The organism is Evansella halocellulosilytica (assembly GCF_002335745.1).
GTDB classification, from domain to species: domain Bacteria; phylum Bacillota; class Bacilli; order Bacillales; family Salisediminibacteriaceae; genus Bacillus_CA; species Bacillus_CA halocellulosilytica.
On the sequence record NZ_NIST01000001.1, the window covers coordinates 1,146,655 to 1,204,325 of the forward strand.

Here is a 57,671-nt window from a genome sequence, read left to right on the forward strand (position 1 = left end):
ATGACTAGTATAAGGTTTAAACGATAAACTGAGTGAGCCAGGCGACATACTTTGCTCCTGGTATAAAAAGTATTTGAGCGAGTAATGTCCCTAATAATCTTGACGAGACCATCATGATGGACACCTTTTTTAACGACAAGTAACTGCCTTTTTTATTCACGACATTATCAGCAAGAACTGAGATTTTCGGGTCGATGAAAATAACTAGCATGATCGTTGCAATACCGTTAATGAGTCCAGATGCCATAATGGCCGTAGAAGCTCTATCAGGAGCAATTAATGCTGCATACAGTGCTGATAAGACGCCGATCGTATAAATAGATGTTATGAGCATATTGATAACAAACAATTGTATCGGAATGTCTTTTAAATTCATCCCTTTTAAATAAGATAATTTAGGCAAGTGAATGTGATTGAAACTTCTTTTTAAATACTCGATTGAAAGCCCTCTTTTTACGAGTAGCATAATAGAGCCGTTTGTATTGGATAGGTGAATGATTGCTCTAGAAAATAGGGCTATGAAGGTGGGTAAAAGTAAGGCACCTACGACGGTTCCTAAAGTTGAGGCTCCGATAAGGACACGAAACTGACTCTCAACAAATTGAAGCGCATTTATACTAGGTGCGCCATCTACTAAACTCCCGGTAAAGGGCTGCTGCATCATATTGGCCATTCTTGATATGATTACCATTAAATTAAATAGTGACAAAGCTGAAGCAATTAAACGTACTCTTGCTCCAGATATCCGAACAGAATAAGCTAATGTTTCGATGCAATGAATGACGAGAATAAATAATGAAATGAAGATCACTTTATCGTTTATAAATTCCATTTTTATACCTTCTTTATCGATTTATCATTTAGTGTAGTATGGATTTGCTTGTTTTTCCACTCTTTTCCAACAAAAAACGACCTGAATTTGCGAGCCATGGTCGTTAGAAAGATGAGTTATGTCTGCCACACTCCACCAGATCCTGGTGTGAAGCCGCACTTTTTATAAAACATTGTATGTTTTGCCTCATATGTGACGGTGACGATACTTAATCCGAATCGTTCAGATTCTTTGAGAAGTTCTTTTACTAATGCAGTGCCAATACCTGTTCGTTGATATTCGGGATGTATGATTATGTCTTCCATATAGCCGTGCTCTAACCTCATCCCGCAAACATAGCCGAAAGCGATTAGTTTTCCTCTTTCGTTTCTTGCACCTGCCCAAAAATTACATCGCTCAAAAAGGGCAGGGTAGTCTTGCTCACGTCTGCCCCAGCCAACGAGTTCCCTTAAATCAGGGACTTCGTGATTGGAAATAGACATATTGATCACAATTGGATTGTTCATGTTTGAAATTCCCCGTTTCTACTAGAGTCATGTTTTTTTAACATGATTACCACCTAGACTTGGTCGACCTCCTTTACCTGTATGTACACAGTAACTAACTAGAAGTGGCACGTCGGGCAGCTAGCTGATCTGCAAGCTCTACGTTTTCTTTCAGGTACTCAGGAAAGTCAGGGTGGTGAACAATTTCATCTGTTGTCAACCAAACAACGTCATCGACTTCATCTGGACTCTTCGGGTAAGGTTCACCTGATTTATGATCGCAAAGGAAAACGATGTCTACGACTTTGATGCCCGTATCAGTTACAAAGGATGAACTGTTTACGTACTGCAAATTTGCAACTTCAATCCCAACTTCCTCAAAAATTTCTCGTTTCAATGTGCGCTCTAAGATATCTCTTGAGTTTCCTTCATCATCAACTTTTCCACCGACAAGAGATAATTGACCACCAGCATGTTCTTCCTTCTCACTTCGCTTAATTAATAACCATTTTCTGTCTTTTAAGATGGCTCCTTCTACGTTTACGATAAACATCATTTCCCTCCTAGATTATGAAAATGTCTTAGTGCTTTCTTCGACAAATGTCGTGTATTTCCTTTTCAAAAAAGGTGTACTCTATATAGAATTTTATGGATAATCATTGCGACTTTAGTTATGTCATGTGTTATGTATTCTTTATCCAATTTATTAGACAAACATGATAAAATTTCTACATATATACGGTATTCAATCACTGTATTAAAAGATAGATCAAAAGAATCCTTTACAATATATGGTACATTGCAATTATAATAATAGGATAAAAGACTTAAGGTGGCGGGTGTAATGATCGGATATCGTCTTAAAATGTTGAGGATCAAAAAAGGTCTCACTCAAGAAGAGTTGTCTGATGGGATTATTTCCATTTCATATATTTCACAAATAGAGCGTGATAATAAAAAACTGCCGAAATATGTTGCAGAAGATTTAGCAAAAAGGTTAAATGTATCAGTTGATTATCTCCTCGGTGACGATTTACGCAATGATGTTTCCTATTTGAAAGATCAATTTTCACCAATCTATCAGCTAATAGAGAAGGGGCAGTCAGCAGAAGCATTAGAGCAGCTGAATGATCTAAAAAAATGTTATGTAGAGGCGATGAATCACCCTGAAATTTCTCCATATCTTCATACGGTTTACATCCTTATTGAGTATCAAAAAAGAGATTTTCTAAAAGTCGAATCATTGATTCAATCCTCCCTTGAAGAGGATGAACCATATAAAGGGTACCCACTTGTGATTCTTCATAGGGTAAGAGGTGTAATGGAGTACTTAAAACACAATATTGATAGTAGTGTTGAGTATTTTAAGAAGGCAATTGATATTGCTTCAACTGAAAAATACTTTGATGAGCTTGGCAGGCTTTATCAAAACATTGGTACAAGCTATGCTGTGCAAAAAGAGTTTTATAAAGCGAGTCAGTCATTCTACTCTGCTCTAAAAGTTTATCGTGAGAATGTTGATTTGAATGGGCAAATAAAGACTCATATTAATTTAGGGAATGTCTTGTCAGATATAGATGAAGAAGAGGAAGCGATCGAATGGTACCATAAAGCGATTGCGTTACTTCAATACTCGCCTAACGAATTGTTAGAATCGGCAGTTAAATATAATTTAGCTCACTCTTATTTTCAAATTGGAGAAAAAAGTAGAGCAAAAGAATTAACAATGGAGACCATTGAGGCAAAAAAAGCGCTTGGAGATGATAGTGGATTAACAAGATGCCAACTATTACTTTGTGATATCTATCTTGAGAATGATCAAATTAAGAATTTAAAGCAAACACTATTAAACACGTCGTTAAGCGTAGAAAATATTGATGATCCCAATCTGCTATCAAAATACTATCGAATATTTGGCAAGCTATTGCACATTAAAGAAGACTTTAAAGGATTTGAAGAGTATTACTTAAAATCGATCGAGCATTATGAACAAGTGAACGACTACAAAATCATTGGAGATATGTATTTTGAACTTGCCGAAAATATCAGTAGTGAAAAATATTATAAGTTATCTGCAGAATATTACCGGAAAGGAGCGCTATAGTAGTTAAGAGAGAGAGGATCTCGGTTTTAAAGTGATGGATTGATCCCTTTATTGCCATCATTTTATGCTTGTTGACAACGTCTGTTGATTTTTCTTCAGATAAAGGTTATGTTGAACTTGATATTACTGAGGATGAACAACTTATAACGTAAAATAGTTAGGTGTCGAAGTTGAGAGTCATACGAGTTGATTATCGCTCTTGCTAGGATAAATTAGATAGTATATAATAGCTGCCTTATATTTAAACCCATATAAATATCACAAATAACAATCGGGAGATGGCTTAACATTTAGAAGCTATCTTTTTTTATACGATTTAAATGTATAAAACGTAACGTCAACGAAGACTTGCATGGAAGCATAAGCGTATCTAGACAAGAACAATTCGCTTGCTGAGAATAGCTAAGTTTTGTTTATCGCTCAGAGTGGAATGGGGGAAGTCAGTGTGTATTATAGACCAATTGACATTGCAAAATCATTAAATATTAGTACGAGTGCGCTTCGTCACTATGAATCTTGGGGAATTATTCCAATTCCGGAACGATCCGAAAGCGGATATCGGCTGTATACAGAGGTGCATTTTGCTTATTTTCGCTGCATTCGTGCCATGTATCCTGGTTTTAGTATGCAGGTCATATCCAAAGTGCTCAACCATATTCAACAAGGTGAAATGGATGAAGCGTTGTGGATTGTCAACAAAGAGCAAGCCGACCTTCATCATGAAAAAGTCATTGCTGATCAAGCATTAAAACTACTTTATCATCCAGAACTGATGACGATCGATGAGAAAAAGATTAAAGATGAGATGACGATCGGCGAGGTTGCAGAATTGACAGATGTTGCACCGTCAGCAATCCGACATTGGGAAAAAGAAGGTGTAATCACACCGAAGCGGAATCCGGAAAATGGATATCGAATGTTTACAAAAACACACCTTCGTCAGCTCCTTCTCATTCGAGCAATGCGGCATACAGTTTACGGCTTAGAAAATATGACAGACGTTGTCAAATCGATTGAACACCACTCTTTGGAACAGGCTAAAAAAATGACGAAAGAAGCTCTCGCAGGGCTAAATTACCGAATTCAATGCCAAGTGCACGGCATTCATGAGTTGTACAACCTATGCAAAGTAACAAAGTTACTGTAAGGTAATTGCACTACATCCCCAAGGGACCTGCTTTTGGCGGGCGTGGGGATTTTTTTCTATAAATAAGGCAGCTCGTGCTCATTATCATTATTTGGAAATTATTCACTTAAGTGAACTGCCGTTAATGAGAATGATTCTAGTTAGCGGATAAACAGCGGATTTTCGCGGATAAAACGATATTTTTACAGGATAAACCGAAAATTTCGAGGATAAACATTTATGCTCCCTCTTGCAGAACTAATATGAGAGAATCCGTTGAAGGAATTTGATTCAAATAATAGGTTTCGGTTAAATATAAACCAAATTTTTCAAACATCATATATGGATTTATGTTCAACTCTCTTGTATTTGGATAATTATGTTAAAATTAAAAGGTGTTATTTTGCACTTTTTAGCAAAAATAGATTATCTAATAGGAGAATAATGATGAACAAATACATATTGATTAGCTTTTTAGTCGTCAATTTTTGCTTGGTTATTGGGTGTCAAAGTGATCACGAACAGGTAATACTCGATGCTGGTCAAATAGAAGAAATGGATCGTTTACATGTGAATGATGTCTTGTCTACTGACGTTATGCATGAGGACTTTGATTATCTCCTTGAAAAAATCGTTGATGTCCACCCTGACCCTAAAAGGAATATAGGGGAAAGCTGGGAAGCGCTTGTTAAACATACAAAAGCAGAACTTGAAACCCCGTTGTCTGTCGGTGAGTTTGCAATCGTCCTCAAAAAATTCACTAGTCAACTAGGCGATTCTCATACACTAGTTTATCCATCTGGAGTCGAAAGCATGAAAATACCGATCGATTGGGAGTGGACGAAAGATGGACTGATTGTCTTGGACAGTTTAGATGACCAACTAAAGCGTGGGGACGCAGTCACTCATATTGGGGACAAATCGATTGAAGAAATTTTAATCGAGCTCGAAGAAGTCATTTCTACAGAAAATGAATATTGGCTGAAAAAGCAAGCTGAAAATGACCTAACGGAAGAAATTTATCTTGAAAGCCTTTCGATCATCAAGGATGACCGTGTTCCATTAACGGTTGAAACATCAAATGGCGAACTCACTCAGACTGAAATTAATTTAGTACACTCTGAGGAGCTGCAATTATTGAGTGAAATGCAGCGAGATCGTGACGATTGGTTTGGCTGGACGATTCATAATGATCTTAGCTATGGCTATTTTTATTTGCATGAATCAAATGTATCAGATGACTATGAACAGAGTGTAAAAAAGTTTTTTGAGGAGATAGATCATAAAGGTGTAGAGAAGGTCATCATTGATATAAGAGAAAATAGCGGCGGGAACTCATCGGTAGTGAATTCGTTTTTGAGCCATATGCCAGGCGAATCAGTCCCCGATTTCGGAGTGACTACTCGTTATTCAATCGATGCCTCTGAACAGGCAGGTTATAGCAAGCAAAGTGGTACTGAGTCCTTTCCTCCTATGAGTCGCCATGTAAGTAAGTCGGAGCCCATTTTTGATGGAAATGTATATGTATTAGTTGGTCCTTCAACCTATAGTTCTGGAAATATGTTCGCTGTTAGGTTCCATGATGCAGGACTTGGGACGATTGTCGGTCAGCCAACTGGAAATGCACCGTCAAACTTTGGGGATATACTGCATTTCCATCTGCCTCATTCTGAATTTACGCTCATCGTTTCTCATAAAGAATTTACCCGTCCTGACCCTTCAATTGATTTGGATCGATCACTATATCCAGACATCGAAGTATGGAAAACGAGAGATGATCTATTGTCTAGTAGTGGTGATGGCCAACTCAAAAGAATGATAGAAATCATTTTGAGTGAAGAATAGACTTGAATTACTTTTAAACTACAAAAGCTTATAAGTATGTCTTAGCAAATTCATATAGTAGAAAGAGATCTCTTTAATAGCTACAAAAAACGAAATTCTTAACAGTGTTTTGAAATGAAGTTGGTTTGGTATGTGCTGTTCTCCATACAAACGATATATATGTCATATTTTAATAATGGTGCTTCCATTTCAATGTTTCTTTGGATATATGAACATCGGGAACACATCGAAAAACAGCTAGTCGAATAGAGATACCCGTCTAGAGTACCACTTAAAGTTACTACGGTGGTACTTCTTTTAATATGAGCAATTGTAGATGGAGTAAAGATGATGTCATTTGGAAATTATTTACTTAAATAAACTACCATTAATTAGAAGGATTCTAGTTAGCGGATAAACGTTCTCCGTGCAATAATCAGAAAAAATTTTTTCAAAAAACTGTAGTCAACTCGTTAACGGTATGCGTCTATTAAAGTGCCGGGTCGAAAGGAGGGGAGAGAGATTCGTGATGAAGCATTAATTAAACAAATTTTACAAGGCAATGACCATGCCTTTCGTATACTCATTGAGAAGTACAGAAGCTTAATTTTTAAAACGGCTTATGGGGTGCTGAAAAATGAAAAAGATGCGGAAGATGCTGCACAAGAAGTGTTTATTAAGATTTACTCCTCTCTCCCGAAATATGAAGGAAAAGGTTTAAAAACATGGATGGCACGGATCGCAGTGAACCATGCGATTGATTTAAAGCGGAAGCGGGATCGACGTAAGGAAGAGGTTGCTGAGGACATAAGGCTTGAGCTCGTTACTGCAGATTCAAAATCGGTTGAAAGCGAGTATCTACATAAAGAAATGAGAAGTCGTGTCCGAGAACGTCTAAATGATCTCCCGTTGAACTATCGCTATGTCGTGTATGGCTACTATATAGAAGAAAAGAGCTTTCAACAGCTTTCCAAAGAGGAAGGAATTAATGAAAAGTCGGTGCGTGTAAAGCTCCATCGGGCAAGGAAATGGATGAGAGAACATTGGAAGGAGGATGATTTTTCATGACTCATCGATCGAAGGCGGATTGGCATCAATACGTAAATGAGGAACTTTCTGAATCGAAGAAGCAAGAATTTGAGGAACATTTGTATGGTTGTGATGAATGTATGGATTTATATTTGCAAGTGATTGAAGAGAGTAACGACCAGCTTCCGGATGTCGGTGATCATGATGAGTTTACGGATGTGGTGTTAAGTCGTATTGAAAAACAACATGGTATTTCTCAATCGATAAGAAGAAGGCGGCCATTTTATGAGCAAACCGTTTTTCATTACGTGTTAGCAGCAACATTAACGATTGTTCTCATGACATCAGGGGTGTTTCAGTCCATTACGAACTACGTTGACGACGTACACCAATCAACGGTTTCTGAAGAAACTCCTTCCATTACCGAACAAATTATTAACCGAGCATTTTCAGATACAAATCGAGAAAAATAAGGAGGATTAGCATATGAATACGAATCGAAAGCATCCAGTTGTTGCTTTTTTACTGTCGTTTTTTCCTGGCGGTGGTCAATTTTATTATGGGAATTTGTTTCGCGGCATGTTTTACTTTTTCATGACCGTATTGCCATTAGCCGGTGTATTATTTTTATTATTGTTTAACTTCTATGACTACTTTCTTTTGCTCTTAGGTGTTTTAGCGGGTGCATTTTTTTATCTTGTCAGCTTTATCGACACGGTGATCGTGAGTACTCGCGGTAGAGGCCAGACAGAATCACCTAGTAATGGGACGACCCAAGAGCGACCGGAATCTGAACGCTTTTTTACAATTGTCCTTTCGTTCATTCCTGGAGTCGGGCACTTTCAGCTTGGCTTAATGAATCGCGGGTTTACATTTTTAACGGCTTTTATTGGAGCTGGGATCATGATCATTTTTGTTGCCTTTCTCGCTCGTCAAGACGGATTCTTGCTTTTTATGGCCTTTTTACCTGTTGTTTGGGTGTACAGCTTTTTTGATGCAGTACAGCACTTAAATAAAAAACAGCGTGGAGAGATGCTCGAAGATCGTTCGTTGCTAGACGACTTTGAAAGCCGTCGTGAAGATGGCCAAAAAAGTAAAGTGATTGCAACGCTTCTAGCGATATTCCCTGGAGCGGGTCACTTGTATCTTGGTTATCAACGACGGGGGATTCAGCTTATGGCAGCTTTTCTCCTTTCGATTTACATTTTAGATTTACTCAGGCTAGGGGTATTTATTTTCCTCATTCCGATTATATGGTTTTACAGCTTTTTCGATGGTCTGCAAAAAGCGAGCCGCCAAGGAGACGAACCTGTCGACGACAAGCCTGTTATTCCATACTTAATGAATCACCAGCGTTGGCTCGGGATTGGCTTCGTCGTACTCGGTTCCTACTTTATGTTAGACCGCGTATTTATTCCGGGACTTGCCCCGAGACTAACTGAGTTATTCCAGTTTGAGATTAGTCATCTGTATTATGAGTATTTTCAAATTATCGTCGTCAGCCTCATCCTGATCGCAGGCGGATTCAAACTCATTTCAGGCAGTAAAACGAAAGGGAGTGAAAAGTGATGCGAACATGGCGCGTTGGAACGGTGTCTATGGGAAGTGCGCTTTTATTACTTGGGGCTTTTCTGCTCGTGGCAACATTTGGGCAAAGTGATCTATATGTCCTATTATTATCATGGTGGCCAGTTATTTTAATTATTCTTGGGCTTGAGATCCTTCTATTTCTTTTTTTTCAGCGAAAACAAGAGTCCAATCTCAAATATGATGTGTTTAGCATTCTGTTTATCGGTTTTCTCGGAACGGCTGCAATCATTTTTACGGTCGTAACTTCTCTTGGTATTACAGATAAAGTTTCTGCTGCTCTTTCGAGTCAGGAAGTGACGAATGATTTACCAGCGTTTGAAGAACAGATTTCCGATCATATTGAACGTATTGTATTTGAAACAAACCGTGACGATGTGACAATTGAGAGTACAGCGGACCGGGAATTACACATTTTTGGGACATATCGAGCTTCGGTTTCACCTAGGAATGAGGAGTTGCTTAACGAAGCCTCTGAATATGTGACTGTAAAAGAACGGGGCGATATAATGTATGTTACGCTCAAAGACCTGCCTGTTGACAACGTTCTCGGTTATACACATTCGTCCATGTCAGCACGATTAATTGTTCCTAGTGATGTCGATCTTGACGTTCTTTCCCGTGGATCAAATGTCGTTTTAAGGCCAAAAACGATCATGGCAGATTGGGCCGTCGAGGGAGCTTTTTCAACATCTCTTTATCTTCCTGAAAACCGTGATCTGATGATCGAAGCGAATCGTGTAGGCCAGTTAGAAAGCTATGATGGTGTCAAGTGGGATGTAACGAGTGGCGGAGATGATGAAGAACGGTCAGGAATGGAATCGGGCCATATCGAGTTAGGTGATGCAACGTATCAACTTCGTTTTAACGATGCTCATGAGGTCGTGATTTATAATTAAACAAGTAATCGAAACACAAACTCCTCATCAGTAAATTTTGGGGAGTTTTTCTATATTCAAGTCAGGAACGAATGTCTGGAATATACGATATGAAAACGTCCCTATAGCGGAAATGTTTATTGAGGTGTGAGAGGTTAGCAAGTAAAATAATCATTGGATGATTAATATAGTGTAAAACGGTCCAAACAAAGCACAAAATGACCGGATTAAATTGCGGTGGCCTGCTATGATTTCTTTAAGGAGTGAGTGACATGGGGTGGGTAGAGTCAATACAAAAGGCAATTGATTATATGGAAAAAAATTTATTGGAAGAGCTCACTATTGAGCGAATTGCAAAGGAAGCTAACTCATCAGTGTTTCATTTCCAAAGGACGTTTTCAATATTGACGAATATGTCAGTTGCTGAATATTTAAGGGGAAGGCGCCTAACTTTAGCAGCACAAGAGTTAGCAAGTACGAACACGAGAATTATTGATCTCGCCTACAAATATGGTTACGACACTCCAGAAGCTTTCTCCAAAGCTTTTCGCAGACAGCACGGGATGAAGCCGAGTGAAGTGCGAAAAAACATAGGAGAGCTGAAATCTTATAACCGCCTAATTATTCAGGTGAATTTGAAAGGAGCAGAGCCAATGAAGTACAGAATTGTGGAAAGAGAAAGTTTTCAAGTAGTCGGTATAAAAAGGGAGTTCTCATGTATAAATGGTGAGAATTTGAGGGAAATTCCAAAATTTTGGAACGCTGCACACAAAGAGGGAACTGATGAAGCACTGTTTAAATTAAACAGTGGTAATATCAAAGGGGTACTTGGTGTGTGTGTTGACAAAAGTGCAAAATCAAATGGTGATGAAATTGAATATTGGATTGCGACGGAATATTCGGGAGAGGAATTGCCAAGTGGCTTCTCCAGGTTAGAGATTCCTGCGTCAAAATGGGGTGTCTTTGAAGTTCACGGGCCGATGCCTGATTCCATGCAGAATAGCTGGAAAAAAATCTTTTCAGAATGGTTTCCATCTAATAACTATGAACATGCGGGAACCCCGGAGTTGGAAGTCTATACTAGCAAAGATCCATCAAATCCGAACTTGTATTCGGAAATTTGGATTCCTTTAAAATAGTGAAAGAAAGCGAGTCGGGCAAGGTCCGGTTCGCTTTCTTTTGCTGTATAAAACTGAGTGTTATGATGATGGTAAAACCACAAGTATCATGAAGCGAAAGGGGAATTAGATGGCTGTTAAAGGAAAACCGATCATTGAGCGGAAAATAAAATACGACAATACGATTGTCGAACACCACTGTAAGCTTGTAAAAGCTGATCAAACAGAGATCATTTTGTACCATGAAATTAATGAACCTTTTTCAATGATGGCTAATGGGACGGAAGTAACGATTCATAAAGGTTGTTATACGATCGCTTACTATTGGACTGACCGGCCGTACAATATATACATATGGCGAAATCAGGATGACGAATATGTCGGCGCGTATTTTAACATCGTTAAAGAAACATCTATTACCGCTGATGCTGTTAACTTCGAAGACATGATTATCGATGTTTTAGTCCTGCCGAATCGAGCCTATTTCATATTAGATGAAGAAGAACTGCCTGAAGCGTTAGAGCAATTTGAAGGTGGTACTGTCCAACAGACCTTGAGCACGTTACTCAATTCGCTCGATCAAATCTTGGACGAAAAAATACGAGAATCAAGTAATCTCGTCCACCACCAAAAACGTCCTAAATAAACACACCCAAGTTCACTCCAATATTCATTCCAAATCATTTCCAGGTGCCTGGCACCTGGAAATGATTTGGAATAACTAAGGGGTAATTCAGAATGAGTTTGGATATAATAAGAACTGATCTGGAGAGAACGTGGAATGTACATGGCGATTTGGCGATTCGACAAGTGCCTGGCACTTGTGGTATGATTATCTCGAATTCGAGATGTTTTTGCAAAGGAATGATGAAAGATGGATATACATGAGAACAAGCAACACGAAGAGGAACTTTCGTTAAAATTATTTATTGTATTGTCACGTGCGTATCAAACAATTCGAAAGCGCGTTGAGGAAGATATTAAAACATATAGCTTGAACCCGACAGAATTTGCGGTGCTTGAGCTTATTTATAATAAAGGAGACCAACCCATTCAAAAAATTGGTGAAAAAGTGTTGATTGCAAGCAGCAGTATTACGTATGTCGTCGATAAATTAGAGAAAAAAGGTTACTTGAGAAGAAGACCATGCCCGAAAGATCGCCGAATTACGTATGCTGTCATAACTGAAAAGGGAGCAAAAGTGATGGCAAATATTTTTCCGAAGCATAAAGAAGCAATTCAGCACATTTTCGGTGGCCTTGATACGAAAGAAAAAGAAGAGATGATCAAACAATTGAAAAAACTAGGTTACTATGCCGAACAAGAATGAAGTGGGCAGCAATAAGGTTTTATACGACTTCTACTATTAAAAATAAATTTACTTACAAAAATAAAGTGAAATATCTTGAATTCGAAATATTACTTGTCGTATAATACGAACTAGAGATTAAAATACAGTTTTAAAAGATTGGAGTGATTGATGCTACCCAGTTATTTTCCAAAGATAATATCTCGAAACGGAGATAACTTAAATCGAGACAATGAATGAAATCCCCCGAAATAGGAAATTAGAAAGATTAGGGCATTGACTAGGAATCATTTATTGGGGGTGGTTGCTTAAGAAGGGTGACTAATCACATAACGATCGAGTCATGAAAGTTTAGGTGAGTAATATGGGACTTTTACAAAAACTATTCGGTAAAACAAAGGAGACGAAAAACATGGCAAATATTAAATTAGCAGTTATTTATTACAGTTCAACAGGTACAAACTATCAGTTAGCTAAGTGGGCTGAAGAAGGTGGAAAGGCAGCAGGCGCGGAAGTGAAAGTATTAAAAGTACCTGAACTTGCTCCACAAGGTGCAATTGAGTCAAACCCAGCATGGAAGGCACATCTTGATGAAACGAAAGATGTTCCTGAAGTTACATTAGACGATCTTGAGTGGGCAGATGCGATCGTCTTTAGTGTACCAACTCGATTCGGTAATTTACCAGCTCAAATGAAGCAATTTTTAGATACAACTGGCGGACTATGGTTTAACGGAAAACTTGCTAACAAAGCAGTTAGTGCAATGGCTTCCGCCAACAATGCACACGGTGGTCAAGAAGCAACCGTCCTTTCTTTGTATACGACAATGCACCACTGGGGCGCAATCATTGCTTCTCCAGGATACACAGATCCAGTCCAATTCACATCTGGCGGAAATCCATACGGAGTAAGTGTAACAGTTGACCAAGAAGGCAACATGCAAGAAGATGTAGAAGAAGCAGCGAAGTATCAAGCAAAGCGTACTGTCCAAGTGGCAGAATGGATTCAAAAAGGCCAACAGTAAAAGAATACGAGCTAATCGGGTATTCCGGTTAGCTCTTTTTAAAAATTAGTTGCAAAATAAAAAAGCTATTTCCTCATATCTTGTGCCATAATATGATTTTATTTGTTTAAATGCGGGAAAAGCTTTTGTAACGTATATTATGATGGAGGAATGATCATGAACGAACTAAAAGGGATACATCACGTGACGGCGATTACGAGCAGCGCGGAAAAAAATTATGAGTTTTTTACTTACGTACTTGGAATGCGTTTAGTGAAAAAAACCGTTAATCAAGATGATATCCAAACGTATCATTTATTTTTTGCAGATGACACGGGAAGTCCTGGGACTGATATGACGTTTTTTGACTTTCCTGGTATTCCGAAAGGCTCTCATGGAACAAATGAGATTTCAAAAACATCTTTTCGTGTTCCGAATGATACAGCCTTAGACTATTGGGTGAAGCGCTTTGACCGATTAGAAGTGAAACACGATGGAATTAAAGAACAATTTGGGAAGAAGTGCTTGTCCTTTGTAGATTTTGACGACCAGTATTATCAGCTCATTTCTGATGAAAACGATGAAGGAGTTGCTTCTGGAACACCGTGGCAAAAAGGTCCTGTTCCTTTAGAGTATGCGATAACTGGCTTAGGTCCAATTTTTATTCGCATAGCAGAATTTAATTTTTTCAAAGAAGTACTCGAGAAAGCATTTATGTTTAAGCAAGTTGATCAAGATGGAGCTTTTTATTTGTTTGAAGTTGGAGAAGGCGGTAACGGAGCTCAAGTTATTGTCGAACATAACAAAGTGCTTCCACAAGCAAGGCAAGGGTTTGGAACGGTACATCACGCTGCTTTCAGGGTAGAAGATCGCACTGTATTAGAGGAATGGATTAATAGACTTCATACGATCGGACTCCAAACATCAGGTTATGTCGATCGATTCTTCTTTAAATCGATGTATACGAGAGTGGCACCGCAAATTTTATTCGAGCTTGCAACAGATGGACCAGGGTTTATGGATGATGAGCCGTATGAAACACTCGGAGAAAAACTATCACTTCCACCATTTTTAGAGCAAAAGCGTGAACAAATCGAAAAAGCAGTTCGACCGATTGATACAGTACGGAGTACGAAAGAGTTTAAAAAAGAATAACAAAGTAAGTAACCGGCACCTTTGCGTTGAATGCAGTTCTTCGTGAGGTGCTTTTTTCATAAATGAAGATATTAAGAAGGAAGTAAGTCCCTTTGTATTGAATGGTTAAGGAGTGTTGTGGACTAACTAATTTTACAAATACATTGGAGCTTATCATTTTATGAAAAATAAATTAAAAGACTGGAAGCACCCTGCAATTTTACTATCATCTATAGGCATTGCAGGTATAGGGGACTTTATTTATCTTGTCGCTATTAATATTATCGTTTATCAACTAACTGGTTCAGCAGCGGCAGTAGCTGGGTTATGGATTATTGGTCCTCTTACGAATATGATCACGAAGTTCTGGACAGGGAGTTTCATCGATTATCGCAGTAAACGAAAAGTGATGATCGTTACATATCTAATGAGAGCGGGCTTTATCTCTCTCATTCCATTAGCGTCTAATATGATCGTCATCTACAGCATACTCGTCTTTCTTAGTGTTGCAAAAGCGTTCTTCGGACCTTCTTCAATGACGTACGTGACGATGCTCGTTCCAAAATCTAAAAGAAAGAGATTTAATGCCATTCGTTCTTTCACTTCGTCAGGTGCATTTATTGTGGGACCTGCAGTGGGAGGGGCACTAATCCTTTTAACATCAGTAAACATAACACTTTGGGTGAACGCTATTTTATTTATTTTTGCAACAATTTTACTAACTTTTTTACCTGATAAAGAAACGATTAATAAGACATTGATCCCTAAATTGACCATCAAACAAGTAGTGAGTGATTTTACCGTAGTGACATCTTTCGTTTCAAAAAATAAATACGTCGCTTACATATACACAGGTTTTATACTGATTATGCTGTTTTCGTACGCGATGGATGCACAAGAGGTCGTTTTTACTCAGCTTGTCGTTGGGTTATCAGAGGTAGAATATAGTTTACTAATTAGTATTACGGGAATTGGATCTGTTGCTGGAGCAGCTTTATTATCGGCATTCTCAAGCAAATTTTCCTTGAGGTATATGATCGTAATAGGAGTTATCATGACCGCAGTTGGCTATATGATCTATGCATTCTCGTGGTCGTTTCAGTCTATAGCAGTCGGATTTATCATTCTAGGATTTTTTAATGTTTTTCTCAATGCTGGAATTACGACATTTTATCAAAACAATGTTCCTACTGAAATCATGGGACGGGTAACGAGTATTTTTCAGTTAGTACAAAGTGGTTTTCAAGTATTGTTTATTCTTGGTGTCGGTATTACAGCGGATGTTATTCCATTACGTATAACCATTATCGTAGCAGCACTCGCCATGTTTGCAACGTCACTGATTTTTTCCATCGCTGTATTTTTACCCCGAAAGAAAAGAGTTTATCTTGAAGATGAGTAACCGATCATGAAATTGAATAAAAGCTTCTTGACCGACTAACCGAAAAGCATGCAGTCATTTGAAGAGGCTGGGCCAAAAACCAGTTTAAATATGTGTGTTTCAGGTTTTTATATTGGTGTTGATTGTTCAAAATATTACTCGCTTGCACTCTAGATTACAACATCTACTCGTGCTGCACTTCGTTTGCATTCGTAGTGTTTTCTTTGCTGCGGGCAAGGCTTTAGATAATCGGGGGAAACCGGCTTTGATGGATCTTCACCTCTTGCTTTCCCCGCTAGCGTCTCGTGATGTTTGACAATCAACAAAAAAATCTAAACTATAGGAACCATTTTCCATTAATTTTTCGCAAACGGTAACATAATCAAGCTCCATTCCTTTTGCTAGGCATATGCTAATGTTGTAAACAAATTGGAAAGGAATGAATCGAGTGTATTATGTACCAGCCATGTATCCACTGCATTCTTATTATGCGAATGTAAACAGACCTGTATATACTGAAGGCTTTATGTCGCGAAATGTCCCAAATTACGATGAACAAGTAACTGAAGCCATATTTAACAAGTTAAAAAGAAAAGCGTCTATGATTGAATTGTATGAACGTTTGGCGAGTGAATCGCCGAATGAAGAGAGTGAAATAAATATTCTTTATACATTAGAGGAGAATAAAATTCATTTGCAGCATCTGACTGATCTTTATATCAGCTATACGGGGAGAATCCCTGACTATGAGGTTGAAACAGAAGACTTTGCAACGTATGAGGAAGGATTGCAAAAGGCGTATGAAAGAGAAACTGAAGGGGATGAATATGATCGAGAAGATAGTGTTCAAAATCATCACCCTTATGTTTGGCATGTCTTTTATCGTATTTCTATAGGGGAAGAAGAAAATGCTGCAAGGTTATGGTCTCTTTATGGCGAACGTTTTCATCGTCTAGAAGATTATGGGACAGAGGCATTTGTTATAGATATTGAAGAGGCTACGACAGGAAACAATACGTTCCGGACGGCATTATGGACAGGAGATTATTTACAAGTGACGGTAATGAGTATTGATGTTGGAGATGATATAGGGTTAGAAATTCATCCAGACCATGATCAATTCCTTCGTATCGAAGAAGGAGAAGGTTTCGTTCAAATGGGGGATCAGAGAGATCAGTTGGATTTTGAGGAAAATGTGTATGATGATTATGCCATCATGGTACCAGCAGGAAAGTGGCACAATGTAACGAATACGGGCAACATTCCACTTAAGCTATACTCAATTTATGCACCGCCTGAACATCCGTATGGTACCGTTCATAAAACGAAAGAGGATGCGATGGCAGCGGAGGGGAACTTATAAAGAAGAGGCTGGGACTAACGTTTTTTAAATAAATAAAAATCCGAACTATAATTCAAAATTCCGTATAGATTTCGAATTAGTTCGGATTTTTCCCATTAATAACTACTTTAAATCTGTAGTTATTCGTCTAGCTTCTTTAGATGCATCTGATGTCGGTTAGTTTCTTTCCTGATTCGAGTTTCCTATATATATTTCTTTAGAAGAAACCCATTCAATAAAATGATGATAAGGAAAATATGATGTACCATTTAGTTCAACTTTTGGAGCATCGGGAAATTTATTTAAAAGCTCCTTTACTTCCTCTTTCTGTAGCCCTAAATAAATATGCAAGTCTTCCTTTTTTATTAGAGTAGGAGGCTCATCAGTATTAGCTTTCGGATTCTTAAAGTTTTTTAATCCATCACTAATAAAATATCCTAGTGCTGCTAAACCGAGACCAACCCAAAACAACCCTGATTCCATATGACCCCACCTTTCTATGTAAATCTTACTATACGATCCTTAAGATTTTGAAGGGTGTTCTCAAATACTATTTATAATCTGTATCGTTTTAATCAATATATGTTGGTGAAAAGGTACGGACTAAACAAACGTTTGTTTAACTATTTTTTGACAGAATGAAGGGAGATTAGCTAAAACGTGACTTCTTTATGTTGAAGTAATTCCTCTAATTGTCGAACGAGGTCGTGAGCTATCCCTTTTTTGTTCACTGTTCGATTAATCCGATCGTTGAAATCGGTCCTTGGACAGCGATTCGGGTAATTATTGAGGCGATCTCTTCAGGTGATTCTTTCAAACCTGTTTCGATCCAATGCTGAATAATACCAGTATGAGCAGAGGCGACGAAGGTTGCTAAATATTCTGGTGGAACGAGCATTTTATCTCGATCTGGCTGCGATTCCGAAAGCTTTTCTAAGATTCTTTCTTTAACGAACTGCTTCCAATCCGAAGTAAAGCTAGGGTCCCCTTGTGGACCTATGATAACTTTGATCAAATCAGCATGTTCAGCAAACTTTTCGATGATCGAGATAAACGCAGGGTATGCTTGACCTTGCTGTTGGTAGACGTGTTGGATAACATGTTTGATATCGATTTTTTTAGCATTTTCCTTCAGTTCAGAGAGCAGTACTGATTGAAATTGCTCCAGCATATCGTCTACATCGCGATAATGTAAATAAAATGTACCTCGATTAATATCTGCTCGAGCTGTAAGATCACTGACTGTGACGTTCTTTAATCCTTTTTCTTGAATAAGCTCAATGATCGCTTTACGTAGCATTTTTTTCGTTCTCAATTTCCGCCGGTCCGTTTTTTTAGTCATGGTGGGTGAACACCTCCCTTTACTGAATTTGAAAAAGAATGGAGAGAAAAAATGAACACTTTCTCTTTAAGTGTTCAGTTATGAACAATATGAAGGAGATTGATCATTGTAACACTTCTTGATGTCATTATAATGAACACTGAGAATATTAATCAACAGTTTGTTCATTAAAATGAAAAGGAGTGGATCATATGCTTTGGATAAAAGAACGTTTACTATGGATAGGCGTTGCCGTTGTTTTTACTGTATTGGTCCTATTTGGTCTAGCAATGATGGGTTCTAGTTTAGGTGCAAAGCCGAATGACTTGCCTGTTGCATTCGTTTCGATGGATGAAAGTGCAGAGCGTGCAGACGGAATGGAACTGGCAGTAGGTGAGATGGTAGGAGAACAAGTATTAGCAAATGATCAACTGCCTATTAAGTGGGAGGTTCTCGATTCAGAAGGAGAAGCACGTGAAGGGATGGAGCAGCAAAAGTATTATGGGGCACTTATTTTACCAGATGACTTAAGTGAAAACGTGCTGACAATTCCTACTGCTGAACCGCAGCAAGGCAACGTACAAATCCTCGTTAACGAAGGGATGAATATGCAAGCTGCAACAGCTGTCAGCCAAATGTTACAACAAGTGATGACAGGGGTGAATAGGGAAATCTCGAATATGGTTCTTGGTCAAATGACACAAATGTCTGAGGACATTCCAGTTCAGACAGCAGATGCATTACGACAACCATTTAGTATTGAAGAAGTTGTGCTCCATCCAATTGGTAACAATCAAGGTCAAGGAAATGCACCAAATATTTTAACTCAAATTATTTGGATTACGAGCTTAGTGACGAGTGCAATTATGTTCATCATTTCCCGAAAACACATTACTGAAGGTAGTCGCGGCTGGATTCTTGTTCTTTCACAGGTAACGGCAGGTCTTATGATTATATTTATAGCTTCTTTATTTTTAATTTGGATGGCGACATCTTGGTATGGAATGGAGATAAATGAAACGATAGCAGTTTGGTTGTTGTTATGGCTCATTGGTTCAGTATTTTTCTTATTGCAGTCATCACTCCTGAACTGGCTCGGCTTACCGGCAATGGCTATTCTCGTTTTACTCTTTTTCTTCTCGATGCCTGTCTTAGGAATGCCCCCTGAATTTTTACCGCAAGTGGCACAAGATTGGTTATATTCGTGGACACCGCTTCGGCTTGCTTCAGCTAGCATAAGAGATATGATGTATTTCGGCGGATCTGAGACGATCTCATTCCATTTTACTGTGCTATGGACAATATTTGGAGTCAGTTTAGGACTCATTGCTTTATCACCTCTTCGAAAAACATCAGCAGAAAAAGTTCAAGCAGAAGTGTAAAACAAAAAAGTCACCGCAATTTGCGGTGGCTTTTCTTCGTATAATTAATAGATTCTATTTATATGTTTGTCTTTAAGTCGAGGTTTTTCTATGGCCTGCTGCTGACGACAAATGACCTACTTTTTATAGTATAAAAAATAATAAACACTTAGTTAGTTCACTAGACAAACTAAGTTTCGGGTGATAGAATCAAAAAATGTGAAAAGTTAGCAAGCGCTTTCAAATTTAGATAATTAGAGTAATGGAATAATGCTTTTTCGATAATGTGAATCATGTAAAATGAGAGTCTTTTTAGTGAACCATGTTTTGACTTTAAAATAGAAGGGGGGATAAAGACAGATCTTCATAAAAGGGCGGCCATTTGATCAAGGGGATGTTAAGCATTATTCTCGTTATTGTAAGCGCCTACTTTTGTTCCTTGATAGTCATAACTGATCGTTCTTCATTATATGAAAATCTGTTTTTAGCTAAATAATGAACAAACAACGTAACGCACTTTATATTTTTTCTCTCACTCTTATTGCTGCGATAGGTGGTTTACTTTTTGGATATGATACTGCTGTTATATCTGGGGCAGAAATGTCGATCCAAGCGTATTTAATTGATGGTTTAGGATTAGGCTCGTTAGCTCATGGTGCAACGATCTCAAGTGCTTTAATTGGATGCATCATTGGGGGAGTTATCTCGGGATTTTTCGCTTCCAAATTTGGACGTAAAAAAACCTTAATTTTTGCAGCTATCCTTTTCTTAGTGTCTGCTTTAGGTTCAGCCTTTCCTGAGTTCTTGTTTTTTACAAAAGGAGAACCAAGTTTAGCTTTGCTTCTTACTTTTAACTTTTATCGGATTATCGGAGGTATTGGGGTTGGATTGGCTTCAGCGATTACTCCGATGTATATAGGTGAAATTGCACCAGCCGATATTCGGGGGAAAATGGTTTCCTTTAACCAATTTATGATCATTTTTGGGATGCTTGTCGTTTATTTTGTGAACTGGGGCATTGCGAGAGGACAATCGATTGAGTGGATCAATGATATTGGCTGGAGATATATGTTTGCTTCTGAAGCACTCCCTGCTCTATTATTTGGATTATTATTACTCTTTGTTCCTGAAACACCTCGCTACTTAGCGATGCAAAATAAAGATGAGAAGGCGCTCTCTGTCTTAACGAAAATTAATGGTTCAGTAAAAGCCAAGTCGATATTAACTGAGATTAAAGATACGGTTCGTTTAGCCGATCAAGCGAAAAAGGAAAAGTTGTTTGCATATGGAAAGCTTGTGATTGTCGTCGGGATTTTGCTTTCTGTCTTTCAACAATTTGTTGGGATCAACGTTGCTCTCTATTATGCTCCTCGTATCTTTGAAAGTATGGGAGCGGCTAAAGATGCTTCGATGTTACAGACGATTGTTATGGGTCTAGTCAATGTGATTTTTACCGTTGTTGCGATTTATACAGTCGATAAATGGGGGCGGAAACCGTTATTAATTACTGGCTCGATCGGGATGGCTTTAGGGATGTTTGGTGTAGCAGGACTAGCCTTTGCTAACATTATTGGAATTAGTACATTGGTGTTTATCGTTATTTATACCGCTTCGTTTATGATGTCTTGGGGTCCGGTTTGCTGGGTATTGATTTCTGAGATTTTCCCAAATAAAATCCGTGGACAGGCGGTTGCTTTAGCTGTGGCGGCTCAGTGGGCTGCTAACTATTTCATCTCCTCTACTTATCCAATGATGATGGAATACAGCGGTGGCATGACATACGGATTTTATGGCTTGATGAGTGTCCTTTCCGCTATCTTCGTATGGAAATGGGTACCGGAAACAAAAGGAAAAACGCTTGAACAAATGGAAACGTTGTGGAACAAAGGGTTTGATACGAAGAATAAAGTTTCATAATGATGATAGAGGGTTGTTCAGGAAGTCAAAGAAAAACAGACTTTCTGGCAGCCTCTTTTTTTACAATAAAAACCCATCTACGATCGTATAACTATAACAAAGACTTTTACCAAGGGGTTTCTAGACAAACACAATTCGCTTCCTGAAAACTCGATTAACGACAAGCAAAGTTTTGTTAATAGGAACTTTTCGTACAAAGGGCGAAGTTATTAGAAGCAACAAAAATTTAAAAAGCGAGGTTGACTCTCGGGTTACCCAAGAGCTTATGCTGAATGTAGACGGCAGAGGTGCACATCTGTATAGTCTGTTTGTTGAGGTGAGGATATGTTTAAAATTGGTGAGTTTTCTAAGATGAGCGGACTTTCTATTGATACACTTTATCATTATGAAACAATCGGGATTTTAAAACCGAGTTTCGTTGATGAATCTACCAACTATCGGTATTATGAAGCAGATCAGCTTGTCACCATTAATAAAGTATTGACCTTAAAAGATGCCGGTTTCTCGCTAGCGGAAATCTCTCAGCTTTTACTCGACGATTCTGTCAAACACGAAATTATTCCGATGCTTGAGCAGAAGGCAGATTCGTTGGAAAGGTCGATTGAACGTGAAACGAACAGACTAGAGCGTCTCCGTACAAATATTTTTTTAATTAAGAACGGAGGAGTCCCTTATATGAATGAAATTTCGCTTAAAAGAGTGGAACCGATATTAGTAGCGTCTGTTAGAAGCTCGATGAACAAGAAAGACCGAGAAGCCTTTGAATTGTTTTGTGAAAGGTTGTGGACAAAGGTCAATCAACATTTGGACAATATGAACAGTAAACCGACAGTACCATGTTTGACGGTTTATCACAGTGGGTTATATGTGCATACAGATTCCGAATTCATTGATATGGAAGTTGTTGAACCAATAACGAGACCGATCCCTGAAAGCTCCGATGTTAAAGTATACGAACTGCCATTAGTAGAAAATATGGCGAGCATTGTTCATAAAGGCTCGTTTTCAACAATCTCTGAAACGAGTAAAAAAATGCATAAATGGCTTTCTGATAACGGGTATTCAACAGTCGGACCAGTGAGGGAAGTGTACCATAAAGGAGATTGGTTAACAGATAATGAACATGAATATGTAACTGAGCTTCAATTTCCAGTCAAAAAAAGGTGATCATGGATCCATTCGAGGTAGTTCCTTTCCTGAAAGGTATAAGGGCTACCTCGAATTTTAGGTAAATGAATGATTCATTAAGCAAAATGAGTAAGCTCCCGGTTAAATTTGGATTGCTCTTCCCAAAACAATCCGTGCCCGCTATGTTTAAACCAGACTAATCTCGAATGTCTAATTCCTTGGTGAAGTGCTGCCCCTAAAGGAGGCAAGCAAACTTGGTCGTGAACACCATGAAGGATAAGAGTTGGGACCTGAATCGCTTGTATATCATCAAATAGAGCCTCGTCTCGCAATGAAACTAAGACATTAGCCGTTGCGTAACCTGATGCCTCGGTACCAAGCTGGAAAAACCAGTCTGAGAAAGGCTTTGTGATTCGCTCGTAAAAAAACATGTTTGTAAACTGAGCAAGCAGGTAAGGTCTATCATGATAGACTTGTTCAATAAATTGGTTGACAGTTCTCATCGATAAGCCATATGGAAATCCTGCGCGTTGGATAAAGCTTGGTCCAGCTGCACCGAATAATGCTAATTTTGATACGCCTTCCCCTTCGTAACGACCCATGTATCTTATAGCGATCGCTCCTCCAACAGAATGCCCGGCAAGTGTGAAGTTTTCCAAACCTAGAGCTTCAACGACTCCTCGAACATCATCGGCAAGCTGGTTATAGGAATAACCTTCCCAAGGTTTATCAGATTTTCCAAAGCCTCTTAAATCGATTCCTATACATCGATACCCCATTGCAGGCAGAACATTAAACTGGTATTCAAATAATTTATGATTCGCTGGCCAACCATGTACAAAGAGAATTGTGTTTTCAGCAGTAGGGTTTACATCTTCGACATATAGTTGAACACCTCTTTCTATTTCCACGAAATATCCCATTCCGATGCCCCTTTCGTATATTTCACTTTATTTGCTCTAAATAAAGCTATTCACAAAAAGCATGACCTATACGTAAGGTGCTTCTTTACGAATGGATTTTGCGACAGGAAGTAAGGATTCCTATATTTTTGTCCATATAGAAGGTGTTGGCTTAGACATTTTCTTTTTTATATAACTGAGGAGCAACATATTTAAACCATAGACGCCAACATAAACTGGGATCGACATATAACTTTTCCACCCCTTAAACGTATATACATCGAAAAGAAGGGCTACCCACTCAAAAAAAGTTGTTAACAATGCGCAGACAAGAACGAATAAAGTTATCCCAAATGTTGTATATGTTTTAGATTTATAATAGTTCATCGCCAAATACGCAAAAGGCGGATACCCGAAAAGGATTAAAATCAAATCAAAAATTTCAAACTTCATCGAATCAAGGGTGCTATACAAGTTAGCAGGTTGAACAGCAACTGTCATATCAGCTGTAAACGCGAGAAATACGATCAGAGTCCAGGTGAGGAGAATTTCTAGATCATTTAAACGTTTAGGAAGTTTAAATATGAAAAACCATGTGACTAATATGGTGATAATAACGAATATTTCGTTTACATCAAATTTTTCCGGCGGATAAAGAATCATGAGGGTATCATCATCTCTTTTTTCATCATTTTTTCAAGGTTTCTTACATAAATGACAGTTAGTATAATGATTAGTAAATATCGAAGAGACTCATAAAATGTGTTCCAGTTTTCGAATATTAAGAACCCAACCTTTATAAATAGGAGCTCGAAGGATACAAGGACAACGATAAACAGAAGTACAATGAATAGTTTATAAATAATTTTGATATTAGCAAAGATAAAATAGATTAGCCAGACGATTATTAAAGGTTTAGTTCCGATCGAAGCAATTTTTTGTGTCCAAAGACTAATTGATTCGTTCGGTGTTTTTGTTAGCTCTAAATTGATACTTATAATGATACCTGACAGTTCGATCATAATATTTGAAAACATAAAGCAGCCAATGATGGTTAACCCATTCATTTTCTTTTTTAATGGATAAAGTGAAGCAATTAACATGATCGTTAATGTAATAAATATCCAGATCATGACATGTTTCATACTCCTAACATATGTAAGGTACGTTCTCTATTATCTTTTACAAGTTGCTGATGGATATTCGATAAAATAATTAACTTAAATGAATTCCAAATGGTTGCTTCCATTATTTTTCATTTTTTAGTATGATGGAGTTGGAGATATCGGAAAGGAGCAACTGTACTTATGCCAACATACTTGTAATGGTTGATACAAAAAAGAGCATTGCATACCCCCTTAGTAAAAGGTGTTAAAAAGTCCGAGGAAGTTAATACTGGAATTTTATCGTCAGAAGTGTCCTCTTTTTTAACACGTAAAACTTTACAAGGGAGTAGTATGCCTTTTTCACCCATTACAAGGAGCGCATAGTATATGTTGACACATATGTGCAGAGAACCTTAGCAAATGTTTAAAAAGTCCGGTGAGTTGTTAGCCAGGAGCGGCCTTATTTGCCCTTTTTGAACATTAACTTGATGGGGGATCTCTGCTTTTTTGTTTTTAAAAACTTTATATCTCCATTGACTATTGCGCTTCTTATCGAAGGAGCGAAAGGAAATGGAACAAGTTTATTTATCATGGAGTCTATTTAAACGTGATCATGAAAAGAGTCTTGAACGATATTGTCCTAATTGTGGAAAAAAGGTGGTATTTCAAGACAGTCTTATTAGAAGGCACAATGCTAATGGAAAAAATATATACAAGTTTGCAATTTATAAGTGTCCAGAAGACCATACTTGGAACAGGAAGCTAGCGGTTTATAAAGCAAGGTCACATCAAGCTGAGCAAACGGTAGAAAAAGAAGAGCGGCAATTTGAGATCGAAACAATTAACATGGAAGAACTCTTCAAGAGAAAAGTTAAAATGGTTGTAATTGAAATTGCTCAAGTGGAAGGGAGTTGGAGGCTAGATAAATTATTGTCCCAACAAATAGAGAATGCTAGTCGTACACAAATTGTGAAGTGGATGAAAGAAGGGGTCATTTTAGTGAACGGAGACACAGTAAAATCGGGTGTTTTGTTAAAACGTGATCAGAAAATAAGTATAAGACTTGGCTGTTACAAAGTGATCAACGACGAATAAATGAAGACAAGTCATAGTGAATATTCTCCGTGACTTGTTTTTACTGGATGAATCTAGTTAATGAACCTAGGCGGACACTCATTCCGCTATTTTTAAAAGATAAGAAAGTATAAAATTTCAATCTCTCGGTTGCTGTCTAGACTTCAGGCACGAGCGTTTACAACACGAGTAGGCTACGAGTTGTCTCGACGTATCTAGCTTCAAAGTGATACTAGAAGAGGAAGAGACAGCAGTTTTCGGCTCGAGGTCGCTTCGCCCCGCCATTTGAAGTCTAAGTTCGGACTTCTTCATGTCGGGACTCCAGCGCTTTTCTTTTTATTCTCCTACTTTTCGCGATGCTCACGGACATCAGATCAGCTATTTCATGAAAATGATGAGAAAATACCTTTTATATGGCCTAATAACGGATTCTATGGCAGTGAAAACTGAAAATCAAGCTTTATAAGCAACATAACGGATCAGATGTCCGCCAAATTTGTTTTAAAAACTTTCATTGCAAGGTTACTTAAATTCAAATAAGATAAATTTATAATTATTTGAAAATTTTGTTTGTTTTTGTTGATAAAAATACGATAAAAGGAGGGTCAATATATGTCTGACGCTAATGTAGATAGAAAGTGGGAAGAATCTGACTCAGAACAATTTTTGAAATATGATCAAGCACTTGTCCCGTACCGCGATAAATTAGAAGCTGTGTTTATCGGGCTATTACCCGAAGACAAACAAGCTTTTTTTAAGGTAGTCGATATTTGTGTGGGCGGAGGCTGGTTGACGGAGTCGATTTTGACAAATTACCCGAATGCCCATGTGATCGCCTTGGATGGGTCTGACAGAATGATCGAGTTTACAAAAAACAGACTGAATTCGTTTCGTGATCGCGTCTCCTTTCAGAAATTCGATCTGTTTGAAGAAGGATGGACAGACAACCTAGCTGAAATAGATTTTTTTGTGAGTAGTCTAGCGATTCATCACCTTGATGACCGAGGAAAGCAGCAATTGTTCAGACGGCTTTATTTAAAGATGAACGATTTTGGAAGAGTCATCATTGCAGATATTATAAAACCTGAAGCGGAAAAATCAAGGATCATTGCGGCACGTGAATGGGATGAGATCATCAAAGAACAATCGATAAATTTGTATGGAAGCCTAGAGGCTTTTGACTTTTTCGACAAGGAGAAGTGGAATATCTTTTATTATCCAGATGATGAAGTTGACAAACCGTCAACTATTTCAGACCAGATAAAGTGGTTGGCTCAAGCAGGATTTGAAAAAAATGAAGTCCTTTTTAGCCATGCAGGTCACGCCCTTTTTAGTGGAATGAAAGGATAAAAATAACATTGTAAAGCACTCTCAAATGCTGGGAGTTGCTTTTTCAATTCATTGAGGTGATACAATGTTCGATCAATTTTCTTACTCTTGTCGGGTAGAGTGGGGAAAGCGAGGAGTACGGGAAGCTGCAGAACGCGGGGATATTACAGTTATTGTTGACGTTTTAAGCTTCTCTTCAACTGTCGTGTCAGCTTTACAATACGGAGCACATATTTACCCGTATCCTCCTCATCTAGACGGCAAAAAGTATGCCGATAGTGTCGGTGCAGAATTCATTTTAGGAAGGTCAGAAGCAGTAAAATTAGGAAAGCCAACATTATCTCCAGTGACTTTTAGTTCAGCACATTCGAATAAAAAATTTGTCTTATGTTCATTAAATGGAGCTTATTGTACATGGGTTGGCGCAAAAGTTCCTGTATTATTAATCGGATCACTATTAAACGCCTCTGCGGTTGCAAATAAGATAAATCAAATGAAGGCGAAATTAAACAAACGAGTTACGGTCATTGCTTGTGGAGAACAATGGAACGATCCAAAAGAAGGAGAAGATGCTTTGCGACCTGCAATAGAGGATTATTTAGGTGCAGGGGCGATTCTTTCGAAAATAGAAGGGGATCGATCTCCAGAAGTAGAAGTTTGTATAGGTGCATATGAAAGTGTTGAACAAAAAATTCATCAGCTTATTTGGGAATGTGGAAGTGGAAGAGAACTGCGGCAAAGAGGTTTTGAAAGCGATGTTAAACATTGCAGTCGTTTAGATGCAACCGATACTGTGCCAATGTTAAAAGACGGACACTTTATTGACGTGACTAAAGTGGATGAAGACCGTTTAAATTTCTCCTAGTCTGTTTAAGGTCGCCTCTTCTGCATAATCGTCCAGCTTATTGTACATGAGAATCGACATCATTTTTACTCTATTTTCACTTTAAAGATAGAGGCTGGAGGGATGATATGGTTGTTAAGTATGAAGCTAGCACCAATGAAACATTGACAGCGGACAATCTTTCATTTTCGAAAATGAAAGAAAGGAGCTGTAAATGACGGTCTCCGCGAAAAAGAGAGTCATAGGAATCGCGCTCATTACTGCCATATCAGTAATCGGAGACGCCATGTTATTTATTGTGCTTCCTCTTTATTGGCAGGAATTCGGGCTGACCGCTTTATGGCAAATTGGTCTCCTTTTATCAATAAATCGATTTATCCGATTACCAATTAACCCGTTAGTAGGGTTATTTTATAAACATTTTCAATTAAGAACTGGTGTATTGATTGCTGTTATTTTAGCTGTCGTAACAACGGCATCATACGGATTGCTTCACGATTTTTGGCTGTTGGTCATGATGCGTGCCTTGTGGGGAGTTGCCTGGTCGCTTCTTCGCCTTGGTGGTTTCTTAACTGTAGTAGATGTAACAAATGAACAAAATAGAGGGCAGTATGTTGGATATTATAACGGTCTATGGGGTATCGGAGGCTTAATTGGAATGCTAGGCGGTGGATTTCTAGTTGACCAGACATCGATTGTTTTTGTGACATCATTATTTGCATGTTTAGGTGTATTAGCCATTCCAGCAGTATTGTATTTCGTCCCTGTAACGAAGGCGACAGAAGAAGAAAAGAAAATGCCGACAACCGCTACGAAATGGTTTACTCCTTATGTGGCGATGGTGTTAGTGACAGGGGTTGCAATGGGCTTTATTATATTTGGACTTTTTGCATCAACAATCAGTCCGCTCATTGAACGGACATATGTGAGTGAGTGGAGTATCGGGCAAATCATAATAGGTGCTGCGACATTGGCTGGAATCATTCAAGCGATCCGTTGGGGGTGGGATCCGTTTATTGCTCCGATAATTGGGAAAATGCTTGACTCTTCTGCTTCTATGCTTCGAATCCTGCTCATTCCATTAGTAGGTGGTGGTATTCTTTTTATCATTCTAGGGAATGTACGATCAATCCTATTACTTATCGTTTTGTTACTGTTTTTTCAGTTTCTTTCTACGATCTTTGTTACGACGACTGATACGCTGGCTACGAGTGCAGCCGCTCAAACAGATCGCGTGAAAGTGTTAACGGCACACACCGTCGTCGTTGATGTTGGCGCAGCTTTTGGGCCCTTTATATCGTTTTTAGTCATTGAGTATTACAGCTTAACATCGGTGTATGATTTAGCCGGAGCTTTACTCATCGTATTAGGAATGTTATGGACCGTTTTCAGCGCACGTAATCGATAAATTTGTCATTTTTGGAGGTTATCAATGAGTTATCAAGACGCATTAGAACAATATATCGTAGCGACGAACTCCCATCGTTTTGAAAATGTGAAAAATATCTTGCATGAAGATGCTGTATATTGGTTTACAGATAAAACGTGTGCAACGATGCAAGAAATCCAGCAATATTTTGAGCGAGCATGGGAGTTAATAAAAGATGAGGTCTACTCAGCTACAGATGTACACTGGCTTACTGTCGATGAAAAATCTGCGACTTGTATTTATATGTATCGTTATGAAGGGTATGTAAATGGAGAGTTTGTATCCGGGAGTGGTCGCGCAACGAATGTGTTCATTAAAGAAGATCATGGTTCTTGGAAATTGATCCACGAACATCTATCAAACTCAGTGGAGGGATGAAGGTGGAAAAGAGACATGAAATTCTTTTTACTCAGCTAAAATCGTATCGTGATTACTTTTTATACGAGCTTGAGGATGTAACAGAAAAGGAAGCAGAAATCATACCGACAGGATTTAAAAATAATATTCGCTGGAACATAGGACATGTATATATCGATCAATATTTATGGGTCCAAGTGTTAACAAAGGAAAAAGGACATTATCCTGAATCATTCAACTCATGGTTCGGATTTCGAACTTCTCCGAAAAATTTTACTGCTGACACACCATCCTTTGGTCAGTTAAAAGCGTTACTCGAAGAACAGCCAGCAAAAATTCAAAAACAATACGGAAATAGACTTGACGAGGAATTCGAGCCGACAGAGATGGGGATGTACACGTTAGAACAAGTGTTAGTTCGAACGATTTATCATGAAGGGATGCATACTCAATCTATTCTCGACTTAAAAAAGTGTATACGTGCTAATTAGCATTCGAGGAAGAATGTCTTACTGTTTGTTCATGGGAAGGGGTGTCCAAAAGGGTTAACTTTTGAGACACCCGAGCTAAATTATTTTAAATCGATGTCAATCGCTAAATCTTCAAAAACTTCATAAGTGCCATCATACATAAGTAATTGTAATTGGCTATTTTCATCTACTTTAGGGTAAGTAACTTCAATATATGAATCGCGGATCTTGTATGAACGAGCATCATATTCTTCGTTATTCGTATCATCTATCATTCTAGGAAAAAACGGAAGAGACGAATCCATATTAAAGTAAACGATTGTTTGGTCAATTTCGTGTCGGACATCGAGTACTTCAATTGGTGACTTCAATGGTAAAATAGCTCCTTTTTCGAGAGGTGTATCTATTTTTTCACCTATAAGTGATTTTTGATCGTTTGGACCTTCTTTTATTTCGCCAAATATGGTTCTAATATAGGGAGTGATGCGATACGAATATTCATCTACCCCTCTTGGAATTCGGACAAGTTCAATGTCTTTAGGAGGGAGATTTCCAAACTCGAGTTCGTAATAAAGGTTACTTTCTCTGCTGCTTACCCTCTCTAAAAACATTTCACCATCTTCTCCGTTTGCAACAACTAAGAAATCTAACAATTGTACGTCTTCGATATTCTTTTCATTTGAAAAGTTTGTTTTTGTGTTCACTTTTAGCTCTGTAGGCGTTAGCTCAGTTTTACCAACGTGAAATGTGTTGCCTCTTTCATCTTCTTTTGTCATATCAAAGTTATGTGTAAGGTGCTCTTGTTCTTTTTCAAGATCAAATTTAAAAACCCAATTTCCTTCGATACCATTCATTTCTTTAATGTGAAGTTCAATCTCCGGGTGATTTGAAAACCGTTCCAAATTATATGTTTCGGTTAAGATCTTTTCATACGAAGGCTGATTAGGCGGGTCCAAATAATAAGCCCCAAATCCTCCTAAAGATTTCCCGTCTACGATTAATTCGCTTTTTATATACACTTCATTGTCAGTTGGAAGGTAAGAACCATTGATATCAGCGCGGTAAGATAGAGCCAATTGGCTTTGATCAAGATATCCTTCTTCAAGGGTTACGGTTATATTTTTATCGGTCGCAACAAGTGTTAAGTCGGTGACTCTGCCTTCTTCTACCATTCTCTGTAATGCTTGATCTCCTTCTCTATAAAAAATACTGTCACGATTTTGGTCAGCAGCTGTGCTAAGGAAATAAGTCGCAATTAGCAGTGATCCAATAGCTAATACAAAAATGGAAGCTATACTGGCCATTATTTTTTGTCGATTGTAGGAGCGATTCGAGCTATGATTCTCAGAGCCTGTCACTGAGTGAACGAGTTGATTTAACTTCTGTTCAGGTACACGAACGTCGCTAACCATTTTTTTAACATCTCGTTGAAATTTCTCCATTATGTTCTCCTCCATTTCCCATTTTTTCTTTCATTTGAAAAAGTGTTCGATGCAATTGGGATTTAATCGTCCCTTCTGGTTTTTCTAAGGTATTAGCGATTTCTCGAATCGAGTATCCATAATAAAAGCGCAATAAAATAAGTGATTTCTGTTCAGGCTTTAATTTGTCAAATACGTTTTCTAAGTCAATTTTGATGACAGACTTTTGTTCTTCATTGATGCCTGGATCAAACCATTCATGTTCTAAGTAAACAACATCCTTCGACTTTCGAACAAAATCAATCGCTGTGTTGATTAAAATACGTGTCATCCATGTAGAAAAATAACTTTTGTCATTTAATTTATGAAAATTGCGGTACCCTTTTATCATCGCTTCTTGTACGAGATCCAGTGCATCCTGCTCATTTTTTACATAAGAGAATGCAATTTTATAAAGCATATTTTGTTCCTGTTTGATAAGCGTTTCAAATGTCGTTTTGTTAGAACGATTAAACAAAGATTTAATGATGGACATAGGATCCTCCTTTCTTCCTTGGTGTTGTTGGCGCGAGAGGTTGGAACCTCCACGGCAAGAAAGTTTAGCGGACACTGGATTCTTTATTTCCAGAAGCAGTGCATGATTTACCTTTTGATCGGCCATAGGTTCCGCTATCATAAAAAACAGCTCTTCTCCTCCGATTTTGTGAAAATAACGAATTTGCTGTCCCTGCATTAGCTGCAAAAACTGATACGTTTTGTTCATATTGCTGATTCAATGTCCGCCAAAATCGCAGACTCTGAAATGAGATTCTTCGAGAAATAACGATTACCGCTATTTTACTAGATTTTCATGCTAATCCATTTTTACTTATCTATTAGACAGCGTAAAGTTGAAAAACGTTCCAAAAAAGAGGTACCACCAAAAAAGTGGTACCTCGAAGTTCAAAACTTGCTATCATTTCTTGCCGGGTAGTCGCAATACTCGATAATTGTTCCTTCTGTGTCAGCAGGGTTTAAGTAAATGAGTCGCCTTCCGTGTTTATTGACTCTTAACGTATCTGGCAGCGTTCGAATCCCTAATACCTCTAATTCCTTCACGGCTTCATCCAGATTTTCAACCTCATAAGCGATATGATGGACGCCTTTTCCTTTTTGTTTTATAAAACGCGCTATTGGTGAGGTTGTATTATTTGTAGGCATAAGTAATTCGGTACGATTTCCGTTTACTTCTAAAATCGCAATCTCGCTTTCAACTCCTTGTGCTTCACTTCGATAACGGTCGATAAGCTTCCCGCCTAAAACATGTATATAAAAATCGATGCTTTCCTCTAAGTTTCGGACAGCTACTCCAATATGATCAAGTGTTTTCTCCATATTCGTCTCCTTTATTCCGTGTTTGCCTCATTTTATCATAAGTAGATGCTACGAATACCGAAGCAAAGTGAAAATTAGATAGATGTGTTCCGCCGAAATTTTTAGTCTTTTCGAAAAACTTCAAAATGTAATGTTGACAATTTTCAAATAATTAAATACAATGGTATTGAAAATATAAATTCGAAACTAATCGAAATGAGGGTTCGACTAATGAAAAAAATTTATCATTCTGTTTATGTTCGAGTATCACCAGTTATTGAATTGTTTGCTGCGATGTTTCGGGTCAATTGTCATGAACAATTAAAAGCTGATAGCAATCGGGTTCCTATAGAACTAGAAAATTGGGTTGTGAAAACAAGAGATTCTCTTTCAGGTGACCTAAAGTCCTCACTTGAGGTATTCTTTCATTTTGAAAGTTTCTTTGGACTTACGTTCATCAAAAGTATTTACGAATCAGAGAAGGATGGGGATATAGAAGTATTTTTATCATGGATAAAACAAATTTCGCCTGAAAGTTTGGTTCGTGAATTTTTAACGAGTGGCTACGGAAGCAGCAAAACGATACCAGCTAACATACAGTATGCTGGTGACGCTGCGAAGGTCATTTCGGATATGAACTTGCCAGAAGTAGAAAAGTGGAAGTTGACATACCTTTGTACGAATCAAGAGGAAACGAAAGAACGGTTTATTCATTTGATTGAGCAGTTTTATCGACAATTTTATTTTTCGGAAAAAGAAAAGCTCGCTAATATTCATGAGCAAAGTGCAAAAGAGTTAGAACGAGAATTGGAAGATGATCTGCCAGCTAAAATTTCAAGTCTCGTCAATATAGATTATGACATTAATCAGCAGGATGAAGTGATTACATTTATCCCGTCATATTTCTATGACAGCGCATCTTTACACATAGACAATTGGGAAGGAACGGTCCTGTTTGTTTATGGTGTCCGTCATCTGGAGCAAACGCTTCATAAACAGGTTGAGGAAGAACGGATGGTTGAAGGATTTAAAGCGCTTGCCGATGAAAATCGAATTAAAATGATCAAAATCCTAAATGAAAATCCGTGTTCCGGTTATGAGCTGGCACAAAAATTAGGGTTATCTAATTCAACCATTTCACATCACATTTCCATTCTGTCTTCCCAAGGTTTCGTCACAATCACAAAGCAAAATAAGAAAAAGGTTTATACAGTCAATAAAAAAATGGTCGGAACGGTTTTAAAATCAATGACAAACTTGCTTGCTGATTAAAGGGACAATACCCAAGGAGGGGAAGAGAAATGGATAATAGTTCTATATGGAAAAATAAAAACTTCTTATTGTTATGGGCTGGTCAAACGGTATCGAAGCTCGGCGATCGCTTTTTACAAATTGCACTTATTTGGTATATATATGAACAAACAGGATCCTCAATGGCATTAGGGGTAAGTCTTATTTGTTTTACAGTACCGATGGTTCTCGTTCAGCCAATCGCCGGAATTTTTGCAGACTTAAATGTTAAAAAGCAAATCATTGTGACGAGTGATTACCTTAACTCGTTTATGATGTTTGTCATTGCATTATTGTTATTCAGCGGCGAGCTGCCACTCCTTTATTTATATATTCTTATTGCTTTTTCTTCATCAATTACAGCCTTTTTTACACCTGCAATTCAATCATCTATTCCACTTATCGTAGCAGAAGAAAGTTTGCCGAAAGCAAATTCGTTAAATCAGTTCAGTATCCATATGAGTAATATTTTAGGACCCGTATTAGCAGGAGTTTTGATTGGGTTTATGGACCTTTGGCTGCTCCTATTTATGAGTGGTATTGCGTTTTTTATTTCGGCTTGTACGGAAATTTGGATTTCAATTCCGAAGGTTGAAGGCAATAAAGAAGGAACTAGGTTTGGAAAACGTTTTAAAGAGGGATTCACTTATTTGATGAAAAATACTCATCTGTTGTACCTCGTATTTGTAGGCGGGATCATCATCAACTTTTTACTTGCACCTCTAAGTGTATATTTGACGATTTTAAGCAGTGATGTCCTCGAAGTCGGTTCTACAGGGTTTGGCATGATGAACACATTCATCTCAGTTGGTGCTATAACAGGTATTCTTCTCATGTTTCTCAATGTTTTTAAAGATAAGTTTAAAATGGTGATTATCGGTCTTTCGCTTGAAGGGGTAGCTCTGTTGATAATGGGGACAGTGACAGTGTTCTACGTATCACTAGCTGGATTATTTGTGTTAGGTCTCGGTCTCACGTTGGCAAGTGTCGGCATAACTACGTTATATCAAACGATTATCCCAAAGGAAAAAATGGGGCGGGTCATGAGTTTAGTGTCAACGGCTTTATTAACGGTCGTTCCAATCGGGACATTGGTCGGTTCAATGGCTGTAAACTATCTCGATTTAGAGCTTATTCTCATTCTATCCGGTTCTTTAGTTACGGTTTCGGGTTTATCATTAATCTTCCTTTTGCTAAAGGTGACAAATCGTTCATTAAAAGAAGAAAGCAATTTGCAGGAAAGGGGTATGAGAGCATAATAACTTTATATGACATGTGGCGTCAGGGGCCATTGTGCTTCTGGCGTTTTTAGAATGTTTAAGGTAAAAAAATCAAAGGCTTCTTACTGGACCATTGTATTTGTATATATGAAGTATGTGAGTTGGTTTTAGTCTAAAATATTTAGTCTAAAATATAAGGTTTCTACACGTCCGAAAGCCGCATTTTTCCATTTGAAAAATGCGGCAGTTTAAAAAACAGGTTGTTTGCTTTTTAAAATATAAGAACTTATAAAATATCAGCCTCTCGATTGATGTCTAGACTAGCAGGCACGAGCTTCCACACGGATGTGGTGACTTCGGCGTTCCCGGAGGACGCGGGGGTTTTAGCCGAAGATCTTATCTTACGAGTTGTCTCGACGGACAGGACGTCCTAATGCCGGGCATGCCATAGGACGTGGCGTATTGCCCGGTTGACGGATCTAGCTTCAAAGTGATACTAGAAGAGGAAGAGGCAGCGCTTTTCTTAAAAATCAAAAGTTCATTGTTGAACCGATATAAAAATTTCAACAAACGTGCGCCGATAATTGAAGATCATTTATTTCCGACTGGGTTATTTAGGGCAACATTGTCATCTTTATTATTTTAAAACTTCAATGAGCATATCAGAGAAGGCTTTTGTCACTTCACTATTATTATCTAATTCAGGGTCTAGAATTGTTACGTTCATACCTATAATTTTATGAGACTGAAGTAGTGTCTTTAGTAACACTTTAAGTTCCGAAAACTGTAGTCCGTTAGGTTCTGGACAATCAACACAAGGCATAATTGAAGCATCCAACACATCAGCGTCTAAATGGAGCCAATAACCATCAACACCTTCTTGACTTACAAAATCATTCAAATGCTCTGTCGTTTTATCCAACCCTTCACGTTTTACGTTTGCTGCACTCAAACAAGTAATCCCATCCCTCTCAGCTTCCGCAATAATATCTTGCTCAGGATCAGATTCACGGTAACCAAATGTAAGTACATCTTTGCTATAAATATAAGGTTTCCGGTGCTCTAAATTCGATAAAATATCTGTGCCTTTTCCCGTAATAATGGCTAAAGCCATCCCTCCAACAACAGCATTTTCTCTATTTCCTTTGTGGTAATAGTCTGGATGCGCATCAAGATGAATCAAACCAAATCTTCCTTTACGTGCTAAAGCAAGAGTATTTCCGACTAATATACTGCAATCACCACCTAATATTACTGGAAATCCTTTAGTGTCCAGAACCTCTTCTACCGCATCTGCTAAATCAATTGAATAAGAGGCCAACAAGTTGCCATTAAGTGCCCCATCATTATAAACTTTTTCCTCTGGGTAAGTTGGTTTAGGTATTATCTTTGTATCTGTAACGTCGAGTGATGAGTGAAAACCAACCTTTTTTAGGGCATCTGGGAGTTTATCACATCCTCTTTCTTTTCCATTAGCATGTCTGCTCAATCCAAGATTTACTGGGGCGTGAATGATGTGAATATCTTTTTTCACCATAATCATCTCCTTTAGTTTGGACTTGACTCTAACAATATGTAAGATTTAAAATATTGTTTGAGTATTACAATAACACACTATATGTAAGGGGTAAAGATTAAATGAAGTATTACAGTGATGGTTGGTTAACATTCACATTAGATATCGTTAATAGCTATGACCCTTTTTTTGAAGTACCTGAACAGCTATCTAGCCCAAATGATTTGAATAGTCTGTTTAGAAAACATGACATATTTTCATTGAAAACCTCCACTTTTGAAGATGTATTAGCTATTCGTACTTACCGGGACGAACTACGGTCACTAATTCAGGAAGGAAACGATTCAAGGTTGGTTGAATTTCTCGTGCAGTATGAATCAAAAAGCCCAATGCAATTACGTTTATCGACACTTGGAAATGGGAGATTTACGTTTGTTTATGAGCAACATGAAAAAGCTCCCTTGATAAACCAGATCTTAGCGCTCTGTTCGTTTTCTTTAGGAAAAGAATTGGTTGAGTACGGAAGAGGACGTTTAAAGTCATGTATTTCAAAACCTTGTGAAGAAATCTTTATAGATCGATCAAAAAATGGACGTCAACGTTTTTGTAGTAAAAAGTGCTCCAATCGTTTTCATGTTCAAAAGCATCGACAACTAAATACTTAATCGTCAAATGTTTAAATGAGTCAGTTTTAAACAAAGGGAAGCTGCCCAGTCAATTGTTAGATAACCGGGCAGCTTTTTTCACGTATGGAAGGTTTATTGATATGAATGACTACTTTGGAGAAGGACTTTTTATATAAGCACCTCTGTCCTTTGTTACTTTCGGTACCGGGATCGTTTTTCCGATTAAAAATGGACTGAAAGGAATGATCGATAATATTTTTGAAACTAAAATCGCACCTATAATCGCGTATACCGTTGCAAAAACGAAATACGCCAACGGAGGCAGAAAATCGATTGGCTGTAAATAATAGAGAAATATTTTATGAATCAAATATATATTAAATGAAAATTTACTAATAAACAGGATCAGCTTTGGTACTTGTTTAAACACTGATGTGAGTAAAATGATTGTAAAAATCATACCTGTTGTGTATATAACCATATCTACTCTCTTTGAAGAAACAATGTCTAAAATATCGCTTCTCACTAGGAAAATAAGAAGAAGCATCGCTCCTATTGGAATAACCGGGACGAGCATTTTATATTCAACAAGCTTTTCCTTCAACAGCTGATAGTTTTTCCCACAGTAATAGCCTAAAGCAAAATAAAATAGCCAACCGACAAACAGAAGCCAATACCCTCTTTCCCAAATATAAGCTGCATATGGTGAGTTTGCTGGTTCTGTAAAGTTAAAAAAAGCTAAGTATCCAATGTTAATGATAAACGTCAACGATAAAATAATTTTCGGAGACCATTTTGATAATTGCTTATGCAGAAAGACGTGTAAAAGATAAAATTGAAAAATAATTAAGATAAAATAACCGGTATATCCACCTAAAAAAAGGTTTAAAAAAGTATTTTGAAATAACTCGGTTTGCGAGTTGCTTTCAACGACTGCAAATACTAACGCCATAAAAGCAAAAGGGATGAGTAAAAACTTAATCCTTTTCATGAAAAAACCTTTTGGAACGCCGTTTGGATATGAATGAGCTAACAGTAGCTCAGATATAAAGACGAATGCAGGAGTTCCGAAAAAAGCCATAAACCTTACTAAGATTAAAGCATATTCATCTATTTGTGGAATGGTTTGTTCATAGTTGGCCAATGTTGTATTAACGGCATGTGTAATGACTACGGCGATGCATGAGATTGCTCTAAGCCAATATGCCTCATGTATTATTTTCTTTTCCACTATGCAACGCTCCTTAAATAATCGAAAAATGTATATATAAGTCCCCACATCTGTTGGAGCCCATGTGTGACACTCGTAAGTAATTCTTTTGCTCTCCATCTTTAAACACGCACTATTAGATCAACCGTTTATAAACAAGTAATGATCAAGCTTGCATTTTTTACAGTGCCCTTAAAGTGACAAAAATATAGCAAAACAAATTCAGTGAATGTATATAGAAAGCTCATACATTTATAATGTTCGAAAAAGACTGTGAATATTTGTTCGTTCATGATTCAATCAAAGAAGGTGGAATAAAATTAGTCAATAATAACAGAAAAAATGGTTTTCAGTATCGTTTTTTATATACTTGTTGATTTTGAAAAGTTACGGAGACACCAGCAACTAGTATTTTCATCACGAGCTTCCACAAGGATGTGGTGCTTTGGTGTCCCCACAGGATACGGGGTTTTAGCCAGTATTGCTCTGTAGCTGTCTGCGTCAACCGGCCAATACGACACGTCCTGTCCGTCGAAGCAACTCGTTAGGTTAGATCTTCAGAAGAGAAAGAATCCTTGCCCGCGGCAAAGAAGACACTACGAATGCAAAAGAAGTGCAGCACGAGTAGATGTCGCATTTGTGCTCTGGAGTGAAAGCGTCCAGCGATAGCGATTTCGAACTTTAAGTGCGGAAGTCCTCCAAATTCATCGGAAGGTGCAAGTACTAAGAAACGCTCATATGAAAATGACGACAAATGATGTAAAGGAGGAAGCAATTTGCATAAACTGTTCTTAATCATTGTTCTTACTCTTATGGTTGCCGGGTGTTCTCAAACTCTAGAATACAAAGGAATATTAACGATGGATCAGGTACTAGAAATCGATTCTGAAGCCGATGCGTTTGAGTGGAATGATAACGTGTATAAAACAGGAATAGGTTGGATCGAGGAAGTGGAATTGTCGATAGGCGAGCAAATTGGTGAAATATTTGAGGATAAAGCAACGCATTTACATGAAGGTACAAAAATATATTCAGCGAATGAGCGAAGCGAAATTCTAATCGTCAAAGAGAATGGAGAAGAAAAAAGATATTTACTTATGGCAGGTGAATGATTTTCGACTTAAAAAGGGAGTGAAAGTCGTGCGCAAAATAACGATGTCCTGCGAAAAAACAGTAGAAGTCGACTGCTTGAGCTGTGCAATTACAAGCGCGTGACATACAACCTGAAGGTGGTACCGTGATAGAAACTAAACATTTTCATGTTCACCAAGATGTTGCTTATCCGATCAAAGGTTTGATGATTCTCGCATCGAAGCGTCATATAAAAGCCTTCGATCAATTAAATGAAGCAGAAAAAATTGACTACATCCACACATTAACGAAGGTGCGTGGAGCACAGAGAAAAGTACTTGGAATTGAACATGTTTATTATTTTTATAATGAAGACACGACCCATCATTTTCATACGTGGATGGTTCCGCGTTATGAGTGGATGTATCAATATGGACGTTCAGTGGAGTCACTGCGTCCAGTGTTGCTGTATGCTAGAAATAATTTAAACGAGCAGGAGCATAAAGAAGAAGTCTTGGCATGTATTCAAGCATTAACAGAAGAATTAAATAAAGAAACGATTAAGTAATATTAGATGCTTTCCTTACTTTTTTCTGAGTTATTCGATATAAAAACAAGTATAAAACGAAAGCAATTGTTTGTACGACTTGAAAACCGTTTATGAGAAGTGAATACATATATCCGATTAAAGCGATCGAAAGCACAATCATACAAATCCACGAAAGGTATTTCAAATGGGTTTGCTTCCTTTCATTTAAACTAGATTTGTTTGCCGAAATGTAGATCAATCCAAAAGGAAGTTCTGCCAGACCAATCAAATAAAAGACAAGTCCAATTGTTAAATCATTCGAAACAAAGACCCAGGCCATAAATAAAAAGGAGGAGAGAATACATGAGAGGGCAACATGAAAGATTGGGTTTTCTTCATTGCTTTTTTGTCGCGTTTCATTCAATAAATGGTTACTCATCTATTCCACCTCTAGTTTTTAAACAATCGTTTAATATGAATGGACCGATACGGTCATATTAAAATCCTGTAACGGTATCTCCCCTTACTGGATCGATATCATCTTCAAATTGTATTCTGATCGATGAAGCTGTTTCCCATTCTAAGCTGTCTGACACGTGGAAGTGAATGTGGGGTTCACTTGAGTTTCCTGAATTTCCACATAAACCTAACAGGTCACCAGCAGTCACTTCGTCTCCTTCGCTCACTTCAACACTGTCCTCTTTAAAATGAGCAATTACACTAAATTCATTATTCTCATGTTCAATGATGACATGATTTCCTAATGGTTCCTCTTCATTTGTATCGACAGTTGGGGTGTTGTCGGCGATATTATTTTCGACAGCGACTACTTGCCCGTCAGCTGGTGCAACAACTTCTTTTCCAAAGGCATAGTAGCTTGCATTATCTGCAGGGTCACCTTCAAATGTCGTTTCATCTTTTACAATGAGTAAATCATACGCATATCGTTGGCTTTCCAATGCATAGTGATAGTTGACAAGTTCATTCGTTCCACCCCAGAAGGTAAACCATTCCTCGGTAATCGGCATTCGGTACACATTGTCAGTGAATTGCTCGTCACTCTCTGGATAATTACTCACAGGTATTAGCTGTAAGCCTTCAATCGTCAGATCATCTGCAAAATAACTGCGAATCCCTTTATCCCCTTGATCATTTAGCCATTGATATTCGGTGAAAACTTGATAAGGCATTTCAGAAACGAGCTCATAGCTTTCTACCCCTTCATTAAAATCTTCACCGAGCGAAATGAATTGGTCTTCTGATACATTCGTTTTGAAATCTTCACTCGTTTGTTCGTAGAGCGCTTCAAAATTTTCGGCTAAAAATTCGTCAGCAAATTGTTCTGGTGCAACAGGATCATGAACCGCATTCCCATTATCATCATTGTTATCAGAGTCTTCCTCTTCTCCTCCACATGCAGCAATCGAGAATGATAGCAATAAGATACTAGCCACGTTTAAGTATAGTTTCAATGTAAAGACACCTCTTCTTTCATTTCTCTATGGTTTGTTATACGAATCGACCGAATTGGAAGTTTCATGAAATTGTTGAATGAACTGTCAACAGAAAAAGAGGACCTTATTTTAACAAAAAACGTTGATTTTATTCTGTTTAAGGACAAAATCCGTTATTAAGGGAAAAATATGAGTACAGGGCTACATATTCACATCTAGCGGTTCTAACGCTGGCAATGAAGTTTTACAGATCATCTAAATACTTAATATTTATACCATAGCTTGTCGTATTTCAGCCGGTTATACCGGTTGATCTCAACCCCTTGTAACCGTTCATCAGCCTCAATGTGCGTGTGTACTTGGCGCTGGTATAAGAAAATGAGGTAATGGTTGTCGAGTAGGAACGACTCGAGCTGACGCAGACGGGTATAGGCCATTTCTGTACTCTCACTTTGATAGATCGATATTAAATGTGCATCAAGATGAAGCTTCGCTTGCGGTGGTATCGTATTGTAAATAAAACTGTATGGCGACGTATAAGCGTTAAGCATGGAGACAAGACGGTCTTCACCGAGACTGAATCCAGCAATAATCATGTCTGTTTTTGCTAGCTGTTCTTCAGTAGCTAAGTCATGAATGTCAACAATATTCGTATGCAAAACTAAACCGAGCTTCTTAAATGCTTTTTTTAGTTGTTTTAATTCAAAACCAAAATAGGCATTATGAGCGAGACAAGTGGACGTTAATGTAAGCTCGGCTCCTTGATAGCCTTTGTCTTTCATCCACTTTCTAGCTTGATCAATATTCGTTTGCTGTCTAAGTGCGCCAGCTTCTGTGTCAAAAAAGCTGTCTGGAAACCAAACGTCATGATACGGGTGATCTTGGAAAAGTCCAGCTCTGTCTATTCCTTTTGATAACATGCTGCGAAACTCATTGTCTGTGTGAATCCCTTGTTTTTGTTGGTTACAAATAATAAACGTTCCTCCGACTTCAGGACGATACCAGTCATAATGTTTAATTGTCTTCGTATTACGATCGACAATCCGGTAATCAACTTGACTTTGAGGAGTGTTGGTGATTTGAGGAATTTCATAAAGCTCTACTCTGTCAAGCTGAGGCCGGTATCCGTAAAAATGGTTATGTGCTTCTAAAATGAGGTGTCCTTTTGTGTGAGATGTAATTTCATAGGGGCCGCAGCCCGTCGGATTCGATCGGAATCGTTCTGGATCTTTCTCAAATACATGTGGCGGAATAATCATCATCGAATGATCAGTAAATAGATGAAGAAAGAGTTGGTTAGGGCTTTTTAAGTAAATATCAAGGATATTTGGAGCGGTGGTTTTCGTCTTTTCAATTGTATAAAGCATCTTTCTTTTCCAACCGTCAGAAAGGTACTTCCGCCAAATCCGAATGTTGTTTTCAATTGTTGTTGACGTTAAAGTACTCCCGTCATGGAAGTAGACACCTTTTCGTAAGTATAATCTCCATACTCGACCATTTTCAAACGACTCCCAATGATAGGCAAGTTCAGGCGTAAAGCACTTGTTTTCTTCATCAAAAATAAGAAGACGATTAAATACGTGCTCACAAAGATGACCTTCATGTCTCGTGTTCGCTTCCCAAGGAATTAAGCTTTTAATTGACCGGTAATATGGATAACTGAGCACATCTCTTCCTTTCTCACTGATGTGGGAAGGGGTCCACTGGAATTGGTTCTCAAGAAATTTTACGAATGGTTCCTCTAATGTTGGCTGATCCTCCAACCACTTTAAAGCGTGCTTAATGTGCCCACGTTCAATCCATGATTGAATTTTCTCTTTTTCAATTTCTTTTGGAGTGACTTTGAAACTGATTTTTGAAGAATTCCCTCTTCCACGACCAGGCTTCCAGTCAACCCACCCATTGGCTTGCAACTGTTTGACAATTGTTTTTGCGTGCCGAGGAGAACAGTTGAGCTGTTCCGCTATTGAGGAGACTGGAACATAACTTTCATTCGGACCCCATACTGAAAAAAGGGTGAAGTAATGCTCTTCCAATTTCATCATCTTTTACCTCATTTCTTTATAAAAGGTGAAGTGATATTTTCCTGAGATTCGCACTTTTTGTTCTTCTTTTTTCATTGTAACATATGAAAGCCATCAATTTTCTCCAAATGATGAAGGGAGTGGCTATAGTGGAGGAAGCGAGAAAACTAGATGATAAGATCATTGAAGAAAAAGTTAGTCCTTCTTTGTGGAAAAATAAAAACTTTTTACTCCTATGGGGAGCAAGTACATTATCGTTAACTGGGCTGCAAATCTATGCGATTGTTATGCCACTATTAATTTATGAAATGTCCCAAAGTGCTTTAGCAATGAGCGGAATTAGGGTTATGGAAATATTGCCTAATGTCATATTGGGTATTATTGCAGGGGTCATTGTTGACCGTGTGAATAGAAAGAGGATTATGACTTTGATGGTCGTGATCCAATGGTTTGCAATTGGTGCTATTCTCTTACTCGTAATGCTTCATATGATCGAATTATGGTCACTATTTTTACTAGGTTTTCTGTTTTCAAGCTCAGGCTATTTTTTTGGAAATGCGCACCATTCAGCATTACCACAAATAGTTGCAAAACACCAGCTGACTGAAGCGAATGCAAAGTACACGTTTACTGATACATTGATTCGCATGATTGGTCCAGGGATAGCAGGATTTATTCTCGCTGCGACGTCTTTTCAAGGAACGATGCTTATTCAGTTTTTATGTATGTCAGCTATGTTGCTGCTCATATTCATGACGAACATTCCGAATGTACAACGGGCCCCAGTGAAGACATCGTTTAGAGCAGACATTAAAGATGGAATTGTCGAGCTTATCGGTAATCGAATGATCTTTATTCCAACGATTGCAATCTTATTTAAAAATCTAGCATCAAGTATGGTCATCGGTGTATTAATCTTTTTTGCTGTTGATTTACTTGGAGCATCTGAATCTGAAGTAGGGTTAATGTTAGGCTTAAGTGCAGTTGGTGGATTAATCGGAGCACTAACGGTTAAACGAATGATCAAATACGTTCCAAGAGGAAAATTATTTACGTATATTATGGTGATGGACATGCTCGGGTTCGGTTCGTTATTGTTCGTGCAAACTTGGTGGGGGATCGGACTTGCTATGGCACTTCAAGCTTTCGCTGTATCAGTATCGAATATTATTTATTTAGCGATTCGCCAGGAGTACACGCCAAATCATTTATTAGGTCGGGTATCAGGGACGTCATCGATGCTGATGAAGTTGACGATGCCGATCGGGTTAATTTTTGCTGGTATGTGGGCAGAATGGATGTCCGTCCGCATGTTATTTGGATTTTCTGTTACAATCCTAGCCGTCCTGTTCATTTCTATGCACCGAACTGTCTTTTATAAAATGAAATAAGAAGAGTTATTATAGAAGCTTTAACACACTATCTTTTACTTCAAAAGGTAAAGGCTGCTTAACGGATCTTTCTAACAGTTTTGGATGATCGACACCGTATGTCATGAAATGTTTTTCGATTAATTGTGCTTTATCCTGTTTATTCGGGATTAGCTGATATAACACATACCAATCTTCCAAAGAGCATAGCGGGATCTTCGTTATTTAACTTCATCTTATTTGTAATCGACTCATTGCTAAAAAGAAATCGATATATCCCAGCTTCATGTTGTATCGCAAATCCCCCCATGATGTCGATGCTTGTACCTTTTATTGTGTACTTTGAAAAATACGTTGTTTGAAAAGGCGCCTTATGAGCAGCAGTTTCTTGATTTCCAAGAGTCTTAAGGATTTTATTTAAGTGAGCGGCGTCATTTTCACTTACGATGATGTCGATATCATTCGGGTGGTCAATTAATTTATGAAAATGCAGCAGGAGCGAACCGCCGACTGCCCAAGTCATTTGTTCATCATTCAATTTGTTCTTTTTATGGGGACTTAGGATCCGCTCTATCAACAAAATAACCCGCTTTTTAGTCGTTTGAGGACAGGAGGTAAGCTATTGACGGCAAACTGACTAAAAAGCCTTTCTTGATTGCATCATAACGGAATGTCCGTTGTCATACAAAATCATGCGATTTTAATCGTTATAGCTGATCTCATGTCCGTTATACTTTTATTATAGACATTTGACTAGTATCAACTGTGTTGCCTGAGAAACATTACATTTCTTCAGTCTCTTGATTTCCTTTATGAATACTTTTCATATTTGCTAGCCATAAAAAGCTTACGAGCATATAGTAAATAGCTACTATTGATAAGCTATCAGTTACATTTTCCCAGACTGGTTTCGATAAAATAAAATGTCCCCAGAGAAAAAATGCAATAAAAAATGTAAAAGGCTTTATAATATGTACCATTGAATATAAAATCTTATCAAACTTCATTTTTAACACCTACATACTTAATTTTAGAAGTGATATGTCCATATTACCATTAATAATCTACAGAGGGGACTTTGGACATCAGAATCACTACTTTCAAAGAAGACGGTCTAAGTGTATCCTCACTTTTAGACCGCCTTTAATCGATCTATCAACTTAGAACTTCAACCGTAAATCCACCTGGAGCTTCTATATAAAATGTGTACCCATGCGATCTTTGTGGCGGTTCGACATCGTAGCCATCCTCTTTTAATCGTTTGTTTAATTCATCTACTTTTTCTTCACTTTCTTGTATAAAGCCGATATGAAATGTTTCAGGGTATTTAATATTCGCACCTTTCATTAACGTTAAAACAAGTCCGTCCTCGTCAAACATCGCAGCGAAAGCTCGACCGCGAGTACTGACAGTTTTTAAATGAAAGTATTTCTCTAAAAAATCTTGAGCTGCTTTCACATCCGTTACAGTAAGGTTAAGGTGATTAAGCTTCATTTTACAACACTCCTTTTTTTATTCTAATTTCAGAATATCAAATTCATGCAAGTGAGAAACTTTAGCAATTTTTTGGTTAGAAACAATAAATTCTTCCGTCACTTAACTTAAAACTTTTGTATAACATTTCTCTTCAGTATATAAATAAAGGGAATACTTAAGCTCTATCGAATGGGGTTATGAGGAATCGAATTGATTATGTAGAGGTGACCTGTATGAGTGATATCCATGATCCGAAAAATTGGCCAAAATGGGCAACGGAGACGATCGAAATTGTTGAGCCAGACCTTAATTGGTTAAATAAAGGTGAGCAAGAAAAAGAACAGCTACTCACTCTTCTTAGCTCATTTGGCGTGAATGAAATTGAGCATTATGGAAGTACGTCTATTCCAAAATTACCTGCTAAGCCAATCATTGATTTAATGGCAAAAGTAGATCATTTTCAGCATGTTGAGAAAATCGCATCGTTGTTAGCTTCTGATCACTGGCACTATGTCCCGCCCAGCTTGGATAACAGGCCGTGGCAGCGATTTTTTGTAAAGGTCAGCAATGAAAAAAGGGTCGCACATTTACATCTGTTGCAAAAGGATGATGAAAGATGGGACATGCAGTTACAATTTCGGGATAAGTTAAGAGGAAATCCACATTTTGTTGCTCAGTATGCTTCGCTAAAAACACAGTTAGCAAATGAATTTTCAGACGACCGTGAAACGTATACGAAGGAAAAAACAGCGTTTATTCATAAGGTTCTTCAAACTTAAGATAAACACATGATTGTATCCTGAATCCGTGATAACAGGTGTTGATATGCCATCCATCTCCTCGCTTTCACCTCTAGGCACAAGTGCTGCATGAGTTGATGTCGCACTTGTGCTTTGGAGTGAAAGCGTCCGCCAGTAACGGATTCGAGTAATAATCCAATATAGTTAAATCGAAAGATTTTTAGGATTCATACAAAGAATAAATTAATTCATCACGGATTCAGGTGTATTTTAATATATGAACAGTTCCATTTATTCTCCTGTCATTTCCCGACTGGTATATCAGGAGAACTTTGTTAATTTAATATTGAATATGGGGGAGCTTGAACTTGAAGAAGATGATAAACACCGTTGTTTGTAGTATTGTCATTATTTCTTTTATCTTATTACTTGTAAAAGATCATTTTCCAGAAATACCAGTTTCGAATAACATTATGATAACTAGTATAATAATTGGTGTAATCGTTAGTATTTTTACTTATTCAAATTCTACTCATGCTCCAAATAAAAAAACATACTTAATAAATATCTTAATTTCGTGTTCAGCCATCTTATTATTATTATTTCTTGCTCTTATTGGCGGGGAATCACAAAGTAATGTTAGTTTAAGTAACCCGATGATTTGGATTTTGTTTATAGGGAGTATCCTCTACAATATTTCCAAATATAAAGAACACTCAAAAGGTGGCTAACTCTTTTTTTATCGTGTTCTTTTATAAACTGATTTACGTAAATATGCTCTGTTTAGTTGTATAATAAAAGAAGAATAGAAGGGGACTAATTAATATATGATGGTAGTTGATGCTTTTTAATAATCATAACTTAATCCCTTGGGGTGATCATTGTGTCTGAAAATGAGAAGAAAAAGAAAACAGGATATGGTCTTGCTATAGGCTTCGTTATTGGGATTGCGATAGGGACGATCATGGACAATCTTCCAATAGGGATTGGAATAGGAGTTATTTTAGGAATTGTGTTTGAGAAGAGTAAAAAAGAATAAAAATTTTTAAATTGAAGGATAAATTCGTACATAATGCAGACCATAGGACCAGAATAGACAAAAGGAGTAGATATCCATGAGTAAATTTTGGTTAGGTTGTATGGCAGCAATCGTACTATCTTTAGGGGCATTCATGCCTATAGAGGTTGGTGCTGAAGGCTTAAATGAAGATGTTGAGCTAACGGAAGAGCAAAAAGTAGAAATGGCAGCTCTGCAAATGGAGGCACTTGAGACTCATAAGGAAATCATTCATAAATACGTTGAATATGGCGTATTGACAGAAGAAAAAGGGCAACAAATCATTACCCATCTAGAAAAGCGTTTTGAAGATCTAGAGAAGAATGGTTTTGTACCAAAATGGGACAAGCAGAAAACTCACGATCAAGAAGAAGATGCTTAACTTAAATGGATCTAATGGTGAAAGCCGGCACTTATGTGTTGGCTTTTTTATTGTGAATTTCTATGTCATTGTTAGAAGGGTGAATTGAAAATCTGAAATTATATTAGAAACCACAACTTTTATCTTTTAAATTCGTCTTAGTATTGAAATAAGGAGGTGTAAGAGTGTCTGAAGATCATCATATATTAGAGGATTGGTATTTTAAATCAGTGATTCAATATTATCTTTTATCTATTTAATGACTCGAGATTACCAGCAGTCAGAAGACTTAACACATGATACGTATGTAAAAGCATACAAAAACCTTGCTTCATTTAAAGGGAAGTCATCGGTGAAAAGTTGGTTATTTTCTATTGCACATAATGTCACGATTGATTATTTGCGTAAAAGAAAAGCGGTCAGACTAGTTAAAGACACGATGTGGTTTACACAAAAGTATGATAAACCGTTACCAGAAGAAATCGTTCAATTAAATGAAGATTTTAAAGAGCTACATAAAGCCTTAAATGAACTGAAGGCATCTCATAGAGCGGTGATTATCATGAGGAAAATAAAGGGGTTCAGCATAAAAGAGACGTGCGAGATCTTAGGTTGGTCAGAAAGCAAAGTGAAGTCAACGTTGCATCGTGCCATGCCAGCACTAGAAAAAAAACTTAAACAAAGGGTGGTTGAACATGGGAAAAGTACCTCATCATCAAAGCTCTGATCTTGGAAAGAAGTTAAGGGGCATGGATCGTGACCACGAATTGTGGGATCAAGATCAAAAAAGGAAGGTGTATGAAAAGGTTTTAGTGACTATAAAGGACAATAATAATGACAAAGTTAGATTTAGGGGTCTTAAATACAGTCTTTCGATCATTTCGTTTATCGTTGTGATCTTTATTGGCTTACAATTAGTTTTCTTATCGGATACAAATGAACATACTGTAGAAAACGATGAACATTCCGAAGATAGTAGTAAGATGAATGGGAGTGTTGATTTACGATTGCCATCGTACATTCCGTTACAAACAAAACCGCGCATAATAGAACGAGATCTCGACATTCGTATTTCCGTAGAAGCTATATATGAATTAGAAGATATCTATCTTAAAATTGAACAAAAAAATTAGCGACGCATTCCCCTTCAAAATCTATTGATTTAGTGGGGGTTAGTCGCTAAGGTCTTATTCTCCCTGTTCTTCAATGTATTTTTTTATGACATCGATTGTCGCTCCGCCAGTCGTTAATACCATATAACTTCTGCTCCAAAAATACGGTTTCCAATAGTATTTACTTAGGTAATTTTGGAATTCTTTGCGAATATATCGAGAAGTGACGGTTTTAAAGCTATTGATGGTGTTTGCTAGATTTATTTGAGGAGGTGCGTCGAAAAGGATATGTATGTGGTCTTCTTCACCGTTCATCTCGATCATCTCGCAATTCCATTTCGAAAATAAATCTTCTGATATTTCCTTCAACCTTTTCATCACATCATCATTGATGCATTTATGTCTGTATTTTGTAACGATAACTAAATGATAAGTCAACTTAAAATATGCGTGTCTATTCTTTTTATAATCAGTCATTTTAATCCCCTTTTCAATTTACAACTAAATTTGATTTTGATATGATAAATCTATCATATAAATGAAAGTTTTGGAAGGAGGGTTTGATGATGAAAATAGCTAAAACGTTATCTCACAAGATTACGAATCATTCTCGCATCTTCGATGCTACGTTAGAAGTGTATAATCATGCTTTATCTTTCATTATTGATATCATCGAAAAAGAGTTTGATCATCTTGATGATATGACGACGAAATCGATCGTTCCGTTGGTAGAAAAGCTCATTCATACAACGAAATCAAACCCTCTTCCGAAATACCGAGAGTTTAACTCTCTTTTTTATAAATTTCCTTCGTATTTCCGTAGAGGGGCAATTGCAACAGCTTTTGGCAAGGTCAAAAGTTATCGTTCTCATTACCGTAATTGGGAAGAAGAAAAAGCAATCGTCCTTTCCGAAGGAAGGAAATTTAAGAAAAAACCACCACGTTTGCAACTCGAACATAAGGAGTTTCCTGTGTTTTACCGTGGCAACATGTTCGAGAGAACATCAGATACAACAGCTCAAATCAAGGTTTTTCATAAAAACGATTGGGTTTGGATGGATATCGAATTCAAAAAACAAGATTTATATAAACGCGGTGTTTGGGATTGGAAAGAAAATAACCCGAAGCTAGTTAAGGTTGGAAAAAAGTATTTCCTTCATTTTAGTTATCAATCAAAAGTAACATTATCAACAACTAAAATGAAAGACCAAAAAGCATGTGCTGTCGACCTTGGAGTGAATAACTCTGCGGTTTGTTCGGTCATCGATGCAAATGGAACTGTCTTGGCTAGAAAGTTTATGAATCAACCCAAAGAAAAAGACCAATTGTACACGATGACGAACAAATTACGCAAAGTTCAACGTATTTCAGGTTGGGTATCTGCATCGAATTTTTGGCGTAGAATAAATGGATTACAAAAGCAAATTGTAAACAATACTTCACACGAAATTGTGAAGTTTGCAAATGAACATCATTGTGATGTTATTGTGTTTGAGTACCTTGACAAAATGAAGGTTCCAAAGGGGTTTTGGGGAGCAAAGAAACTTCGTTTCAAGCTGCGTTATTGGAGAAAGAAAGGAATTCAAAACAAAGTAGAAGAAATGGCACACTATTTAGGTATGCGCATCTCTAGAGTAAACGCTCGTAATACGAGTGCCCTTGCATATGATGGTTCTGGATTCGTCGAAAGAAACGACAAAAAAGACCTTGCCGTGTTTACAACAGGTAAAGTCTATCATGCGGATTTATCAGCTTCGTACAACATTGGAGCTCGATATTTTATTCGAGGCATCCAAAAATCCATTTCTGAAAAGAAATGGTTGGCTCTTCAGGCAAAAGTTCCTGAGTTGTCAAAAAGGACAAATACGACTTTGTCTTCATTAATTAGCCTTAATCTGGCGCAGTAGTTCCTGAAAGGAATTACACTGCGAGATGTTGAGCTGTATGTAAGATAAGGGATGCTCCATCAAAATCTTCGATTTAGTTGGAGAGGTTCACCAGACCGAATTAATAGAAACAATGGAAGAAGCGCAAATGAGAATCGAAAATAGAGGAAGAGACTTAGAACACTTTGAGGTGAACGGTTTCCCTGCGTACTTAATAAAGGAAGAGTCTTACTATTCGACCGTTCATGTTATTACAAATGAATACGCATTTAGTATAAATACTCATGGTATAAAGGAGGAACAGCTTTTAGACATTGTTCATTCTATTGATATGAATGGTTTATAAACGATTAACAAAATACTGTTAGGAGGGTTTTAATGAGATTTGATCTACAAGGAGAACAAGGGATGGATCCTGTTGTCGGGATGCTCTATGGTGCTGTAAAGGAAAATGTGAATCGCCTAAAGGCAATTGTAACAGGTATGTCGCAAGAGGAAATGGATTATAAAGGGATCACAGGCGAGTCGAATAGTATAGGGCAATTAATGAAGCATTTAGCTTATGTTGACGTCAAATGGGTTTACCGACTCAAAGGGGAGAGCTTACCTGATGAGCTGGAGGAAAAGTATGGACCAGAACTCGATCAAAACAACAATCTCCCGGAAGTGAAAGGTGTTTCATTAGAATCTCTCTTAACTGAGTATGATCAAGTATTTCGTATGTTTAAACAAGTTTGTTATGAGTTAACTGACCGTGACTTAATGAAAGTCGTAACATATGAACATGGAAAAGAAGCGACAATCCGTTGGGGAATATGGCATATGGCTGACCATAACAGATATCACCAAGCTCATATCAATCAACTCCGAAAATGGTATAAAGAAAAATGAAACAATTAAGGATAAAAATGGATATTCTGTGCATTCTAACATAAAAACAGAAAAGGAGCAGATATTCATGAGTAGATGTTGGTTAAGTATAGTGACTGCAGCAGCCCTTTCGTTAGGAGTTTTAGGGTTTATCCCACCAGGAAGCGAAACTGCTGAGCTCAATTCTGATGTAGAATTGTCTGCAGAGCAAAAAACAGAGATGTCAGAATTGCAAACAGAAATGCTTGAATTGAAAAGTGAAATTGTCGACAAATATGTTGAATTTGGAGTCTTTACAGAAGAAAAAGGTGAAAAAATAATTTCACATTATAAAGAACGATATGAAGATCTAGAAAACAATGGGTTCATCCCGAAATGGGATAAAAAACACCATAAACATTGTGATAAAGAGTCGTAACGATTGTAGGATGATTTTCGGTACTAGTTACAATGCTGTCCAACTGAATAGTAGTGTGAAAAGCCTAGCACAATCGTGCAGGCTTTTTTATGACTTTTAATTAATTAGTCAAAATATAGATTTTTTCTTAATGAATGTGGAAAAAGTGTTAAGATTAGCAGTGACCAATACATCACTTACTACATAGAGGAAAAAATGAAAATAGGATTGATACAATGAAAAAGTCTGTAGTAATAATATTCGTTAGTTTTAGTTTTTTGTTGCTTAGCGGTTTTGCCCACCTCAATTATGAGGTAGATTTGACAGATAAAGAAGCAGTTGAAACGAAGTTAACGATCGAAGTGTTCGCTAACGATCCGCTAGTCACAGCTCTTGAGGAAGAGCTCGTCTCCTTCGGCTCACAGTATGAAATAATTGCAGATGAAGAAGATGATTTACGAATCGTAACGATTAAGAACAACTATACGGAACGTTATTCTAGTCATGTATTTGCAAACTATGAGGTAGAGAATCTCGATTATTCTAGTCATAGAAGATCCCTTCCGTTTTATGAAAAAAGATCAGTTGATGGCTCAATCGTTTTTCCCGAAAATTTAAGTCATTTTCTTGATAGAAATTATGATGATGTCGAATACAGTGTGACAATCTACGGTGAAGGAATACGGAAATCGGATGCCGTTCAAGTAAAGAGTGATGGCGACACACATATATGGCATTCAACATCAGACAAAGTAGATTTCACTTTGGAAATGCAAGAAAACAAGATTTATGTTCCATTACTTGCATTAGCTACAATCGGAGTTTTATTTACCCTACGTTACAAAAGGAAGTTCATATAGTTGCGTCATTGCTGAAGACAATCGTGTTGTGAAATTACCATTTTAAAGTGAAAAAGACTATACTCTCATATAAGAACGAAAGCGTAAAAATAACTAGGAGCTGGCGTGCGATGTGGGAATTACTATTAGCTATGTTTGAGCGGCTCGGCATTATTGTTGCTGTTGCATTTATTATGACCCGCTTTAAATTTATCAGGCATTTAATTGATAAGCGAGAAATCACCCAAAAGCATAAAATAAGTGTCATTGTCATGTTCGGCTTATTTGGCATACTTGGTACATATTCAGGGTTGACCGTAAATGCTGATCAAGCTACATATACGCGGTGGGCAATTGATCTAGCTGAAGGCGAAGCGATAGCGAACTCCCGTGTGATAGGCGTTGTCGTCGCAGGTTTATTGGGCGGTTGGACAGTTGGGCTCGGGGCCGGACTGATTGCCGGCGTGCACCGCTTCTTTTTAGGCGGTTTTACCGGTTTTGCTTGTGGATTGGCGACAATTTTTGCTGGACTTATTGCCGGTTATTTTTATAAGAAAAACAAGAACCACCGGATCATATCGTTACAAACGGCATTAATTGTCGGGATGATTGCTGAAGCTGTCCAAATGATTATCATTCTCCTTGTAGCTCGCCCATATGAACAGGCGTATCAACTCGTTGAAAGTATTGGCATACCAATGATTCTCGCAAACGGACTTGGGACGGCCATTTTTATATTAATTATCCGCAATGTTTTTTATGAAGAAGAAAAGATGGGTTCAATCCAAGCGCAAAAGGCGTTGAAGCTTGCTGATTACACGTTGAAGTATTTACGAAAAGGGCTTAATGAGCAATCCGCCCAGGCAACGTGTGAAATTCTGCAGAAAGAGACGAGAGTCGATGCCGTGTCACTGACGAATAAAGATCGGATATTAGCGTTTGTTGGTGCAGGAGAAGAGTTTCATTTAAAAAATGAAGAAATTAAAACGGGAGCAACAAAGCGAGTGTTAAAGGAAGGAGAATTGGTCATTGCCGATGAAGAGGAAATCTTCTGTGGCAATAATGAGTGTCCCTTACAGGCTGCGATCATAGCGCCGTTAAAAATAAAAGATGAGACGATCGGAACGTTGAAGTTTTACTTTAAATCAGAAAATGATATGACTCAGACGACAATTGAGTTAAGCAAAGGGTTATCAACGATTTTGAGTCATCAGCTTGAAATCTCTGAAGTCGACCGCCATTTAGAACTTGCGAAACAAGCAGAGATTAAGGCTTTACAAGCGCAAGTAAGTCCACACTTTTTATTTAATGCGATCAATACGATCGTCGCGTTAGTACGCAAAGATCCGATGAAGGCAAGGAAGCTGTTAATTTCGCTGTCACATTATTTTAGACAAAACCTCGCGGGGACGAATGCGACAGTCACTTCATTAGAAGAAGAGCTAAAACACGTACAGGCTTATTTGCAAATTGAAGAGGCGCGTTTTTCAGATAAATTAACGATCCAATATGATGTCGATGACGATGCCCTGCAAGCGAAAATACCGCCGATGACGTTACAGCCGATCGTTGAAAATGCGATTAAACATGGTGTTAAGCAGTTAAGATCAGACAGCTACATTTTTATTGAAATAAAAAGGGAGCACGATGTCGTTCAAATTGCGATTCGTGATAACGGAACCGGGATATCAAAAGCTCGCTTAAAAGAGATAGGTAACGAGAAGGTTCTGTCAGAAACCGGGACTGGTATCGGGTTGTCAAATGTCAATCGCAGGCTGCAAATGATGTATGGTGATAATATGAAAGTACATATTGAGAGTGAGGAAGGGAAAGGCACAAAGGTGTTCTTTTCGATCCCTTATTAGTCGAGGTGAATGTAAATGACAAATGGAATCAAAACGGTCATTATCGATGACGAGCCATATAGCCGTGACGAACTATCGTTTTTGCTTGAACAATATGATGAGGTTGATATTATTGGGGAAGCGGACTCTGGTGAAAAAGGGCTGGAGTTGATTATGCGCAAAGAACCCGATGTCGCATTTATTGACATTGAAATGCCGCAAATGTCAGGGATGGAATTGGCTCAAGCGTTGAAAAATATGAAGAAGACTCCGATCATTATTTTTGCTACTGCATATCCAGACTACGCGGCAAAGGCATTTCGTGTCCAGGCGCTCGACTATATTTTAAAGCCGTTTGATGAAGAGAATTTGCAGGAAACGATCGAATTGGTAAAAGAAAAGCTGAATTGGGATGCGTCTAGCACGGGCAAAACGCAAGCTCCTGCAATTGGGAAGCTAGCTGTCGAAGATAATGGCCGAATCGTCTACTTATCTCCGTCAGACATTACGTATTTATTTCGAGAGGTGCGGGAGACGATCATTTGCACGAAAGATCATCAATATCATTCAAGAACCCCGATCAAAGAGATAGAGGAAAAATTAAAAGGGTATCCGTTTTTTCGTCCGCATAAAAGCTATTTAGTGAACCTTGATAAAATTGAACAGCTCATTCCATGGCTGAACGGTGCGTATCAAGTAAAAATGCAAGGCAGCAAAGAGGAAATCCCGGTCAGCCGAAATTACGTGAAGGAACTACGCGAGAGATTAGAGCTGTAACTGGCAATACCCCTTAATGAGTTGTAACTGGGGGCGTTGTCTCATGGTGCGTGACGGTGTACATTAGAATCATTCTAGTTAGCGGATAAAACGTGATTTTTACAGGATAAACCTCCAATTTCCACGGATAAACCTGAAATTTTACAGGATAAACGTTAAATTTTCGCGGATAAACCCGAAATTTTACAGGATAAACTCCAATCTTCACAGATAAACATGATTGTTTACAAAATAAAAAGGTTAGAATCAACCACCTTCAACCTCTAAAACGAAGATTACGACACGTCAAACAGTAAAAAGAACATGTTAGTCCCCTCTTTTAACACCATGTCACAAAATCGACACATTTCGAAAGCGTCATGGTACGATGAAAGCGTATACAAACAGATTTATATTATGAAAGAGGTGCGAAAAAATGATTACATTTTTACTATCAATTGCACTTTTAATCGTCGCTTATTTTACTTATGGGAAATTCATTGAAAAAATGTTTGGTGTGAAAGAAGCTAGACAAACACCTGCATATAGTATGAAAGACAATGTTGATTATATACCGATGGGGACGAACCGCAACTCATTGATTCAATTATTGAACATTGCTGGTGTTGGACCGATTTTTGGACCGATCATGGGAGCTTTATACGGTCCGGTCGCTTTTATTTGGATCGTTGTCGGCTGTATTTTTGCAGGAGCAGTTCATGATTATTTGACTGGAATGATTTCCATTCGTAATAAGGGGGCTCATTTGCCTCAGCTGGCAGGGAAGTTCCTTGGCAAGTCAATGAAGCATATTGTTAATGCAATTGCTGTTCTTTTATTACTCCTTGTTGGAACCGTT

63 protein-coding genes (1 of these 63 running past the window's edge) are annotated in these 57,671 nt (G+C 37.8%); 42 read left to right on the forward strand and 21 right to left on the reverse strand.

Annotated features, from left to right (window positions below):
• Positions 1-16: 16 nt before the first annotated feature.
• The 3 genes from CD001_RS05500 to CD001_RS05510 form a co-directional block, all read right to left on the reverse strand.
• Positions 17-832 (reverse strand): lipid II flippase Amj family protein, encoded by an 816-nt coding sequence (locus tag CD001_RS05500; protein WP_096186558.1) that lies wholly within the window; start codon positions 830-832, stop codon positions 17-19.
• A 116-nt stretch (positions 833-948) separates the two neighbouring features.
• Entirely contained in the window at positions 949-1,338 is a 390-nt protein-coding gene (locus CD001_RS05505) for a GNAT family N-acetyltransferase (RefSeq protein WP_096186559.1), read from the reverse strand.
• Between the two features lie 94 nt (positions 1,339-1,432).
• Positions 1,433-1,870, reverse strand: a complete 438-nt coding sequence (locus CD001_RS05510) for an NUDIX hydrolase (RefSeq protein ID WP_096186560.1) — start codon at positions 1,868-1,870, stop codon at positions 1,433-1,435.
• 291 nt (positions 1,871-2,161) lie between these two features.
• Between CD001_RS05510 and CD001_RS05515 the strand changes: the two genes are divergently transcribed.
• The 14 genes from CD001_RS05515 (at position 2,162) to CD001_RS05580 (ending at position 17,173) form a co-directional block, all read left to right on the forward strand.
• Positions 2,162-3,421: a helix-turn-helix domain-containing protein gene (locus CD001_RS05515; RefSeq protein ID WP_096186561.1), complete on the forward strand. Its 1,260-nt coding sequence runs from the start codon at positions 2,162-2,164 to the stop codon at positions 3,419-3,421.
• A 430-nt stretch (positions 3,422-3,851) separates the two neighbouring features.
• On the forward strand, positions 3,852-4,568 hold the full coding sequence (locus CD001_RS05520) for a MerR family transcriptional regulator (protein WP_096186562.1): 717 nt from the start codon (positions 3,852-3,854) through the stop codon (positions 4,566-4,568).
• 426 nt (positions 4,569-4,994) lie between these two features.
• Positions 4,995-6,392, forward strand: coding sequence for a S41 family peptidase (locus CD001_RS05525; protein ID WP_179298613.1), 1,398 nt, complete (start codon positions 4,995-4,997; stop codon positions 6,390-6,392).
• Between the two features lie 474 nt (positions 6,393-6,866).
• A complete protein-coding gene (locus tag CD001_RS05530; protein WP_096186564.1) occupies positions 6,867-7,439 on the forward strand; it encodes an RNA polymerase sigma factor in 573 nt (190 codons plus the stop codon).
• Entirely contained in the window at positions 7,436-7,873 is a 438-nt protein-coding gene (locus tag CD001_RS05535) for an anti-sigma factor family protein (RefSeq protein ID WP_096186565.1), read from the forward strand. The genes CD001_RS05530 and CD001_RS05535 overlap by 4 nt, the downstream gene beginning before the upstream one ends.
• 13 nt (positions 7,874-7,886) lie before the next feature.
• Positions 7,887-8,969 (forward strand): hypothetical protein, encoded by a 1,083-nt coding sequence (locus tag CD001_RS05540; protein ID WP_096186566.1) that lies wholly within the window; start codon positions 7,887-7,889, stop codon positions 8,967-8,969.
• Entirely contained in the window at positions 8,969-9,886 is a 918-nt protein-coding gene (locus tag CD001_RS05545; protein ID WP_096186567.1) for a hypothetical protein, read from the forward strand. Before CD001_RS05540 ends, CD001_RS05545 begins: the two co-directional genes overlap by 1 nt.
• A 251-nt stretch (positions 9,887-10,137) precedes the next feature.
• Positions 10,138-11,004 carry an AraC family transcriptional regulator gene (locus tag CD001_RS05550; RefSeq protein WP_096186568.1) on the forward strand — a complete coding sequence of 289 codons (867 nt, stop codon included), beginning with the start codon at positions 10,138-10,140 and terminating at the stop codon, positions 11,002-11,004.
• A 109-nt stretch (positions 11,005-11,113) separates the two neighbouring features.
• Entirely contained in the window at positions 11,114-11,629 is a 516-nt protein-coding gene (locus CD001_RS05555; RefSeq protein ID WP_096186569.1) for a DUF402 domain-containing protein, read from the forward strand.
• A 228-nt stretch (positions 11,630-11,857) separates the two neighbouring features.
• Positions 11,858-12,313: a MarR family winged helix-turn-helix transcriptional regulator gene (locus CD001_RS05560; RefSeq protein ID WP_096186570.1), complete on the forward strand. Its 456-nt coding sequence runs from the start codon at positions 11,858-11,860 to the stop codon at positions 12,311-12,313.
• 343 nt (positions 12,314-12,656) lie between these two features.
• Positions 12,657-13,316, forward strand: coding sequence for an NAD(P)H:quinone oxidoreductase (wrbA, locus tag CD001_RS05565; RefSeq protein ID WP_096186571.1), 660 nt, complete (start codon positions 12,657-12,659; stop codon positions 13,314-13,316).
• Between the two features lie 156 nt (positions 13,317-13,472).
• Complete coding sequence (locus CD001_RS05570; RefSeq protein ID WP_096186572.1) at positions 13,473-14,450, forward strand: ring-cleaving dioxygenase; 978 nt, start codon at positions 13,473-13,475, stop codon at positions 14,448-14,450.
• Between the two features lie 160 nt (positions 14,451-14,610).
• Complete coding sequence (locus CD001_RS05575) at positions 14,611-15,831, forward strand: MFS transporter (protein WP_096186573.1); 1,221 nt, start codon at positions 14,611-14,613, stop codon at positions 15,829-15,831.
• A gap of 427 nt (positions 15,832-16,258) precedes the next feature.
• Positions 16,259-17,173 (forward strand): cupin domain-containing protein, encoded by a 915-nt coding sequence (locus tag CD001_RS05580; protein WP_257009716.1) that lies wholly within the window; start codon positions 16,259-16,261, stop codon positions 17,171-17,173.
• A 156-nt stretch (positions 17,174-17,329) separates the two neighbouring features.
• On the opposite strand, the gene CD001_RS05585 is transcribed toward CD001_RS05580, so the two are convergent.
• Together CD001_RS05585 and CD001_RS05590 are read right to left on the reverse strand one after the other, a co-directional pair.
• Positions 17,330-17,635 carry a DNA-binding protein gene (locus CD001_RS05585; protein ID WP_096186574.1) on the reverse strand — a complete coding sequence of 102 codons (306 nt, stop codon included), beginning with the start codon at positions 17,633-17,635 and terminating at the stop codon, positions 17,330-17,332.
• Between the two features lie 244 nt (positions 17,636-17,879).
• Entirely contained in the window at positions 17,880-18,494 is a 615-nt protein-coding gene (locus CD001_RS05590; protein WP_096186575.1) for a TetR/AcrR family transcriptional regulator, read from the reverse strand.
• 191 nt (positions 18,495-18,685) lie between these two features.
• Between CD001_RS05590 and CD001_RS05595 the strand changes: the two genes are divergently transcribed.
• The 3 genes from CD001_RS05595 (at position 18,686) to CD001_RS05605 (ending at position 22,918) form a co-directional block, all read left to right on the forward strand.
• Complete coding sequence (locus CD001_RS05595; RefSeq protein WP_096186576.1) at positions 18,686-19,855, forward strand: YhgE/Pip domain-containing protein; 1,170 nt, start codon at positions 18,686-18,688, stop codon at positions 19,853-19,855.
• Positions 19,856-20,329: 474 nt separating this feature from the next.
• Entirely contained in the window at positions 20,330-21,751 is a 1,422-nt protein-coding gene (gene xylE, locus CD001_RS05600) for a D-xylose transporter XylE (protein WP_096186577.1), read from the forward strand.
• Positions 21,752-22,075: 324 nt separating this feature from the next.
• Positions 22,076-22,918, forward strand: a complete 843-nt coding sequence (locus CD001_RS05605; RefSeq protein ID WP_096186578.1) for a MerR family transcriptional regulator — start codon at positions 22,076-22,078, stop codon at positions 22,916-22,918.
• Between the two features lie 77 nt (positions 22,919-22,995).
• On the opposite strand, the gene CD001_RS05610 is transcribed toward CD001_RS05605, so the two are convergent.
• The 3 genes from CD001_RS05610 to CD001_RS05620 form a co-directional block, all read right to left on the reverse strand.
• Positions 22,996-23,802 (reverse strand): alpha/beta fold hydrolase, encoded by an 807-nt coding sequence (locus CD001_RS05610; protein ID WP_096186579.1) that lies wholly within the window; start codon positions 23,800-23,802, stop codon positions 22,996-22,998.
• Between the two features lie 120 nt (positions 23,803-23,922).
• Complete coding sequence (locus CD001_RS05615; protein WP_096186580.1) at positions 23,923-24,444, reverse strand: hypothetical protein; 522 nt, start codon at positions 24,442-24,444, stop codon at positions 23,923-23,925.
• Positions 24,441-24,926: a hypothetical protein gene (locus tag CD001_RS05620; RefSeq protein WP_142303547.1), complete on the reverse strand. Its 486-nt coding sequence runs from the start codon at positions 24,924-24,926 to the stop codon at positions 24,441-24,443. The genes CD001_RS05615 and CD001_RS05620 overlap by 4 nt, the downstream gene beginning before the upstream one ends.
• A 531-nt stretch (positions 24,927-25,457) precedes the next feature.
• Here CD001_RS05620 and CD001_RS05625 point away from each other — a divergent pair.
• The 6 genes from CD001_RS05625 to CD001_RS05650 all read left to right on the forward strand — a co-directional run bounded on the left by CD001_RS05625 (position 25,458) and on the right by CD001_RS05650 (position 30,411).
• Complete coding sequence (locus CD001_RS05625) at positions 25,458-25,982, forward strand: S4 domain-containing protein (RefSeq protein ID WP_096186582.1); 525 nt, start codon at positions 25,458-25,460, stop codon at positions 25,980-25,982.
• 591 nt (positions 25,983-26,573) lie between these two features.
• Positions 26,574-27,311 (forward strand): class I SAM-dependent methyltransferase, encoded by a 738-nt coding sequence (locus CD001_RS05630; protein ID WP_096186583.1) that lies wholly within the window; start codon positions 26,574-26,576, stop codon positions 27,309-27,311.
• A gap of 64 nt (positions 27,312-27,375) precedes the next feature.
• Positions 27,376-28,155, forward strand: a complete 780-nt coding sequence (locus CD001_RS05635; RefSeq protein WP_096186584.1) for a 2-phosphosulfolactate phosphatase — start codon at positions 27,376-27,378, stop codon at positions 28,153-28,155.
• Between the two features lie 193 nt (positions 28,156-28,348).
• A complete protein-coding gene (locus CD001_RS05640) occupies positions 28,349-29,542 on the forward strand; it encodes an MFS transporter (RefSeq protein ID WP_096186585.1) in 1,194 nt (397 codons plus the stop codon).
• Between the two features lie 24 nt (positions 29,543-29,566).
• The gene (locus CD001_RS05645; RefSeq protein WP_096186586.1) at positions 29,567-29,941 is read left to right on the forward strand and encodes a YybH family protein; all 375 of its coding nucleotides are present in this window, start codon (positions 29,567-29,569) and stop codon (positions 29,939-29,941) included.
• Positions 29,938-30,411: a DinB family protein gene (locus CD001_RS05650; protein WP_306454058.1), complete on the forward strand. Its 474-nt coding sequence runs from the start codon at positions 29,938-29,940 to the stop codon at positions 30,409-30,411. Before CD001_RS05645 ends, CD001_RS05650 begins: the two co-directional genes overlap by 4 nt.
• 80 nt (positions 30,412-30,491) lie before the next feature.
• Here the strand turns inward: CD001_RS05650 and CD001_RS05655 are convergent, their stop codons facing one another.
• The 3 genes from CD001_RS05655 to CD001_RS05665 form a co-directional block, all read right to left on the reverse strand.
• Positions 30,492-31,832 (reverse strand): DUF4179 domain-containing protein, encoded by a 1,341-nt coding sequence (locus CD001_RS05655; protein ID WP_179298614.1) that lies wholly within the window; start codon positions 31,830-31,832, stop codon positions 30,492-30,494.
• A complete protein-coding gene (locus tag CD001_RS05660) occupies positions 31,807-32,346 on the reverse strand; it encodes a sigma-70 family RNA polymerase sigma factor (protein WP_096186589.1) in 540 nt (179 codons plus the stop codon). The genes CD001_RS05655 and CD001_RS05660 overlap by 26 nt, the downstream gene beginning before the upstream one ends.
• 407 nt (positions 32,347-32,753) lie before the next feature.
• Positions 32,754-33,185, reverse strand: a complete 432-nt coding sequence (locus CD001_RS05665; RefSeq protein ID WP_096186590.1) for a VOC family protein — start codon at positions 33,183-33,185, stop codon at positions 32,754-32,756.
• Positions 33,186-33,395: 210 nt separating this feature from the next.
• Here CD001_RS05665 and CD001_RS05670 point away from each other — a divergent pair, with 210 nt between their 5' ends.
• A complete protein-coding gene (locus tag CD001_RS05670; RefSeq protein WP_179298615.1) occupies positions 33,396-34,436 on the forward strand; it encodes an ArsR/SmtB family transcription factor in 1,041 nt (346 codons plus the stop codon).
• 29 nt (positions 34,437-34,465) lie between these two features.
• Positions 34,466-35,713: an MFS transporter gene (locus tag CD001_RS05675; RefSeq protein ID WP_096186592.1), complete on the forward strand. Its 1,248-nt coding sequence runs from the start codon at positions 34,466-34,468 to the stop codon at positions 35,711-35,713.
• 598 nt (positions 35,714-36,311) lie between these two features.
• Here CD001_RS05675 and CD001_RS05680 read toward each other — a convergent pair.
• Positions 36,312-37,211: an arginase family protein gene (locus tag CD001_RS05680; RefSeq protein ID WP_218839240.1), complete on the reverse strand. Its 900-nt coding sequence runs from the start codon at positions 37,209-37,211 to the stop codon at positions 36,312-36,314.
• Between the two features lie 101 nt (positions 37,212-37,312).
• Here CD001_RS05680 and CD001_RS05685 point away from each other — a divergent pair, with 101 nt between their 5' ends.
• On the forward strand, positions 37,313-37,855 hold the full coding sequence (locus tag CD001_RS05685; protein WP_096186594.1) for a CGNR zinc finger domain-containing protein: 543 nt from the start codon (positions 37,313-37,315) through the stop codon (positions 37,853-37,855).
• Between the two features lie 109 nt (positions 37,856-37,964).
• Here CD001_RS05685 and CD001_RS05690 read toward each other — a convergent pair whose 3' ends face one another.
• Positions 37,965-39,047, reverse strand: a complete 1,083-nt coding sequence (locus CD001_RS05690; RefSeq protein ID WP_096186595.1) for an acyltransferase family protein — start codon at positions 39,045-39,047, stop codon at positions 37,965-37,967.
• 755 nt (positions 39,048-39,802) lie between these two features.
• Here CD001_RS05690 and CD001_RS05695 point away from each other — a divergent pair.
• Both CD001_RS05695 and CD001_RS05700 read left to right on the forward strand, forming a co-directional pair.
• A complete protein-coding gene (locus tag CD001_RS05695) occupies positions 39,803-40,138 on the forward strand; it encodes a lipoprotein (protein WP_096186596.1) in 336 nt (111 codons plus the stop codon).
• A gap of 125 nt (positions 40,139-40,263) precedes the next feature.
• Positions 40,264-40,665: an HIT family protein gene (locus tag CD001_RS05700; RefSeq protein ID WP_407081093.1), complete on the forward strand. Its 402-nt coding sequence runs from the start codon at positions 40,264-40,266 to the stop codon at positions 40,663-40,665.
• On the opposite strand, the gene CD001_RS05705 is transcribed toward CD001_RS05700, so the two are convergent.
• The 3 genes from CD001_RS05705 to CD001_RS05715 form a co-directional block, all read right to left on the reverse strand.
• Positions 40,658-41,065: a hypothetical protein gene (locus CD001_RS05705; protein WP_096186597.1), complete on the reverse strand. Its 408-nt coding sequence runs from the start codon at positions 41,063-41,065 to the stop codon at positions 40,658-40,660. The two genes, CD001_RS05700 and CD001_RS05705, sit on opposite strands and share 8 nt — an antisense overlap.
• Positions 41,066-41,123: 58 nt before the next feature.
• Positions 41,124-42,098 (reverse strand): M23 family metallopeptidase, encoded by a 975-nt coding sequence (locus tag CD001_RS05710; protein WP_257009717.1) that lies wholly within the window; start codon positions 42,096-42,098, stop codon positions 41,124-41,126.
• A gap of 245 nt (positions 42,099-42,343) precedes the next feature.
• Positions 42,344-44,125 carry an ABC transporter substrate-binding protein gene (locus CD001_RS05715; RefSeq protein WP_096186598.1) on the reverse strand — a complete coding sequence of 594 codons (1,782 nt, stop codon included), beginning with the start codon at positions 44,123-44,125 and terminating at the stop codon, positions 42,344-42,346.
• A 128-nt stretch (positions 44,126-44,253) separates the two neighbouring features.
• Between CD001_RS05715 and CD001_RS05720 the strand changes: the two genes are divergently transcribed.
• Positions 44,254-45,495 carry an MFS transporter gene (locus CD001_RS05720; protein WP_179298617.1) on the forward strand — a complete coding sequence of 414 codons (1,242 nt, stop codon included), beginning with the start codon at positions 44,254-44,256 and terminating at the stop codon, positions 45,493-45,495.
• A 9-nt stretch (positions 45,496-45,504) separates the two neighbouring features.
• Here CD001_RS05720 and CD001_RS26285 read toward each other — a convergent pair whose 3' ends face one another.
• The 4 genes from CD001_RS26285 to CD001_RS05735 all read right to left on the reverse strand — a co-directional run bounded on the left by CD001_RS26285 (position 45,505) and on the right by CD001_RS05735 (position 46,968).
• Entirely contained in the window at positions 45,505-45,660 is a 156-nt protein-coding gene (locus CD001_RS26285; protein ID WP_179298618.1) for a hypothetical protein, read from the reverse strand.
• A complete protein-coding gene (locus CD001_RS05725; RefSeq protein ID WP_096186600.1) occupies positions 45,635-46,051 on the reverse strand; it encodes a nucleotidyltransferase domain-containing protein in 417 nt (138 codons plus the stop codon). Before CD001_RS05725 ends, CD001_RS26285 begins: the two co-directional genes overlap by 26 nt.
• Before the next feature lie 205 nt (positions 46,052-46,256).
• Positions 46,257-46,481, reverse strand: a complete 225-nt coding sequence (locus tag CD001_RS05730) for a hypothetical protein (protein ID WP_096186601.1) — start codon at positions 46,479-46,481, stop codon at positions 46,257-46,259.
• Positions 46,482-46,629: 148 nt separating this feature from the next.
• A complete protein-coding gene (locus CD001_RS05735; RefSeq protein WP_096186602.1) occupies positions 46,630-46,968 on the reverse strand; it encodes a VOC family protein in 339 nt (112 codons plus the stop codon).
• A 215-nt stretch (positions 46,969-47,183) separates the two neighbouring features.
• Here CD001_RS05735 and CD001_RS05740 point away from each other — a divergent pair, with 215 nt between their 5' ends.
• The 5 genes from CD001_RS05740 (at position 47,184) to CD001_RS05760 (ending at position 50,241) form a co-directional block, all read left to right on the forward strand.
• Positions 47,184-47,729, forward strand: a complete 546-nt coding sequence (locus CD001_RS05740) for a GrpB family protein (RefSeq protein ID WP_096186603.1) — start codon at positions 47,184-47,186, stop codon at positions 47,727-47,729.
• 844 nt (positions 47,730-48,573) lie between these two features.
• Positions 48,574-48,729, forward strand: coding sequence for a hypothetical protein (locus CD001_RS26290; protein WP_179298619.1), 156 nt, complete (start codon positions 48,574-48,576; stop codon positions 48,727-48,729).
• A 76-nt stretch (positions 48,730-48,805) separates the two neighbouring features.
• Positions 48,806-49,129, forward strand: a complete 324-nt coding sequence (locus tag CD001_RS05750; protein ID WP_096186605.1) for a YckD family protein — start codon at positions 48,806-48,808, stop codon at positions 49,127-49,129.
• Between the two features lie 238 nt (positions 49,130-49,367).
• Complete coding sequence (locus CD001_RS05755; RefSeq protein ID WP_142303548.1) at positions 49,368-49,835, forward strand: RNA polymerase sigma factor; 468 nt, start codon at positions 49,368-49,370, stop codon at positions 49,833-49,835.
• Positions 49,804-50,241, forward strand: a complete 438-nt coding sequence (locus tag CD001_RS05760) for a hypothetical protein (RefSeq protein WP_096186606.1) — start codon at positions 49,804-49,806, stop codon at positions 50,239-50,241. Before CD001_RS05755 ends, CD001_RS05760 begins: the two co-directional genes overlap by 32 nt.
• Positions 50,242-50,295: 54 nt before the next feature.
• Here CD001_RS05760 and tnpA read toward each other — a convergent pair whose 3' ends face one another.
• A complete protein-coding gene (gene tnpA, locus CD001_RS05765) occupies positions 50,296-50,697 on the reverse strand; it encodes an IS200/IS605 family transposase (RefSeq protein WP_096186607.1) in 402 nt (133 codons plus the stop codon).
• 86 nt (positions 50,698-50,783) lie between these two features.
• Here tnpA and CD001_RS05770 point away from each other — a divergent pair, with 86 nt between their 5' ends.
• From CD001_RS05770 to CD001_RS05805, 8 genes are all read left to right on the forward strand, one after another.
• Positions 50,784-52,127, forward strand: a complete 1,344-nt coding sequence (locus tag CD001_RS05770; protein WP_257009718.1) for a transposase — start codon at positions 50,784-50,786, stop codon at positions 52,125-52,127.
• Positions 52,128-52,239: 112 nt separating this feature from the next.
• A complete protein-coding gene (locus CD001_RS05775; protein ID WP_096186609.1) occupies positions 52,240-52,452 on the forward strand; it encodes a DUF4367 domain-containing protein in 213 nt (70 codons plus the stop codon).
• A 32-nt stretch (positions 52,453-52,484) separates the two neighbouring features.
• Positions 52,485-52,997 (forward strand): DinB family protein, encoded by a 513-nt coding sequence (locus CD001_RS05780; RefSeq protein WP_179298621.1) that lies wholly within the window; start codon positions 52,485-52,487, stop codon positions 52,995-52,997.
• Positions 52,998-53,064: 67 nt separating this feature from the next.
• The gene (locus CD001_RS26295; protein WP_179298622.1) at positions 53,065-53,394 is read left to right on the forward strand and encodes a YckD family protein; all 330 of its coding nucleotides are present in this window, start codon (positions 53,065-53,067) and stop codon (positions 53,392-53,394) included.
• A gap of 215 nt (positions 53,395-53,609) precedes the next feature.
• Positions 53,610-54,233 carry a hypothetical protein gene (locus CD001_RS05790; protein WP_142303550.1) on the forward strand — a complete coding sequence of 208 codons (624 nt, stop codon included), beginning with the start codon at positions 53,610-53,612 and terminating at the stop codon, positions 54,231-54,233.
• Between the two features lie 110 nt (positions 54,234-54,343).
• Positions 54,344-56,077, forward strand: coding sequence for a sensor histidine kinase (locus tag CD001_RS05795; protein WP_096186612.1), 1,734 nt, complete (start codon positions 54,344-54,346; stop codon positions 56,075-56,077).
• 15 nt (positions 56,078-56,092) lie between these two features.
• The gene (locus CD001_RS05800; RefSeq protein ID WP_096186613.1) at positions 56,093-56,833 is read left to right on the forward strand and encodes a LytR/AlgR family response regulator transcription factor; all 741 of its coding nucleotides are present in this window, start codon (positions 56,093-56,095) and stop codon (positions 56,831-56,833) included.
• Positions 56,834-57,248: 415 nt separating this feature from the next.
• Positions 57,249-57,671, forward strand: partial view of a carbon starvation CstA family protein gene (locus CD001_RS05805; RefSeq protein WP_096186614.1) — the start only. Its footprint extends 1,020 nt past the window's final position; only the first 423 of its 1,443 coding nucleotides appear in the window; it begins with the start codon at positions 57,249-57,251; its stop codon lies off the right edge, out of view.

What these genes read in the sequence shown, in the direction of transcription:
- CD001_RS05500 (WP_096186558.1), bottom strand. Translation starts at nt 832, where the DNA reads ATGGAATTTATAAACGATAAAGTGATCTTCATTTCATTATTTATTCTC.
- CD001_RS05505 (WP_096186559.1), bottom strand. Translation starts at nt 1,338, where the DNA reads ATGAACAATCCAATTGTGATCAATATGTCTATTTCCAATCACGAAGTC.
- CD001_RS05510 (WP_096186560.1), bottom strand. Translation starts at nt 1,870, where the DNA reads ATGTTTATCGTAAACGTAGAAGGAGCCATCTTAAAAGACAGAAAATGG.
- CD001_RS05515 (WP_096186561.1), top strand. Translation starts at nt 2,162, where the DNA reads ATGATCGGATATCGTCTTAAAATGTTGAGGATCAAAAAAGGTCTCACT.
- CD001_RS05520 (WP_096186562.1), top strand. Translation starts at nt 3,852, where the DNA reads ATGGGGGAAGTCAGTGTGTATTATAGACCAATTGACATTGCAAAATCA.
- CD001_RS05525 (WP_179298613.1), top strand. Translation starts at nt 4,995, where the DNA reads ATGAACAAATACATATTGATTAGCTTTTTAGTCGTCAATTTTTGCTTG.
- CD001_RS05535 (WP_096186565.1), top strand. Translation starts at nt 7,436, where the DNA reads ATGACTCATCGATCGAAGGCGGATTGGCATCAATACGTAAATGAGGAA.
- CD001_RS05540 (WP_096186566.1), top strand. Translation starts at nt 7,887, where the DNA reads ATGAATACGAATCGAAAGCATCCAGTTGTTGCTTTTTTACTGTCGTTT.
- CD001_RS05545 (WP_096186567.1), top strand. Translation starts at nt 8,969, where the DNA reads ATGCGAACATGGCGCGTTGGAACGGTGTCTATGGGAAGTGCGCTTTTA.
- CD001_RS05550 (WP_096186568.1), top strand. Translation starts at nt 10,138, where the DNA reads ATGGGGTGGGTAGAGTCAATACAAAAGGCAATTGATTATATGGAAAAA.
- CD001_RS05555 (WP_096186569.1), top strand. Translation starts at nt 11,114, where the DNA reads ATGGCTGTTAAAGGAAAACCGATCATTGAGCGGAAAATAAAATACGAC.
- CD001_RS05560 (WP_096186570.1), top strand. Translation starts at nt 11,858, where the DNA reads ATGGATATACATGAGAACAAGCAACACGAAGAGGAACTTTCGTTAAAA.
- wrbA (WP_096186571.1), top strand. Translation starts at nt 12,657, where the DNA reads ATGGGACTTTTACAAAAACTATTCGGTAAAACAAAGGAGACGAAAAAC.
- CD001_RS05570 (WP_096186572.1), top strand. Translation starts at nt 13,473, where the DNA reads ATGAACGAACTAAAAGGGATACATCACGTGACGGCGATTACGAGCAGC.
- CD001_RS05575 (WP_096186573.1), top strand. Translation starts at nt 14,611, where the DNA reads ATGAAAAATAAATTAAAAGACTGGAAGCACCCTGCAATTTTACTATCA.
- CD001_RS05585 (WP_096186574.1), bottom strand. Translation starts at nt 17,635, where the DNA reads ATGGAATCAGGGTTGTTTTGGGTTGGTCTCGGTTTAGCAGCACTAGGA.
- CD001_RS05590 (WP_096186575.1), bottom strand. Translation starts at nt 18,494, where the DNA reads ATGACTAAAAAAACGGACCGGCGGAAATTGAGAACGAAAAAAATGCTA.
- CD001_RS05595 (WP_096186576.1), top strand. Translation starts at nt 18,686, where the DNA reads ATGCTTTGGATAAAAGAACGTTTACTATGGATAGGCGTTGCCGTTGTT.
- xylE (WP_096186577.1), top strand. Translation starts at nt 20,330, where the DNA reads ATGAACAAACAACGTAACGCACTTTATATTTTTTCTCTCACTCTTATT.
- CD001_RS05605 (WP_096186578.1), top strand. Translation starts at nt 22,076, where the DNA reads ATGTTTAAAATTGGTGAGTTTTCTAAGATGAGCGGACTTTCTATTGAT.
- CD001_RS05610 (WP_096186579.1), bottom strand. Translation starts at nt 23,802, where the DNA reads ATGGGATATTTCGTGGAAATAGAAAGAGGTGTTCAACTATATGTCGAA.
- CD001_RS05615 (WP_096186580.1), bottom strand. Translation starts at nt 24,444, where the DNA reads ATGATTCTTTATCCGCCGGAAAAATTTGATGTAAACGAAATATTCGTT.
- CD001_RS05620 (WP_142303547.1), bottom strand. Translation starts at nt 24,926, where the DNA reads ATGAAACATGTCATGATCTGGATATTTATTACATTAACGATCATGTTA.
- CD001_RS05625 (WP_096186582.1), top strand. Translation starts at nt 25,458, where the DNA reads ATGGAACAAGTTTATTTATCATGGAGTCTATTTAAACGTGATCATGAA.
- CD001_RS05630 (WP_096186583.1), top strand. Translation starts at nt 26,574, where the DNA reads ATGTCTGACGCTAATGTAGATAGAAAGTGGGAAGAATCTGACTCAGAA.
- CD001_RS05635 (WP_096186584.1), top strand. Translation starts at nt 27,376, where the DNA reads ATGTTCGATCAATTTTCTTACTCTTGTCGGGTAGAGTGGGGAAAGCGA.
- CD001_RS05640 (WP_096186585.1), top strand. Translation starts at nt 28,349, where the DNA reads ATGACGGTCTCCGCGAAAAAGAGAGTCATAGGAATCGCGCTCATTACT.
- CD001_RS05645 (WP_096186586.1), top strand. Translation starts at nt 29,567, where the DNA reads ATGAGTTATCAAGACGCATTAGAACAATATATCGTAGCGACGAACTCC.
- CD001_RS05650 (WP_306454058.1), top strand. Translation starts at nt 29,938, where the DNA reads ATGAAGGTGGAAAAGAGACATGAAATTCTTTTTACTCAGCTAAAATCG.
- CD001_RS05655 (WP_179298614.1), bottom strand. Translation starts at nt 31,832, where the DNA reads ATGGAGAAATTTCAACGAGATGTTAAAAAAATGGTTAGCGACGTTCGT.
- CD001_RS05660 (WP_096186589.1), bottom strand. Translation starts at nt 32,346, where the DNA reads ATGTCCATCATTAAATCTTTGTTTAATCGTTCTAACAAAACGACATTT.
- CD001_RS05665 (WP_096186590.1), bottom strand. Translation starts at nt 33,185, where the DNA reads ATGGAGAAAACACTTGATCATATTGGAGTAGCTGTCCGAAACTTAGAG.
- CD001_RS05670 (WP_179298615.1), top strand. Translation starts at nt 33,396, where the DNA reads ATGAAAAAAATTTATCATTCTGTTTATGTTCGAGTATCACCAGTTATT.
- CD001_RS05675 (WP_096186592.1), top strand. Translation starts at nt 34,466, where the DNA reads ATGGATAATAGTTCTATATGGAAAAATAAAAACTTCTTATTGTTATGG.
- CD001_RS05680 (WP_218839240.1), bottom strand. Translation starts at nt 37,211, where the DNA reads ATGGTGAAAAAAGATATTCACATCATTCACGCCCCAGTAAATCTTGGA.
- CD001_RS05685 (WP_096186594.1), top strand. Translation starts at nt 37,313, where the DNA reads ATGAAGTATTACAGTGATGGTTGGTTAACATTCACATTAGATATCGTT.
- CD001_RS05705 (WP_096186597.1), bottom strand. Translation starts at nt 41,065, where the DNA reads ATGAGTAACCATTTATTGAATGAAACGCGACAAAAAAGCAATGAAGAA.
- CD001_RS05715 (WP_096186598.1), bottom strand. Translation starts at nt 44,125, where the DNA reads ATGATGAAATTGGAAGAGCATTACTTCACCCTTTTTTCAGTATGGGGT.
- CD001_RS05730 (WP_096186601.1), bottom strand. Translation starts at nt 46,481, where the DNA reads ATGAAGTTTGATAAGATTTTATATTCAATGGTACATATTATAAAGCCT.
- CD001_RS05735 (WP_096186602.1), bottom strand. Translation starts at nt 46,968, where the DNA reads ATGAAGCTTAATCACCTTAACCTTACTGTAACGGATGTGAAAGCAGCT.
- CD001_RS05740 (WP_096186603.1), top strand. Translation starts at nt 47,184, where the DNA reads ATGAGTGATATCCATGATCCGAAAAATTGGCCAAAATGGGCAACGGAG.
- CD001_RS05750 (WP_096186605.1), top strand. Translation starts at nt 48,806, where the DNA reads ATGAGTAAATTTTGGTTAGGTTGTATGGCAGCAATCGTACTATCTTTA.
- CD001_RS05755 (WP_142303548.1), top strand. Translation starts at nt 49,368, where the DNA reads ATGACTCGAGATTACCAGCAGTCAGAAGACTTAACACATGATACGTAT.
- CD001_RS05760 (WP_096186606.1), top strand. Translation starts at nt 49,804, where the DNA reads ATGGGAAAAGTACCTCATCATCAAAGCTCTGATCTTGGAAAGAAGTTA.
- tnpA (WP_096186607.1), bottom strand. Translation starts at nt 50,697, where the DNA reads ATGACTGATTATAAAAAGAATAGACACGCATATTTTAAGTTGACTTAT.
- CD001_RS05770 (WP_257009718.1), top strand. Translation starts at nt 50,784, where the DNA reads ATGATGAAAATAGCTAAAACGTTATCTCACAAGATTACGAATCATTCT.
- CD001_RS05775 (WP_096186609.1), top strand. Translation starts at nt 52,240, where the DNA reads ATGGAAGAAGCGCAAATGAGAATCGAAAATAGAGGAAGAGACTTAGAA.
- CD001_RS05780 (WP_179298621.1), top strand. Translation starts at nt 52,485, where the DNA reads ATGAGATTTGATCTACAAGGAGAACAAGGGATGGATCCTGTTGTCGGG.
- CD001_RS26295 (WP_179298622.1), top strand. Translation starts at nt 53,065, where the DNA reads ATGAGTAGATGTTGGTTAAGTATAGTGACTGCAGCAGCCCTTTCGTTA.
- CD001_RS05790 (WP_142303550.1), top strand. Translation starts at nt 53,610, where the DNA reads ATGAAAAAGTCTGTAGTAATAATATTCGTTAGTTTTAGTTTTTTGTTG.
- CD001_RS05795 (WP_096186612.1), top strand. Translation starts at nt 54,344, where the DNA reads ATGTGGGAATTACTATTAGCTATGTTTGAGCGGCTCGGCATTATTGTT.
- CD001_RS05800 (WP_096186613.1), top strand. Translation starts at nt 56,093, where the DNA reads ATGACAAATGGAATCAAAACGGTCATTATCGATGACGAGCCATATAGC.